The sequence below is a fragment of the Acinetobacter sp. 243_ASPC genome (genome assembly GCF_001054715.1).
In the GTDB taxonomy this organism is placed as follows: domain Bacteria; phylum Pseudomonadota; class Gammaproteobacteria; order Pseudomonadales; family Moraxellaceae; genus Acinetobacter; species Acinetobacter soli.
The window spans coordinates 1-54,783 of sequence record NZ_JVOR01000028.1 but is presented as its reverse complement, the minus strand read 5'-3'; the positions used below and the strand labels follow the sequence as shown (position 1 = coordinate 54,783).

The 54,783-nt window shown below is 43.7% G+C and carries 56 protein-coding genes; 17 read left to right on the top strand and 39 right to left on the bottom strand.

Annotated elements, in window-relative coordinates; genetic code table 11:
* The first annotated feature begins 162 nt into the window (after positions 1-162).
* On the top strand, positions 163-387 hold the full coding sequence (locus ADA42_RS02890) for a DNA-binding protein (RefSeq protein ID WP_048763503.1): 225 nt from the start codon (positions 163-165) through the stop codon (positions 385-387).
* 107 nt (positions 388-494) lie between these two features.
* Here the strand turns inward: ADA42_RS02890 and ADA42_RS02885 are convergent, their stop codons facing one another.
* The 6 genes from ADA42_RS02885 to ADA42_RS02860 form a co-directional block, all read right to left on the bottom strand.
* Complete coding sequence (locus tag ADA42_RS02885; protein ID WP_048763502.1) at positions 495-830, bottom strand: YegP family protein; 336 nt, start codon at positions 828-830, stop codon at positions 495-497.
* Positions 831-978: 148 nt separating this feature from the next.
* Positions 979-1,383 carry an NUDIX hydrolase gene (locus ADA42_RS02880; RefSeq protein ID WP_048763500.1) on the bottom strand — a complete coding sequence of 135 codons (405 nt, stop codon included), beginning with the start codon at positions 1,381-1,383 and terminating at the stop codon, positions 979-981.
* Positions 1,384-1,427: 44 nt separating this feature from the next.
* Positions 1,428-1,772: a zinc ribbon domain-containing protein YjdM gene (locus tag ADA42_RS02875; RefSeq protein WP_004934995.1), complete on the bottom strand. Its 345-nt coding sequence runs from the start codon at positions 1,770-1,772 to the stop codon at positions 1,428-1,430.
* A 63-nt stretch (positions 1,773-1,835) separates the two neighbouring features.
* The gene (locus tag ADA42_RS02870) at positions 1,836-2,405 is read right to left on the bottom strand and encodes a DUF2939 domain-containing protein (RefSeq protein WP_025096120.1); all 570 of its coding nucleotides are present in this window, start codon (positions 2,403-2,405) and stop codon (positions 1,836-1,838) included.
* A gap of 103 nt (positions 2,406-2,508) precedes the next feature.
* Positions 2,509-2,895 carry a ribonuclease E inhibitor RraB gene (locus tag ADA42_RS02865; protein WP_004934989.1) on the bottom strand — a complete coding sequence of 129 codons (387 nt, stop codon included), beginning with the start codon at positions 2,893-2,895 and terminating at the stop codon, positions 2,509-2,511.
* Between the two features lie 126 nt (positions 2,896-3,021).
* Entirely contained in the window at positions 3,022-3,681 is a 660-nt protein-coding gene (locus tag ADA42_RS02860) for a pseudouridine synthase (protein ID WP_004945544.1), read from the bottom strand.
* 190 nt (positions 3,682-3,871) lie between these two features.
* Here ADA42_RS02860 and ADA42_RS02855 point away from each other — a divergent pair, with 190 nt between their 5' ends.
* Positions 3,872-4,597, top strand: coding sequence for a YgfZ/GcvT domain-containing protein (locus ADA42_RS02855; RefSeq protein ID WP_048763498.1), 726 nt, complete (start codon positions 3,872-3,874; stop codon positions 4,595-4,597).
* A gap of 144 nt (positions 4,598-4,741) precedes the next feature.
* Positions 4,742-5,449 (top strand): DsbC family protein, encoded by a 708-nt coding sequence (locus ADA42_RS02850; RefSeq protein ID WP_048763496.1) that lies wholly within the window; start codon positions 4,742-4,744, stop codon positions 5,447-5,449.
* A gap of 21 nt (positions 5,450-5,470) precedes the next feature.
* On the opposite strand, the gene ADA42_RS02845 is transcribed toward ADA42_RS02850, so the two are convergent.
* Complete coding sequence (locus ADA42_RS02845) at positions 5,471-6,193, bottom strand: aspartate/glutamate racemase family protein (RefSeq protein WP_081407809.1); 723 nt, start codon at positions 6,191-6,193, stop codon at positions 5,471-5,473.
* Positions 6,194-6,365: 172 nt separating this feature from the next.
* Here ADA42_RS02845 and ADA42_RS02840 point away from each other — a divergent pair, with 172 nt between their 5' ends.
* Together ADA42_RS02840 and ADA42_RS02835 are read left to right on the top strand one after the other, a co-directional pair.
* Positions 6,366-7,802 (top strand): NCS1 family nucleobase:cation symporter-1, encoded by a 1,437-nt coding sequence (locus tag ADA42_RS02840; RefSeq protein WP_004934974.1) that lies wholly within the window; start codon positions 6,366-6,368, stop codon positions 7,800-7,802.
* Between the two features lie 204 nt (positions 7,803-8,006).
* Positions 8,007-8,828 carry a tetratricopeptide repeat protein gene (locus ADA42_RS02835; protein WP_048763495.1) on the top strand — a complete coding sequence of 274 codons (822 nt, stop codon included), beginning with the start codon at positions 8,007-8,009 and terminating at the stop codon, positions 8,826-8,828.
* A gap of 44 nt (positions 8,829-8,872) precedes the next feature.
* Here ADA42_RS02835 and ADA42_RS02830 read toward each other — a convergent pair whose 3' ends face one another.
* The 3 genes from ADA42_RS02830 to ADA42_RS02820 all read right to left on the bottom strand — a co-directional run bounded on the left by ADA42_RS02830 (position 8,873) and on the right by ADA42_RS02820 (position 13,128).
* Positions 8,873-9,796: an AEC family transporter gene (locus tag ADA42_RS02830; RefSeq protein WP_004934967.1), complete on the bottom strand. Its 924-nt coding sequence runs from the start codon at positions 9,794-9,796 to the stop codon at positions 8,873-8,875.
* Positions 9,797-9,858: 62 nt separating this feature from the next.
* The gene (locus ADA42_RS02825; RefSeq protein ID WP_048763493.1) at positions 9,859-10,971 is read right to left on the bottom strand and encodes an NADH:flavin oxidoreductase/NADH oxidase; all 1,113 of its coding nucleotides are present in this window, start codon (positions 10,969-10,971) and stop codon (positions 9,859-9,861) included.
* A 21-nt stretch (positions 10,972-10,992) separates the two neighbouring features.
* Positions 10,993-13,128 (bottom strand): TonB-dependent receptor family protein, encoded by a 2,136-nt coding sequence (locus tag ADA42_RS02820; RefSeq protein ID WP_048763492.1) that lies wholly within the window; start codon positions 13,126-13,128, stop codon positions 10,993-10,995.
* Positions 13,129-13,374: 246 nt separating this feature from the next.
* Between ADA42_RS02820 and mutM the strand changes: the two genes are divergently transcribed.
* Positions 13,375-14,223: a bifunctional DNA-formamidopyrimidine glycosylase/DNA-(apurinic or apyrimidinic site) lyase gene (gene mutM / locus ADA42_RS02815; protein ID WP_048763490.1), complete on the top strand. Its 849-nt coding sequence runs from the start codon at positions 13,375-13,377 to the stop codon at positions 14,221-14,223.
* 3 nt (positions 14,224-14,226) lie between these two features.
* Positions 14,227-14,514, top strand: a complete 288-nt coding sequence (locus ADA42_RS02810; protein ID WP_004934954.1) for a peptidylprolyl isomerase — start codon at positions 14,227-14,229, stop codon at positions 14,512-14,514.
* A gap of 56 nt (positions 14,515-14,570) precedes the next feature.
* Here the strand turns inward: ADA42_RS02810 and ADA42_RS02805 are convergent, their stop codons facing one another.
* The 3 genes from ADA42_RS02805 to typA form a co-directional block, all read right to left on the bottom strand.
* Positions 14,571-14,918, bottom strand: coding sequence for a gamma-glutamylcyclotransferase family protein (locus ADA42_RS02805; protein WP_004945525.1), 348 nt, complete (start codon positions 14,916-14,918; stop codon positions 14,571-14,573).
* Positions 14,919-15,056: 138 nt separating this feature from the next.
* Positions 15,057-15,497 (bottom strand): large conductance mechanosensitive channel protein MscL, encoded by a 441-nt coding sequence (gene mscL / locus ADA42_RS02800; RefSeq protein WP_004934947.1) that lies wholly within the window; start codon positions 15,495-15,497, stop codon positions 15,057-15,059.
* A gap of 225 nt (positions 15,498-15,722) precedes the next feature.
* Positions 15,723-17,555: a translational GTPase TypA gene (typA, locus tag ADA42_RS02795; RefSeq protein ID WP_004934944.1), complete on the bottom strand. Its 1,833-nt coding sequence runs from the start codon at positions 17,553-17,555 to the stop codon at positions 15,723-15,725.
* 176 nt (positions 17,556-17,731) lie between these two features.
* On the opposite strand from typA, the gene ADA42_RS02790 reads away from it, so the two are divergent.
* From ADA42_RS02790 to ADA42_RS18555, 4 genes are all read left to right on the top strand, one after another.
* Complete coding sequence (locus ADA42_RS02790) at positions 17,732-19,105, top strand: uracil-xanthine permease family protein (protein ID WP_004934942.1); 1,374 nt, start codon at positions 17,732-17,734, stop codon at positions 19,103-19,105.
* 62 nt (positions 19,106-19,167) lie between these two features.
* Positions 19,168-20,193 carry a class I SAM-dependent methyltransferase gene (locus ADA42_RS02785; protein ID WP_048763488.1) on the top strand — a complete coding sequence of 342 codons (1,026 nt, stop codon included), beginning with the start codon at positions 19,168-19,170 and terminating at the stop codon, positions 20,191-20,193.
* Between the two features lie 9 nt (positions 20,194-20,202).
* Positions 20,203-21,666, top strand: a complete 1,464-nt coding sequence (locus ADA42_RS02780) for an amino acid permease (RefSeq protein ID WP_004945517.1) — start codon at positions 20,203-20,205, stop codon at positions 21,664-21,666.
* A gap of 139 nt (positions 21,667-21,805) precedes the next feature.
* Positions 21,806-21,973 (top strand): hypothetical protein, encoded by a 168-nt coding sequence (locus ADA42_RS18555; RefSeq protein ID WP_004934934.1) that lies wholly within the window; start codon positions 21,806-21,808, stop codon positions 21,971-21,973.
* Positions 21,974-22,057: 84 nt separating this feature from the next.
* Here the strand turns inward: ADA42_RS18555 and omp38 are convergent, their stop codons facing one another.
* Positions 22,058-23,110 (bottom strand): outer membrane protein Omp38, encoded by a 1,053-nt coding sequence (gene omp38, locus ADA42_RS02775; RefSeq protein WP_004934932.1) that lies wholly within the window; start codon positions 23,108-23,110, stop codon positions 22,058-22,060.
* Positions 23,111-23,496: 386 nt separating this feature from the next.
* Between omp38 and ADA42_RS02770 the strand changes: the two genes are divergently transcribed.
* From ADA42_RS02770 to ADA42_RS02760, 3 genes are all read left to right on the top strand, one after another.
* Entirely contained in the window at positions 23,497-24,015 is a 519-nt protein-coding gene (locus ADA42_RS02770) for a GspH/FimT family pseudopilin (RefSeq protein WP_048763486.1), read from the top strand.
* A 114-nt stretch (positions 24,016-24,129) separates the two neighbouring features.
* On the top strand, positions 24,130-25,305 hold the full coding sequence (locus ADA42_RS02765) for a thiolase family protein (RefSeq protein ID WP_048763485.1): 1,176 nt from the start codon (positions 24,130-24,132) through the stop codon (positions 25,303-25,305).
* Between the two features lie 132 nt (positions 25,306-25,437).
* A complete protein-coding gene (locus tag ADA42_RS02760; protein ID WP_004934924.1) occupies positions 25,438-25,884 on the top strand; it encodes a VOC family protein in 447 nt (148 codons plus the stop codon).
* Between the two features lie 15 nt (positions 25,885-25,899).
* Here the strand turns inward: ADA42_RS02760 and ADA42_RS02755 are convergent, their stop codons facing one another.
* From ADA42_RS02755 to rpe, 6 genes are all read right to left on the bottom strand, one after another.
* A complete protein-coding gene (locus ADA42_RS02755) occupies positions 25,900-26,217 on the bottom strand; it encodes a DMT family transporter (protein WP_004934921.1) in 318 nt (105 codons plus the stop codon).
* 144 nt (positions 26,218-26,361) lie between these two features.
* Positions 26,362-27,303: a hypothetical protein gene (locus ADA42_RS02750; RefSeq protein ID WP_004934920.1), complete on the bottom strand. Its 942-nt coding sequence runs from the start codon at positions 27,301-27,303 to the stop codon at positions 26,362-26,364.
* Between the two features lie 70 nt (positions 27,304-27,373).
* Positions 27,374-28,192 (bottom strand): copper resistance protein B, encoded by an 819-nt coding sequence (locus ADA42_RS02745; protein WP_048763483.1) that lies wholly within the window; start codon positions 28,190-28,192, stop codon positions 27,374-27,376.
* Complete coding sequence (locus ADA42_RS02740; RefSeq protein ID WP_048763481.1) at positions 28,179-29,948, bottom strand: copper resistance system multicopper oxidase; 1,770 nt, start codon at positions 29,946-29,948, stop codon at positions 28,179-28,181. Before ADA42_RS02740 ends, ADA42_RS02745 begins: the two co-directional genes overlap by 14 nt.
* A gap of 58 nt (positions 29,949-30,006) precedes the next feature.
* Positions 30,007-30,456 (bottom strand): hypothetical protein, encoded by a 450-nt coding sequence (locus ADA42_RS02735; RefSeq protein ID WP_228137583.1) that lies wholly within the window; start codon positions 30,454-30,456, stop codon positions 30,007-30,009.
* 372 nt (positions 30,457-30,828) lie between these two features.
* Positions 30,829-31,515, bottom strand: coding sequence for a ribulose-phosphate 3-epimerase (rpe, locus tag ADA42_RS02730; protein WP_025096140.1), 687 nt, complete (start codon positions 31,513-31,515; stop codon positions 30,829-30,831).
* Positions 31,516-31,698: 183 nt separating this feature from the next.
* On the opposite strand from rpe, the gene ADA42_RS02725 reads away from it, so the two are divergent.
* On the top strand, positions 31,699-31,974 hold the full coding sequence (locus ADA42_RS02725) for a DUF2218 domain-containing protein (RefSeq protein ID WP_004945488.1): 276 nt from the start codon (positions 31,699-31,701) through the stop codon (positions 31,972-31,974).
* A gap of 54 nt (positions 31,975-32,028) precedes the next feature.
* On the opposite strand, the gene fghA is transcribed toward ADA42_RS02725, so the two are convergent.
* The 6 genes from fghA to ADA42_RS02695 all read right to left on the bottom strand — a co-directional run bounded on the left by fghA (position 32,029) and on the right by ADA42_RS02695 (position 37,208).
* A complete protein-coding gene (fghA, locus tag ADA42_RS02720; RefSeq protein WP_048763478.1) occupies positions 32,029-32,865 on the bottom strand; it encodes an S-formylglutathione hydrolase in 837 nt (278 codons plus the stop codon).
* Complete coding sequence (locus ADA42_RS02715) at positions 32,834-34,267, bottom strand: C13 family peptidase (protein WP_048763477.1); 1,434 nt, start codon at positions 34,265-34,267, stop codon at positions 32,834-32,836. The genes fghA and ADA42_RS02715 overlap by 32 nt, the downstream gene beginning before the upstream one ends.
* A 129-nt stretch (positions 34,268-34,396) precedes the next feature.
* A complete protein-coding gene (locus tag ADA42_RS02710) occupies positions 34,397-35,209 on the bottom strand; it encodes a class I SAM-dependent methyltransferase (protein ID WP_048763475.1) in 813 nt (270 codons plus the stop codon).
* A gap of 46 nt (positions 35,210-35,255) precedes the next feature.
* Positions 35,256-35,924: a tRNA (adenosine(37)-N6)-threonylcarbamoyltransferase complex dimerization subunit type 1 TsaB gene (tsaB, locus tag ADA42_RS02705; RefSeq protein ID WP_048763473.1), complete on the bottom strand. Its 669-nt coding sequence runs from the start codon at positions 35,922-35,924 to the stop codon at positions 35,256-35,258.
* A 103-nt stretch (positions 35,925-36,027) separates the two neighbouring features.
* A complete protein-coding gene (locus tag ADA42_RS02700; RefSeq protein ID WP_171249907.1) occupies positions 36,028-36,573 on the bottom strand; it encodes a gamma carbonic anhydrase family protein in 546 nt (181 codons plus the stop codon).
* Between the two features lie 8 nt (positions 36,574-36,581).
* Positions 36,582-37,208, bottom strand: a complete 627-nt coding sequence (locus ADA42_RS02695) for an NUDIX hydrolase (protein ID WP_004934887.1) — start codon at positions 37,206-37,208, stop codon at positions 36,582-36,584.
* Between the two features lie 121 nt (positions 37,209-37,329).
* On the opposite strand from ADA42_RS02695, the gene ADA42_RS02690 reads away from it, so the two are divergent.
* Positions 37,330-37,878, top strand: a complete 549-nt coding sequence (locus ADA42_RS02690; RefSeq protein WP_048763471.1) for an NUDIX hydrolase — start codon at positions 37,330-37,332, stop codon at positions 37,876-37,878.
* Positions 37,879-37,921: 43 nt separating this feature from the next.
* On the opposite strand, the gene ADA42_RS02685 is transcribed toward ADA42_RS02690, so the two are convergent.
* The 6 genes from ADA42_RS02685 to ADA42_RS02660 all read right to left on the bottom strand — a co-directional run bounded on the left by ADA42_RS02685 (position 37,922) and on the right by ADA42_RS02660 (position 45,870).
* A complete protein-coding gene (locus tag ADA42_RS02685) occupies positions 37,922-39,808 on the bottom strand; it encodes a hypothetical protein (RefSeq protein WP_048763469.1) in 1,887 nt (628 codons plus the stop codon).
* A gap of 20 nt (positions 39,809-39,828) precedes the next feature.
* Positions 39,829-41,049, bottom strand: a complete 1,221-nt coding sequence (gene filE / locus ADA42_RS02680; RefSeq protein ID WP_275042480.1) for a putative pilus assembly protein FilE — start codon at positions 41,047-41,049, stop codon at positions 39,829-39,831.
* Positions 41,050-41,090: 41 nt separating this feature from the next.
* Positions 41,091-42,755, bottom strand: a complete 1,665-nt coding sequence (locus ADA42_RS02675) for an OmpP1/FadL family transporter (RefSeq protein ID WP_004934875.1) — start codon at positions 42,753-42,755, stop codon at positions 41,091-41,093.
* A gap of 14 nt (positions 42,756-42,769) precedes the next feature.
* Positions 42,770-43,924 carry a hypothetical protein gene (locus ADA42_RS02670; RefSeq protein ID WP_048763467.1) on the bottom strand — a complete coding sequence of 385 codons (1,155 nt, stop codon included), beginning with the start codon at positions 43,922-43,924 and terminating at the stop codon, positions 42,770-42,772.
* 54 nt (positions 43,925-43,978) lie between these two features.
* The gene (locus ADA42_RS02665; protein ID WP_004934869.1) at positions 43,979-44,812 is read right to left on the bottom strand and encodes a C39 family peptidase; all 834 of its coding nucleotides are present in this window, start codon (positions 44,810-44,812) and stop codon (positions 43,979-43,981) included.
* A gap of 215 nt (positions 44,813-45,027) precedes the next feature.
* The gene (locus tag ADA42_RS02660) at positions 45,028-45,870 is read right to left on the bottom strand and encodes a DUF6160 family protein (RefSeq protein ID WP_004934866.1); all 843 of its coding nucleotides are present in this window, start codon (positions 45,868-45,870) and stop codon (positions 45,028-45,030) included.
* Positions 45,871-46,114: 244 nt separating this feature from the next.
* On the opposite strand from ADA42_RS02660, the gene pabB reads away from it, so the two are divergent.
* Positions 46,115-47,473: an aminodeoxychorismate synthase component I gene (gene pabB / locus ADA42_RS02655; protein WP_048763505.1), complete on the top strand. Its 1,359-nt coding sequence runs from the start codon at positions 46,115-46,117 to the stop codon at positions 47,471-47,473.
* Here the strand turns inward: pabB and hisC are convergent.
* The 7 genes from hisC to ADA42_RS02620 all read right to left on the bottom strand — a co-directional run bounded on the left by hisC (position 47,461) and on the right by ADA42_RS02620 (position 54,461).
* The gene (hisC, locus tag ADA42_RS02650; protein ID WP_048763465.1) at positions 47,461-48,552 is read right to left on the bottom strand and encodes a histidinol-phosphate transaminase; all 1,092 of its coding nucleotides are present in this window, start codon (positions 48,550-48,552) and stop codon (positions 47,461-47,463) included. The genes pabB and hisC overlap by 13 nt on opposite strands.
* Before the next feature lie 70 nt (positions 48,553-48,622).
* A complete protein-coding gene (hisD, locus tag ADA42_RS02645; protein ID WP_004945451.1) occupies positions 48,623-49,912 on the bottom strand; it encodes a histidinol dehydrogenase in 1,290 nt (429 codons plus the stop codon).
* Between the two features lie 259 nt (positions 49,913-50,171).
* Positions 50,172-50,864, bottom strand: a complete 693-nt coding sequence (gene hisG, locus ADA42_RS02640; protein WP_004934855.1) for an ATP phosphoribosyltransferase — start codon at positions 50,862-50,864, stop codon at positions 50,172-50,174.
* Positions 50,864-52,120, bottom strand: coding sequence for a UDP-N-acetylglucosamine 1-carboxyvinyltransferase (gene murA / locus ADA42_RS02635; RefSeq protein ID WP_004945443.1), 1,257 nt, complete (start codon positions 52,118-52,120; stop codon positions 50,864-50,866). Before murA ends, hisG begins: the two co-directional genes overlap by 1 nt.
* A 6-nt stretch (positions 52,121-52,126) precedes the next feature.
* Positions 52,127-52,378, bottom strand: a complete 252-nt coding sequence (ibaG, locus tag ADA42_RS02630) for a BolA family iron metabolism protein IbaG (protein WP_004934849.1) — start codon at positions 52,376-52,378, stop codon at positions 52,127-52,129.
* Between the two features lie 134 nt (positions 52,379-52,512).
* Positions 52,513-52,851 carry a ribosome hibernation-promoting factor, HPF/YfiA family gene (gene hpf, locus ADA42_RS02625; protein ID WP_004934846.1) on the bottom strand — a complete coding sequence of 113 codons (339 nt, stop codon included), beginning with the start codon at positions 52,849-52,851 and terminating at the stop codon, positions 52,513-52,515.
* 161 nt (positions 52,852-53,012) lie between these two features.
* Positions 53,013-54,461 (bottom strand): RNA polymerase factor sigma-54, encoded by a 1,449-nt coding sequence (locus tag ADA42_RS02620; RefSeq protein ID WP_048763462.1) that lies wholly within the window; start codon positions 54,459-54,461, stop codon positions 53,013-53,015.
* Positions 54,462-54,783 lie beyond the last annotated feature (322 nt).

Genomic DNA, 54,783 nt, shown 5'->3' with positions numbered 1-54,783 from the left:
TACGAAATTATTTTAAAATCTTCTAGGGTTTTGTAAATAAAATTCAATATATTAAAAATAATAAAAAAAACAACAATTTAGAATAAAATAAAACTTGATAGCCTTTCTCAACTTGTATATAAGTAAATCTATATAGACATATTTCTATTTATAGCATGTTTTATGAAAACACCTGATGAAGTCAAAGAAACTTTACAAATCAGAGGATTATCCATTGCTGTATGGGCTAGAGAGAATGGTTTATTTTCAAAGCAGGTATATCAAGTTCTAAATGCTAAACATAAGCCTATTCGTGGTAAAAGCCACCAGATTGCAGTCAAGCTTGGTTTAAAGGAAGGAATTATAGAACCTGATTTTACTTTCGAAAAAATTATGGATATGCTGTGACAAGAATTTGACGATGCACAAAAAATAGAACGTATATACAAGTCATCCTAAAGTCAGATAAAATGTTTAATCATTCATCATACTTCTTACACCCATTTTCATTCCCTTCACACCGTCAAATCTTTCACTGTTGTACTGGTGCCATTATTTTTAACCGATTCAATGCCTTTATCACGTGAAGCTTCAGAAGCATAAAACTGGCTGCTGCCTATAATTTGATGATTGGCTGCTTTTAAATTGAAATAGGGTTTACCATTTTTTGCTGTTAAGCGATCATAGCGTGCATCATCTGGGCTATTTTTTTGTACCGATGCAATCCCGTTTTCCGCCGATGCTTTAGCCCTATAAAGCTCGCTAGTCAAAATAATTTCACCATTGCCTGCTTTAAGCACAAAACGATATTGACCATCGTTTGCCTGACTCAGTTCATACCAACCCGCCATATCTCCTTTCCTCGTATTTGTAATTTTACTTGTTGATTTATTGTTCAATCAATATAAGACACTTCAAGCAACTTGGGTAGATTGTTTTTTATACATTTTATTGCGAAGATTTGTCGGTTTTATTAAGAGCAGACATCAAACATTATGATTAAAATTTACGAAAAATCACCTCTCCACTAAAGTAAATACAGTCTTCTACGCGCTGGCGCTGAACAGCACTCAATTGCTCAAGATCATGGTAAGCAAAATCGGAATGCTCATAACTCAAGATAATGTCGGCCGCGGCATCTATATGACAACGAAAAATACTTACATGCGCGTTAATTTCAGCATGCAAATAAACACCCGTGAGTGCTTCAACCTCAATCTCGACACCAAGTTCTTCACGGCATTCGCGCTTTAAACCTTCCAAAATGGTTTCATCAGGGTCAATCCCACCACCCGGTAAGCCCCATGCCAAATCGCCATAAGTGGCTTTGAGCAATAACACTTGACCCGTATGATTGGTAATCACCGCATGTGCCCCCACGCGGTAAACATCTGAAAATGCCATAGATCCTCACTAAAAAAGGGAGTAAAAAATACTCCCTTTTAAGATTATGCTTTTTTTACAAACTCGGATTTGAGCTTGATTTGTCCAATACCTTCAATTTTACAATCGATATTATGTCCATCGGACGAGCCTGCAACCAAACGAATATTTTTGACTTTGGTCCCCACTTTGACCACAGATGATGACCCTTTAATTTTTAGATCTTTAATTACTGTGACGAGATCGCCATCTGCCAGAATATTTCCATGCGCATCTTTAATGGTTTCATTTTCATCGGATGGTGCACTTTCCCCTTCTTTCCACTCATATGCACATTCTGGGCAAATCAATAAGTCATTCTCTTGATAGGTATATTCTGACTGACACTTGGGACAATGCGGTAAAGACATAAAAAAACTCGAAAAGCTGTATTATGCCGTGAATGCGCTGTTTTTAAAAATCTGGATGCCTTGTTAAAACGGAATTTTGATATCGACCAGCTTCCAAGACCATCCCGAGCGGTGCAATATAAACTGGACTTCTTTGTCTTGCTGGGTTTGTAGCGTGACTTCAAAAGCATTCCAAGCTTCGTAATGGCCCGAGTAGCGCATAGCAGGTTGTTCTTCAGCTGTGGTCGCTTTGGGGGCATCCGATTCGGGGTTAGAATGCATATCTTGATTCAAATGTTGCTCAAGGTACGGACGCTCAAAGCGCTCTTTCAGTGCTTTGCCTTGTAACAGCAACATCATACCCTCGGGAGTCAGCGCAACTTCGACCAATCGATCCATTAAGCTTGATGCCACCAAGGCACCTAAAGCATTTGCAGGGCCATTTTGTTGATCTTGCAAATCACCCAAACGAATGTGGATACGTTCTTTTAAATGTGTCTGAACGCTCGGAAAATCGATGTAGCGAGATAGCGTCTGTGCATCATTTTTTTGCACAGCATTCTGGATTTGATAAACCACCCAATACGGCGATGCCACCACATACCCCAGAATAACCAGCACCAGAAGTATAAGAAGATATTTAAGCGTTTTCATTGAGTGTGCCAATATCTCCTTTTACTACATGATACTGGTAAAGTCTTATGACTCAGCATAAAACAGAAGCATAGGTTTGAAATACGAATGAACATCTGGCTGCTTAATTATGAAGCTGTTCGTCGTCCTCTTCGTATTCGTACAAGTAGCTCATGCAGCCCCAGCCGTCGTAATCGCCGTTAAATTCCTGCCCGATACGCGTAAACCACTGCTCTAGATCTTCGATATCTTCATATTCCGGAATCATGGTGACATGAATATTGAGCACCCATAAATCTGAGCCTTCAATATGCTGGTCTTCTTGAAAAAAAGACACTTTTTGTTCTTGGTGCAACAAATGCATTGCGCATTTTTCAAGATCGGCCTGCTCTTTAAATACGATCGAAAATTCAAACTCGTGTGGCTCTTTCAGGTCATTGCCATCTTCAACCATCTGCCAGAGCACATTGCCATTGTCGTCGTCTGGAAATAATTCGTAATTTCGGCTCATTCTTTTATCCTTGTTGTGATGGTGCAAAAGTCTGTTTTTAGCTTAGCTTACTTTTATGTCAATTTTAGCGTCGGATACGTTTTATTACTCAATTTTATGTCATGGTATCCAGAGCATATACCAGAATTAAAACGGCACAGTCGAACTCAACTCGAGCGCTAAACCTGTGATCGGATGAATCAAACTAAGACGTGTGGCGTGTAGCGCCATACGACCAAGTGCAAAATTCTGCGGTTGCGGATGGTACAGTTTGTCGCCCAGAATCGGATGACCAATATGCATGAGATGCACACGGAGCTGATGCGAACGCCCAGTGACGGGTTCAAGCCGCATACGGCTTTGCTGAGTAGCAGCACAATATTCCAGACGCGCATATAGGGTTTTGGCAGATTTACCCGTTTCAAAATCAATTTTCTGCTTGGGGCGGTTTGGCCAATCGGTGATGAGTGGTGCTTCGATACAGCCTTGGGCGTCGGGGCATCCTTGCACCAACGCAGTGTATTCTTTTTTGATTCGGCGCAATTGAAAGAGTTTGCTCATAGCCACTTCTGCATCACGATGCTTGGCAAACATGAGTAAGCCCGAGGTGGCCATATCCAGTCGATGTGTCACTCTCGCCTCTGGATACATCGTCAGCACACGTAAATAGGCACTGTCTTGATGCTCAGGTAAACGGCCCATCACCGACAATAATCCCGCAGGTTTATCCACCACAATCAGGTCATGATCTTCAAAGATAATATCGAGTGGATGTTGGGGCGGATTATAAATAAAGCCTGAGCGCATACAGCTGGTGTGTCTTTTACTGGAAACTGGCTGCGCACCATATCAAGCACATTTTTAACTGTCAATTGGGGTGTAAAACTGCTCTTATTTAGAAACAGATGAGACACAAACAATCTGTAAAAGCTGATTTTTTTGATGAAATAGCGCAGAATAGTTAGCATATTTTTATAGAACTCAGGTTAGAAGTTTTATGAGCGATGTCGCTTTTACTGCATTTTCATTGATTGGTGTCGATGCACAAAAATTTTTGCAAGGCCAAGTGTTATTGCATGTCGAACGCTTAGCCGAAAACACCACCCGCTATACCGGAATTTGCGATTTAAAAGGCCGTATTCATTTCGGTCTATGGATCACCAAGTTGAACCCTGAAGAGTTTATTTTGGTCACCACACACGATCAGGGTGAAGAATTTGCTAAGCACATCAAAAAGTACGGTGCATTTTCTAAAATGAAACTGGACACACTCGGCCCGGTTTTCCCTACCATTCAAGACAGCTCGACCGTATTTTCAAATGCCGAGACAGATGTTGCCGCTTGGCAGCTTGCGGCCATTGAGTCGGGTCAAGCATGGATTTCTCAGGCCACCGAGCATGTGTTTCAACCGCAAGAGTTACGCTTGCATCAGCGCCTTGGTGTGGACTACGACAAAGGCTGTTATTTAGGTCAGGAAGTGGTTGCCCGCCTCTGGTTTAAAGCCAAACCTAAGCGCTGGTTACACTTGGTGGCAGGTCAAGGTGATGTACCTGCCGCAGGTCAGCAACTGCATGCAGATGTTGAGGTGGTCAATAGCATCGCCACAGCCACAGGCTTTACCGCTCTGGTGGTGGCCAAGCCAGCAGCATTAGAACAAGCAGCACTTGAGCTACATGAATTACCTGCACATTTAAGTGGTGACGTTGCACGCCCACAAAGTTAAAGCAAAGCATAAAGGGCTCAAATACCGGCGTCGGTGTTTGAGTCTTTGTTTTTTATACCTTAGCGCTGCATTAATCACATTTTGTAACCAAAACTACGCCATTATTTCGGCATTATGCTTAAAGCATTTTTGTTTGGAATTTTTATGAAACTTTGGCTTCATACATTGGTTTTAAGTTTAGCGGGCATGGGTTTGGCACATGCCGATGTAAACACGGTACAACAAAATTTAAAAAAGAATTATCCAGATATTGCGGTCAGCTCGGTCACCCCGACGCCCGTCAAAGGTATTTACGAAGTATTGACGCAGGGTCAAATTGTTTATACCAGTGACGATGCCCAGTACTTTTTGGTCGGTAACTTGGTTGATCCGAAAAATCAGCGCAACCTCACCGCAGAGCGTATGCAGCTGGCCAATAAAATCAACGTGGCAGATTTGCCTTTAAATCAGGCCATCAAACACGTCAAAGGCAATGGCAAACGGGTACTGTATGTTTTTAGCGATCCTGATTGTCCATACTGCAAACGCCTTGAAAAAGAGCTGAGTCAAATCGACAATGTGACCATCTATACCTTTCTTTATCCATTAAAAAGCTTGCATCCAAATGCCGAAAAGATTGCAGCTCAAATCTGGTGCTCAAAAAATCCGTATCAGGCATGGCAAGATTACCTGATTCGCGATCAAGCACCGACCGCCTCTGCACAGTGCGCAACGCCTATCCAGAAGAATCTGGCCTTGGGTGAAAAGCTCAACATTTCAGGCACACCGACAATGTTTTTGAAAAACGGCGAACGTCTTGCCGGTGCGATGGATGCCGCAAGTTTGAATACCGTGCTAGATCAGGCCAAATAAGCAGGTTGCTCAGTTTTGGGGTTATTTCGATAATGGATAATCGTAATCACCCCATTTGCTGGTCTGGATTCCCATACCATGTAAACCTTCAATCAGTTTCACCGCAGAACGCACACCATCGATAATCGGAATGCCAATTTCCTGACTCACACGATCGGCCATTTCGGCCATACCACCACAGCCCAGCACAATGGCGCCAATTCCGTCTTGCATTTTGGCCTGCTGACAGCTTTCGAGCAGTTTGATATAGGCATATTCCTTGTCATTTTCTAGGGCGAGAACCGGCAAATCGATACAGCGAATTTTGGCACAGTGCCCTTCAAAGCCATATTGTTGCAATAAATGCTCGGCAATAATTCGGGTACGTGACAAGGTGGTGACAATCGAAAATTTCGTCGAAACCAAAGTCGCCATATGAAACGCCGCTTCGGCAATACCGATTACAGGAGCTTTTGCCAGCTCACGTGCAGCATGTAATGCAGGATCACCGAAACAGGCAATAATGTGCCCATGCACCCCCTGCTCGCGCCCTTCTCGAATTAAATCGAGTACGCCAATGGCCGAAATCGCCTCATCGTAGTGACCCTCAATGGACGGCACGCCTGTTTTTGGATTTTGCGCAATAATCTGGGTAGAAGCTGCGGCCACTTGCTCAGCGGCGAGACCTATAGAGTGCGTCATTTCTTCACATGTATTCGGATTAATCACTTGAATGCGTGTGTTTATTGCTTCATTTTTGCGCACGATGCTCTTCCATTTTGCTCGAGATATTGCCCGATTCTCGCATGTAAATTTTAAAAGACACAAGACATCCTCAATAAAATCATCACTTTCATTATTTTTGATGATGACACGGTGGAATTGGCGTGAATCCTGCATGACTGGTCTGAACAGTTCATCCGCATGATGTAGCACTATGACAGACAATTCAAATTACAGTCCAAAATTGACCAATGAAGATTTGGCACCCGCTAAACAAAACTGGTCGTGGTATAACATTTTTTCATTCTGGATGGCCGACGTACACAGTATGGGTGGCTATATTGTTGCAGCCAGTCTGTTTGCACTCGGACTGGCAAGCTGGCAGGTTTTTCTGGCATTAATTGTGGGTATTGTGATCGTTCAGATCTGCGCCAATTTGGTTGCTAAGCCAAGCCAAGTGTCAGGCGTACCGTATGCCGTCATTTCCCGACAAGCCTTTGGGGTCTATGGTGCCAATATCCCGGCATTGATTCGTGGGTTAATTGCCATTTCTTGGTACGGTATTCAAACTTGGCTGGCATCAAATGCGCTCATGCTCATTTTGCTCAAATTTTTTCCAAGCCTGCAACCCCTCACACTGAATAGCTTTGCTGGCTTAAGTAGCATTGGCTGGATCTGTTTTGGCTTTATGTGGGTATTACAAGCCTTGGTATTTTGGAAAGGCATGAATGCCATTCGGGTATTTATCGACTGGGCAGGCCCGCTGGTATACGTGGTAATGTTTATTTTGGCAGCGTATCTGGTCTACAAAGCAGGCTGGAGCAATATCTCATTTAGTTTAAGCGAAAAAAATCTCACGACTGGTCAGCAAATTACCCAAACATTTGTAGCCATTGCGTTGGTGGTTTCTTATTTTTCTGGGCCACTTCTTAATTTTGGTGATTTCGCCCGTTATGGCCAAAACATGCAACAAGTGAAAAAAGGCAATTTCTGGGGTTTGCCATTTAACTTCATTTTCTTCTCTCTGATCACCGTGGTTACCGTCTCGGCGACCTACAGCGTATTTGGAAAAATGGTGACCGATCCGCTGGAAACCGTTGCCATGATTGACAGCACGGTGGCCGTGGTATTGGGCCTAATTACGGTACTTACAGCCACCATTGGCATTAATATTGTGGCGAACTTTGTGTCTGCCGGATTCGATTTTTCTAATATTTTCCCACAAAAACTGAGCTTTCGTGGCGCAGGGATGATTGCCGCCTTAGGCTCGGTACTCATTACTCCATGGAATTTGTTTAACTCACCAGAGCTGATTCATTACACCTTAGATGTGCTGGCCGCATTTATTGGCCCGCTCTTTGGTATCTTGATTGCAGATTTTTATTTTGTAAAAAAACAGCAAGTAATGGTCGATGAGTTATTCAATGATAAAAGCACGGGACAATACTGGTATAAAAAGGGTGTAAATCCAAAAGCAGTTTGTGCGCTGATTCCTGCTGTGGTAATTGGCTTAGTATTTACACTGGTGCCTGCGCTACAACATCTCGCGCCGTTTAACTGGTTTATTGGTGCATTTCTTGGCGCAAGCTTCTACCGTTATTTAAGCCGCGAAGAGGTGAAAGCCATTCAACGGGCTATGATCAAACCTTAATACACGCTGCTTTTCTTCATAAGCTCTCCATTTTTGGGGAGCTTTTTACATGGTCTCCCCAGAACGATACGCCTTGTAGCAAAATCCTGTAAATTGTCTCGATTGAACCATTTACATTCGGCATAAATTACTTAATATGAACTAGATCACAAAACACAAATACTCATCAACGGAATGATATGAGTAGGCATTAGGATTTGGTACATGAAAAAACAGCTTCTTGCCCTTGTTGTGGCACTATCGACTACAGTGAGTTTTGCAGCAACCGCACCGCAAGCCCAAGGCAGTAATCCTGCACAAGGCACTCCATTTGAAAAGGCAGAACAGCTTTATAATCAAAAAAATTATCCAGCGGCTTATCAGGAAATTGACCGTCTGGCCAAAACAGGTAATGCGCAGGCCATTTATAATTTAGGCTTTATGACCGAACTGGGCCAAGGGACCAGCAAAAATCCGAAAAAAGCCTTACGCTATTATGAAGAAGCATCGAACAAGGGCTATTCAGTTGCCACTTATCGACTGGCCCAGATTTATTCGATTGGTGATTTGGGCGTAGCAAAGGACGCTCAGAAATCACGCCAGTATCTAGAAAAAGCATCGAATGCTGGCTTTGATGAAGCAACGGTGGAGCTGGCGGTATTGCTCTTTGCAGAGAATAAACCGGCGTCAGATCAGCTTGCTTTGCAAAAACTCAATCCGCTGATCAAGCAAAATAATTACCGTGCCATGCACCTTAAAGCCATCTACGACATCAGTCAGGGCTTTAAAACCAAAAATGAAGCGACCGTTAAATCGGGCTTGAGTACCATCGAAACACTGGCCAAAAAAGGCTATGTTCCGGCCTTGATGGCAGTGGGCAATATGATGGCCAATGGCAACATTGTGCCGCAAAATCTAGATGAAGCCAAAAAAATCTTTACCGCGCTGGCGCAAGAAAATGTGCCTCAAGCTAAAGAATCTCTAGCAGCGGTAAATAAACTGATTGCCGAAAAAGCCAAAGCGCCAGCGGCAAAAAGTAAAAGCTAACAATGCGTGTCACATTTGCCCGATTGTATCGGGCAAATGTGACTCTACCACCACAAGATAATCAGCATGCTCACCCCTATAAAGCCAATAACTGTACTGAGCATAAGCGGCGTGAGCGCGCGTTCATTGAGTCCGTAGGCTTGCCCGAATATACCAAAGGCGATCGGCATGGGCAAAGCGGCCAAAATGGTTCCGGCATGCAGCATTTCTTCACTGACATTAGGCAAAACACTAAGCAAGCTAAAAATAAGCAGTGGCATGAGTAGCACTTTCATACCGACCAAAAGTGCACTTTGCAGGTTTAAGGCTTTAATTCCCATGCCGACCAGACTGCCACCAATTGCAAATAATGCCAGAGGCGACGCCGTTTTTCCGAGTAACTCCAATGATTGATTCAGAAGTGCCGGAAGTCTCAAATCGAGCAAAATACAGCTCATTCCCAAAATAATTGCAATAATGACTGGATTTTTGAGTAGGCTTTTTGCCGTTTTGATCACCAATGGAAAAATCGCCTGTTTTTCTTGCATCCCCGCTTCGGCCAAGGCCAATACCAAAGCCAGAATCAACAGATTTTCTAAAATCAGGGTAAGCGAAATATAGATGGCAGCATGCGAACCGATCAGCATGGTCAAAACAGCGGTACCAATAAACCCGGTATTTGACATTGAAGCCCCCATGGCCATCACTGCCGTCGGGGTGAGCGAATAAGTAAAAAAGTAACGATAAAAACAAAAAGCCAAGGCAAAAATTACCAAGGAACCACCGCCATAGGCTAAAAAATAAGACGGATGCCAGATGTCGTTTAAGGTTTTGTTCGATAGCGCAAATAACAAAAATGCAGGTAGGGCGATTTTGATAATAAACGCACTGAGTGCCTTGATTTGCTCAGGCGTAATCAGGCGAATGGAGACGCTGATATAGCCTGCAAGTAATAGCAGAAAAATCGGAACAATGACCTGAACAACCACGACGGGATTCCTTGCGTTAAAAACTAAAAAAAGACGCAATTGAATTGCGTCTTTTCAAATGATTAATGTTGAAACGGTTTAAAAAGCTGCTTAAGACCATGCGGTTGACAACGCAGATACTGTGGTGAGATTTCAATCTCGGCACCTAAGGCTGCCGCTGCATGCCATGGCCAGCGTGGATCGTACTGAATGGCACGGGCAAGTGCTATGGCATCGGCTTCGGCATTTTGTAAAATGGCTTCGGCCTGATCTGGCTCGGTAATCAAGCCCACCGCAATCACTGGAATTGCAACTTTTTGCTTAATTTGCGCTGCAAAAGGAACCTGATAATTGGCGCCTACATTAATCTGTTGCATACGGTGTAAACCACCGCTCGAAACGTGAATATAAGCTGCGCCTAATTGCTCAAGCGCCTCTGACAAACCGACACTAGATTCGATATCCCAGCTCTCGGTAGACATCCAGTCGGTTGCGGAAATGCGCACACCCACCGGATATCCTTCAGGTACCGCCGCCTTGACGGCCTGAAGCACCTCAAGTGTCAGACGGATACGGTTTTCAAATGAACCGCCGTATTCATCATCTCGTAAATTAGACAATGGCGACATAAACTGGTGCAACAGATACCCATGTGCTGCATGCAACTCAATCAAATCAAATCCCGCTTCCACCGCACGACGTGCAGCAGCCACAAAATCGTCTTTGATCTGCTGGATTTGCTCGAGTGAAAGAGCTTGAGGCGGCGCATCGTGCTCACCAAAACCAATACTGCTCGGTGCAACCGTTTGCCAGCCGTGCGGATCGTTTTCAGGAATTTGACCACGCCCTTGCCAAGGCTTGTCTGTCGAGGCTTTACGGCCAGCATGCGCCAACTGAATGGCAAACGGCATCGGCGAAAGTTGTTTGACTTTGCTCAGTAAAGTTTTGATCTGATCACGCTGCTCATCATTCCACAGCCCCAGATCGGCATAACTGATTCGTCCTTCGGGCTGTACCGCCGTGGCTTCGATAATACATAAACCGGCGCCCGATAGCGCATAGTTTGCCCATTGCTGCTCGTGCCAATAGGTCACTTCACCCTGATCGGTTGCAGAGTACTGACACATCGGTGCAATCACGATTTTGTTGCTCAGACTCAATCTTTCAAACTGAATTGCTTCAAATAACTTCGCCATTTTAGTGCTTACTCTCTCAGATTAGAACTGTTTGACTACGCGGATGCCCGCACTCCAGTTACGTCCGTCGGCAGGTTCAAAGTAGCGGCCATTACCATCGTTTACAATCACAGAGCCGACATAATCTTTGTCGAGTAAATTGTCCACTCGTCCAAATACATTGACCTTCCATGCTTGCATATTCCACACGTAACCTGCATAGGCTGCCATAACGGTGTAGCTTGGTGCTGTATCAGAATTTTTATCATCGACATAAATTTTGTCGTTGTACTGTGCATCGAGCCCTGCATAGAAGCCCGTTTGAGGCTTCCACGTGATTCCCACATAGCCCTGATTTTTTGCAATACCCGGAATTTTATTGCCTGATGTAATGGCAGCGACGCTTCCACGTGCTGGTACATCGGCATCGAAGGTCGCATCGAGATAACCATAACTGGCCGTAGCCACCAGATCACGCCAGAGGGCTTTATTCCACGTCAGTTCAATCCCCTCACGTAAGGTTTTATCGGCATTGCGAAAGGTTGCACGGCCGTTGGTACTGCCGGCCGAGACAATGTCATCCTTGGTTTTGGTTTGAAATGCAGCCAAAGTAAAATCACCCAGTCTATTTTGCGATTTTAGCCCTGCTTCATAGGTATCGCTGGTCGATGCATTTAAATCAAAGTTAAATCCACCCAAGCCATCCGGGCGATACGCCATCTCGGTAAAGGTAGGTGTTTCAAAGCCTTTGGCATAACTGACATAAGCCAGTAGTTCAGGCTGAATTTGCCAGCTTAAGGCGGCAGACGGCAATACTTTCGAATATTCCGTTTTGCCACTGTCATCGCCGTTGACACCTACAATATATTGATCATCTGATTTGTAGTGAACGTTGCTATAACGTAGCCCTGTATCGAGGCGCCAAGTCGGTAAAAACTGCCATGAGGCTTGTAAATATGGGTCGATATTCCAGAGCGTATTGTCTTCATTACGGCGTAACTTTCCTTTTACCCCGTAACTTGGTTGATTATTGACCGTGATATAGTTTTCATAACCTTTACGGTCTTCATCCATAAAATCCAGCGCCACACCCGCACTCAGCGTGGTGTGAGGAAGCAATTCTTTTCCGGTCCAGCGAAGGTCTGCACCGTAATAATTTCGGTCAAAATCAATTACACCGCCCGCCTGATTTTCACTCGCATCTTGCGTAGATTTTGGAATCGACTGGTATTGCGTGACTTGACGATTCCCCAGATATCCCATCATATACAATTCATTTTGATCGTTGAGGGGTTTGGTCCACGTGAGGCCCGTTTGTGTTTGCTCGATCTCTTTGCGTACATCAAATTGCTTTAAAAATGGTACCTGTTGTTTTGGATTGGCTTTCCACTGCTCACGTGTCAGACCTTGCGGATCATCGGCATTGATTTTGACATAATTGGTAATCCAGTTAATTTTTGAACCATCATCTAGATTCCAAGTCAGTTTGGCGTTGTTCAATACTTTTCGGGCTGCGCTGTGGTCACGATAACCGTCTGTGTCGAAGTAAGATGAACTGATTACATAACTCGGTTCGTTCGGCGCTTTGGCACCACCTTGCAAAATAATGCCACTACGGCCTTTATCGTGACTGCCGCCAGAATATCCCAGCTCAATCGAATCTTTGCCCTGACCTTCTTTAGTGGTGGTTAAAATGGTGCCACCTGAAGAATTTCCATATAAAGATGAAAATGGTCCAGTGAGTACTTCAACGTGATCCAGACTGCTTAAGTCGATATTGGAAGTTTGACCCTGACCATCTGGCATAGTGGCCGGAATACCATCAACATATAAACGAATGCCGCGCACACCAAAAGTTGAGCGTGCACCAAAGCCTCGCATTGAGAGCTGCAAATCTTGTGCATAATTTTCACGATTATTAATTTGCAGGCTTGGAATCCCTTTCACCACTTCGGTGAGATTCACTTGTGCAGATTGCTGCTGCGCTGGTGCATCCACACGAAAAATAGATGCAGGTGTTTGCAAATATGTGGTGCCAGTACGGGTCGCTTCAACCTGAATGACCGGGAGTGTCAGCGGGTTGTCTGCGGTATCTTGTGCCCAAACAGAGCCTGTCGCCCCTAAACCTGTTGCTAAAAATATGCAGTGAGAAAGCGTATTGAATCGTAAAAAACGCATTCATTTATCCTTATCTTGAAATCTTTACCCAAAAAGAAAAGTTTTAAAAGCCCAACGAATGTCTGACTATCATATCGATAAAAAACGATTTTATCGATGTCTGATCAGATCTTTATGTAAATACGCCACATTTTGACGTCTATAAAAAATCAGCCTATCTTTAACAGGCTCATAGCATGCGTCCTGCCCTTTACAAGTGACAGGATCGTCCCCATATTAACATCGGTTTGACAAGTTGAGCTGATAATGCCTGAATTACCTGAAGTCGAAACGACAAAAACCAGTTTACTCCCCCTGCTACACCATCGCGTCCAGTCTGTGACAGTACGTGATTCCAGATTACGCTGGGCAATTCCAGACGATATTTCACGTTTGGTGGGCCAAGAACTTCGTGCGCTCAAGCGTCGTTCTAAATATATCTTGGCTGAGTTTGAAACCGATCAGATGCTCTGGCACTTAGGGATGTCAGGCAGTTTTCGGCTGTGTACGGCTCAAGATGAACTGCGCAAACACGATCATCTGATTTTAACTTTCGATGATGGCACCGAGCTGCGTTATCACGATCCACGGCGTTTTGGCTGTATTTTGTGGCTCAATGATGAGCATCAGAAAAAGCTGATTGATACCCTTGGGCCAGAGCCGCTCAGCGATGCTTTTAACGCAGACTATTTATATGAAAAGCTTCGCACCAAACAAGTCGGCATAAAAATTGCAATCATGGATAATCATGTGGTGGTGGGTGTAGGCAATATCTATGCAACCGAAAGCCTGTTTAATCAGGGCATTCATCCGGCACAGCCAGCCAATACCTTATCGAGTGAGCAAATCGCTGGCTTGGTGGTTGAAATTAAACGTATTTTGAGTCATGCGATTCAATTGGGTGGCTCTACATTACGTGACTACACCAATGCCATGGGTGAAAACGGTTATTTTCAGCAAACGCTGCTGGCCTATGGCCGTGCAGGTGAAATGTGTGTGAACTGTGAGACCACATTAGAAAACATAAAGCTTGGACAACGTGCCAGTGTATTTTGTCCCCAGTGTCAGCCGTTAAAGCTAAACAGTACTGCCCCGAAACGATGCAAGAGAGGTTAATTCATGCAAACAGCAATTGTGCGACATATTTTAGTGAAGGACAAAGATCTTGCAGAGCAACTGAAAAAGAAAATTCAGCAAGGTGCAGACTTTCATCACATTGCCAAGCAATACTCGACCTGTAATTCGGCCAAACGCGGCGGAGAGCTTGGCGAAGTCAAAAAGGGTCAGTTAGTTCCCGTAATAGACAAACTGGTATTTAGCGCCGCCGAACGCATTTTGCATGGCCCAATAAAGAGCCAGTTTGGTTTTCATTTGCTGGAAATCAAATTTAGAACCGATTTTCGTTAAACACTGCAACTCGGCCACGTGGTACATATCCGTCATCGTGGCCTTGTTAACATCTGTCAATGTGCAGATTTACGCGCGTTTTGGTTCATCTGGTAGGTCCATGCCTCTAGTTTTTCTCCAGTTTCCAATTGAATCTCGACTTGAACACGCTCATATTGAAAGCCCTCAAATTCGTCTAACCTATCCCAATGCTGGTCTAGCTCATCACTGCTAAACAAAAAACCTGCTACCTGAGGTGCGCCCGAATCCAGAACAATCGCAGGCAAGCCTTGATCTGGCCCCCAATCCAAGGTATGAATCACGCCGCGAACATAAGCCTTTTGCCAGACTCCATCTATATTGGCCATAATGTGTGCGTTTTCTCGGTTTGGGCACAAGGTGCCATAAGCAAAAAGTCTGTTCACTGCCAAAATATCCTCTGGATTTCAAATGATGTGCACGAATCGTTATTTTCTCAAATTCATAAGAAAAATTCATGCCAAATAAAATTGGTACATAAAAAACGGCACTGTTTGTGCCGTTTTTAAAACAGGATGGTGAATTTAAGCTTCTGGGCGTTTTCTTAACTCGTCACGAATTTCGCGCAGTAACGCAATATCTTCTGGTGTCGGTGCTGGTGCAGCAGGCGCAGCTTCTTGTTTACGGCGCATACGGTTGATGAGTTTCACCATTAAAAATACAACCCACGCCAAAATCAGGAAGTTGATCAAAATGGTAATAAAATTACCATAGGTGAGCACGTTCACCCCCGCTTTTTGCAAAGCATCTAAAGATTGCAGATTGTCAGGATTGTTCCCGAGCACAATAAACTTCTGGGTGAAGTCGACGCCTCCTCCGGTAATCAATGTGATTAACGGCATGATCACGTCTTTTACCAAAGAATCGACAATCTTACCAAATGCACCACCAATAATGACCCCGACGGCCAGATCAATCATATTGCCCTTAACAGCAAATTCTTTAAATTCTTGAATAATACTCATGAAAAATCTCCAGACAGCACTTGAGTGCTGCGTTGTTTTTTAATGACATTCTTAAAATGAATGCAGCTTTTATGTCAGTTATGGATTTTAATTTACTGTTTTTTACTTCAAAAACAAAAGTTATTTCACATTTCAACTACATAAAACGTTTTTAGCACCGCGTTTTAAACAAAAAAAACTGCCAGACGAGCTGGCAGTTTCTTGCTTGTATCGAGCCGGAGCCGATTACGCGCGGTTACGTTTACGTTCGTTTTCAGTCAAGTAACGCTTACGGATACGAATTGACTTCGGTGTTACTTCAACTAGCTCGTCATCTTCAATGAATTCAAGCGCTTGTTCAAGCGTGTATTCAATTGCAGGTGTAAGTGTCAATGCATCATCTGTACCAGACGCACGTACGTTGGTTAACTGTTTCGCTTTGGTTGGGTTAACCACCATGTCGTCAGAACGTGAGTTGATACCCACGATCATGCCTTCATACACTTCAAGCTGTGGTTTAGCAAACAAACGACCACGGTCTTGCAAGCTGAACAATGCATAGCCCAAGCAAGTCCCCTGAACCATAGAAATCAATACACCGTTTTGACGCTTCGCAACAGTACCTTGTTTCACAGGACCATAATGAGAGAAGCTTGACGTCATGATCCCTGTACCAGAGGTCATGGTCAAGAATTCAGAACGGAAACCAATCAAACCACGTGATGGAACAGTTGCTTCAATACGGATACGGCCTTTACCGTCAACTTCCATATTGGTCATTTCGCCTTTACGATGGCCCATTTGTTCCATCACAGCGCCTTGATGCTGTTCTTCTACGTCAAACGTTACGTTTTCGTAAGGTTCTTGTTTTTCGCCATCAATTTCTTTGATGATTACTTGTGGACGCGATACGCCCAACTCGAAACCTTCACGACGCATGTTTTCAATTAGAACTGAAAGGTGAAGTTCACCACGGCCAGATACTTTGAAACGGTCTGGACTGTCTGTGTCTTCGACACGAAGTGCAACGTTGTGAATCAATTCGCGGTCAAGACGTTCACGAATGTTACGTGAAGTCACGAACTTACCTTCTTTACCAGCAAACGGTGAGTTGTTGACTTGGAAAGTCATCGATACGGTTGGTTCATCAACAGACAATGGTGGAAGCGCTTCAACATTTTTCTGATCACAAATGGTGTCTGAAATGTTGAGTGCATCGATACCGGTAATACATACGATGTCACCTGCAGATGCAGAATCTACATCGACACGCTCAAGACCATGGTAACCCATGATTTTTAAGATACGACCGTTACGTGTGTTGCCTTCTTTATCAATCACAGTAACAGGTGTGTTGGTTTTTACTGAACCGCGCTGAATACGGCCAACACCAATTACACCTACGAAGCTGTTATAGTCGAGTGATGAAATTTGCATTTGGAACGGACCATCAACATCAACTGCTGGTGGTTCAACGATGTCTACAATCGTTTCAAACAACGGCGTCATGTCTTCAGCCAATTCTTCTGGTGAAGGACCTGCAACACCACGAAGACCAGATGCATAAACAATTGGGAAGTCCAACTGCTCATCAGTTGCACCCAAGTTATCAAACAAGTCAAATACTTGATCGATCACCCAGTCACAACGTGCGCTTGGCTTGTCGACTTTGTTGATAATCACGATTGGCTTCAAACCACGTGCAAACGCTTTTTGAGTTACGAAACGCGTTTGTGGCATTGGGCCTTCTTGAGAGTCAACAAGCAACAATACACAGTCAACCATCGACATTACACGTTCAACTTCGCCACCGAAGTCGGCGTGTCCCGGGGTGTCTACGATGTTAATACGGTATTCGGTGTCGGTACGTTTGTCGAGCCACTTGATTGCTGTGTTTTTTGCAAGAATGGTAATACCACGCTCGCTCTCAAGCGCATTCGAGTCCATGACACGCTCAATCTCACCCGCGCGATCGCCAAGTGCACCTGATTGTTGAAGAAGTTTATCGACAAGGGTAGTTTTCCCGTGGTCGACGTGTGCAATAATTGCAATATTGCGGAGATTTTTGATATCTGACATGAAAATTCGATAAGCCTAAAACTTGAGGGCAAATTATACAGAAAAATGCTACATAAAAGTAGTGACAGTTTATTGACATAGCCGCGTTTTTTTCACCTCTTGTCTATTATCTTTTATTATTTCCCTCATCTCGATTAGAATACCGCCACCTTGTCGTAGCTGACCGATGATTTTACATGTCTGATTCTTCCAATTTTCCCTCTAAAAACAACGATCAACTCGACCTTGTGTATGGTTTGAATGATCGACCTGCACCGTTTGTCTCATTCTTGGCAGCTTTGCAACATTTACTCGCAATTATTGTTCCGATTGTGACACCAGGCTTGCTGATTTGTCTGGCATTGGGGGTTTCACGTGAAGAAACCAACATGATCTTGTCGATGTCATTGGTAATTTCTGGCGTAGCCACATTTTTACAATGTAAAAAAGTCGGCCCTCTGGGGGCTGGTCTTTTGATCGTGCAAGGTACCAGTTTTAACTTTATTGGCCCCATTATTGGGATTGGTAGCGCTATGGTGGCGGCCGGTACGCCTGTCAATCAAGTCATGGCTGCTATTTTTGGTGTGGTGATTGCCGGCTCATTTATTGAAATGGGTGTATCGCGTATTTTACCTTGGATCAAAACCCTGATTACACCGCTGGTGACTGGTATTGTGGTGTTACTGATCGGACTCACTTTAATCAAAGAAGGCCTGATCAGTATGGGCGGTGGTTATCAGGCCATGCAAGATCAGACCTTTGCCAGCAGCGATAACCTCATTATGTCATGCACGGTGTTGGCAATTATTATTCTTCTCAATCGTATTCAGGTGATCTGGATCAAGAGTTCTGCCATTCTGATTGCTTTAATTGTGGGATATATTCTTGCGGGTTTTATGGGTCATTTAAATTTTTCAGGTTTAAATGAAACACCATTGGTTCAGATTCCCACGCCTATGCATTTTGGGCTGAGTTTTTCATGGAGTCTGTTTATTCCAATGGCGTTTATTTATCTGGTGACTTCACTTGAAGCCATCGGTGACATTACCGCAACCAGTAAAATTTCAAATCAGGCGGTCAATGGCCCACAGTGGATGCAACGAATTAAAGGTGGCGTACTGGTTAATGGCGCCAACTCACTACTGGCGGGTCTGTTTAATACCTTTCCAAGCTCAGTATTTGCACAAAACAATGGCGTGATTCAGCTCACGGGTGTGGCCAGCCGCTATGTTGGGATTTGGATTGCGGTACTGCTGATTTTACTTGGACTGTTCCCTGCTGTTGCGGGCATTATTCAAGCCGTACCGCAAGCGGTTTTGGGTGGAGCTGTTATGGTCATGTTTGGTGCGGTGGCAGCATCAGGTATTAATATTTTATCTGGTATTCATTTAGATCGACGTGCCCTACTGATTATTGCCATTTCACTGGCACTGGGTTTAGGTGTTGCACAAGTACCGCAAATTCTGGAACACTTACCCGAATTGTTTAAAAATATTTTTAGTTCAGGCGTGGCCACTGGTGGGCTTGCAGCACTGATCCTAAATATTGTTTTGCCTGAACATAAACAATAATTTAGATGGTATTTACATTTTGCCCAGTGAGAACTGGGCTTTGTTCTTCATGAGAGATTAAGATGGATCCACGCAGTGAAGTGGTACTTCGACAGCATCAATATTTTTCTGGCACGGTGCTATTGATCAATCCGCCTGCCGATGGCTTATGCCATGAACTGAATCAGCACGCGCAAGCGTCTGTTTGGACGTGGAATTTTGCCGATCATCAATATTTTGAACAGCAATCGATTGTGACCAGTTTTGGTGTACATTTTCCGTCGGTTACACCCGATCAGGTGATTATTTTTGTTCCCAAATCTAAAGAACTACTGCGCTATATTTTGCACGTGGTGGTCAGTCACCTCACTCAAGGCCAGTCTATTTTTTTGGTCGGTGAAAAAAAAGGGGGGGTAGAACGTGCTGCCAAACAGTTACTCGATTATGGCAAGACCATAAAACTGGACAGTGCACGACATTGCCAGCTTTGGCAGACTAAAATAGACAAAACCGAGCAGTTGCGACCACTTGAACAATGGGTACAACAGTATACGGTTGAAGTTGCACAAAATAGCCTCACGGTCTGTGCGTTGCCAGGTGTATTTAGTCAGCGTCAGCTTGATGTCGGAACAGCCGTACTTTTACCTTATCTTGAACAGATAAAATCGGGTAAACTTGCCGACTTCGGATGTGGTGCAGGGGTATTAAGTGCATCTTTAGCGCAGTTAAATCCGCAAAACAAGATTTACGCCATGGATGTGGATGCATTCGCACTATGTTCTACAGAGATGACATTTCGTCTAAATGGACTCAATCCGGATCAGTTACAGCTTTGTGCGGTAACGGGCATTCATGATGCACCATCGGATTTGGATGCTATTGTAAGTAATCCACCTTTTCACCAAGGGATTCATACCGACTATGCCGCCAGTGAGGGTCTGTGTACAACAGCAAAAAAACACTTAAAGGCAAACGGTGAATTGTGGATCGTGGCGAATCGTTTTTTAAATTATCCCGTTTTGATTGAACAAGCCTTTGGCCAATGTCAAATAAAAGCAGATCAACAAGGCTTCAAGGTGCTTTATGCCAAAGCAACTTTAGGAAAGTAAGGAATTTTCATGAGCGAAACGACTCAACCTGATCAGCTCCAGCGTAAGCTAGGTGCTCGTCATTTAAATATGATTGCCATTGGTGGCTCAATTGGCACAGGTTTATTCCTTGCATCCGGCTCGACTATTGCCAATGCGGGACCTGGCGGTGCCCTGCTGGCCTACGTGCTCATCGGCGTCATGATTTACTTTTTGATGACCAGTCTAGGCGAACTGGCAACGCATAATCCAACCTCGGGCGCTTTCTTTACCTATGGTAACCGTTATGTAGAAGAAGGCTTCGGTTTCGCGCTGGGCTGGAACTACTGGTATAACTGGGCCATTACCGTAGCTTTTGAGCTGGTGGCAGTACAGTTGATTATGAAATTCTGGTTCCCCGACATTCCAGGATTTTACTGGAGTGCTATTTTCTTGGTGGTGATTTTTGCCATCAATGCCATGACCGTTAAGGGTTTTGGTGAAAGTGAATTCTGGTTTTCAATGGTCAAAGTGGTCGCAATTATTGCCTTTATCATTATTGGGATGGCCATGATTATTAAAATCATGCTGACACCCAATATAGCCACTTTTGGCAACTGGACATACAAAGACGCGCCTTTCGTGGGCGGCTTGCAGGCGATGATTGGTGTGGCCATGATTGCTGGATTTTCATTTCAGGGAACTGAGATGGTCGGCGTTGCGGCAGGTGAATCTAAAGATCCAAAACGTACTATTCCACTTGCAATCAAACAGATTTTCTGGCGAATTCTACTGTTTTATGTGGTCTGTATTTTTATCATTGGCACATTGGTCAGCTACGACGATCCACGTCTGCTTCAAGCTGCGCATAGCTCAGATATTGCATTATCACCTTTTACCTTACTCTATGAAAAAGCAGGATTTGCCTTTGCTGCAAGTCTAATGAATGCAGTGATTTTAACTGCAATTCTTTCGGCTGGAAATTCGGGCATGTACTCCTCTACCCGCATGCTGTGGGATATGGCCAAAGAAGGCCGTGCGCCAAAATGGTTTGCTCGACTTGACCGTCGTGGCGTGCCAATGAATGCACTTTATGCCACTACAGCCATTGCAGCTTTGTGTTTCCTAACCACATTTATTGGACAACAGGAAGTCTTTAACTGGTTACTCAACATGTCAGGCATGTGTGGCTTCATTGTTTGGCTAGGTATTGCGATTTCACATTATCGTTTCCGTAAAGGCTATGTTGCACAAGGTTATAAACTTGAAGATTTAGCCTATCGAGCCAAATTTTTTCCATTTGCACCGTGGTTTGCTTTTATTTTATGTTCGATTATTATTTTAGGACAAAACTATCAAGCCCTTCTGGGTGGCAAAATCGACTGGATGGGATTACTCTCAACGTATATTAGTATCCCATTGTTTTTGGCAATCTGGTTAGGCTACAAATGGAAATACAAAACTAAATTGGTGACTTACCAAGAGATGAATGTCAAAGCAGATAAAGATCTGTAATGCTAGTCACTTAACAGAGTAGACAACAACTCGATTATCCGTCACACTGTCAATGAAACCCAGCAATCGCTGGGTTTTTTATCCTTTGTACGAGGTATTAGTCACTTACACAAATCTTTAATTTCCAATAGGAAGCATGATGAAACTCAAAGCTGCATCTAAAATTCAGGCTAGAAATAAAGTCGCATTATCACCACTGCTTCAAAAAGGCGGCTTACATGAAACTGAACAACCGCGCACACAGCATCGCCGTGATCGCAAACAAAGCAAACAATGGCTAAAACACGGGCATTACAACGAATTTTAAGGTGAATACTATGAATTATTTAATTTCAATCAGACAAAAAAAAGCAGCTCCGAAGAGCTGCTTTTTTATTTGATCAAACTCAGATTATTGAGCTTGTTGACCAGGCTGAACAGTTACTGTACGGCTACCAGTGATCGTAGCGAATACACGACGGTTCATTGCACGGCCTTCTTTCGTGCTGTTGTCAGCAATCGGTTGATCCCAAGCAAAACCTTGAGTTGTCAAACGAGCTGGATCGATGTTGTATTCGTTAACAAGTGAAGACTTCACAGAGTTTGCACGAGCCAAAGACAAACGTTCGTTCAACTTACGTGGACCAGTGTTGTCTGTGTGACCATCGATACGAGCAGTTGCGTTTGGATATTCAACCAATTTCTCAGCAACTTTCGCGATTTCTGGCTTGTATTGATCTTTGATGTTTGATTTGTTTGTATCAAAGAATACACGAAGTTCCATGTTAAGATCTTCAGTCAACTCTTGTGGTTGAGGTTGAACTGGAGTTGGCTCAACTGGAGCAACTTCTACTACAGGCGCAGCAGGCTTCAAGTGACCGCCAAGAACAACGTTCAAACCAGCAAGTGCTGTGTAGTTCCAGAAGTCTTCATCGATGTTGTAAGTTGCACGCGCTTCAGTACGAAGAGACAATGCATCGTTCAAACGCCAGAACGCACCAACACCTGCATTACCCAAAGTACCTTCTTCAGTTGTACCGCGCGCACCGCGTGGAACACCGTCAAAATCATACTTGTAGTGACCAGCACCTAGTAATACGTATGGCTTGATTTTGCTGTCATAGTTTTTGGTGATCAAATCAGAAGTAACGTAGAAGTTACCGTTGATTTGTTGTTGTTTGTATTCAGCACCTGCTAGAGCACCGTCTACATCACCTTTAACTTGGTTATATTCAGCTTCGAAACCTAACCATGGAGTTAATTCAACACCAAGTGCTGCACCAACAAACAAGTCGTCTTGAAGCTCAGGACCATTCGTTAGGTCACCTTTGTTTCCGCCGTTGTTGTGTTGAGAGTCTTGGAATGTGTAACCAAGTAATAATGGAGTTACTGTAACACCAGCATTAGCAGCAGCTAGTGGAGCAGCAACAAGCATAGTAGCAAGTGCAATACGACTCAATTTCATGGATATCCTCCAGAGATAACAAATTGTTTGTTGTTCAAGCTCAGCCTAAAATTTATTTGGCTTCCTGAGATAAGCTATTTTTGTACCCCAGTTTTATTTTTAAGCTACTCACGTTGAATCATACAAACACTTAAACTGATTTCCAAGTGCTTGATAACTTTAATCAAGTAAATTATTGACAAAATTACTTACAATTTCCGTTGTAATTCGGTAACTTTTTACTCAATTTATTTCTGTGAATAACCAACTCTTCACGCTTTCTTTATTTTAACAGCATTAAAACGCTTAGGTAATAAATATTTCAATTCGTTTATTTTTGCAACACGCTTAAGGTAATCAACTGTTAAAAAAAGAAAAAAACTACAAATGATGGACATTCCTTTACTATGCATAACAATTTTTTAGGTTTTAGTTTAATTGAATTTATCGTTACCCTCACGGTTTTAAGCATTTTAATTGGTGTCGGAGTACCGACTTATCAGCATGTTATGGCGACTCAAGAAGCCAACCATATCCCAAGAACACTCACAATTCACATACAAAAAGCAAAGTCCGATGCGGTGCTGTATCGTCATAACGTTGTGCTTTGCCCGAGTATAGACAAGCAAACCTGTAGCGATGACTGGAGCAAGGGCTTTATTGTATTTTTAGATCAAAACCGTAACCGGCAGCGAGATCTCAATGAAGATCTGCTATCGAGTACAGACTGGAATACCCGTTATGGCATGCTGTCTTGGAAAGGCACTTTGCAATCTAACCATTTGATGTTTCGGGCCGCAAGTGGCTTGCCAATCGGATCAAATGGAAGCTTTTTTTATTGTTCGCAAAAAGTCAGTCATAAACGTCTGGTGATCAGCCGCATGGGGCACTTTCGTGTCGAAACCCTTGCCGATTGCCCAACATGAGAACTGGACAGTCTAGCTATCCGCTGTCTACACAAGCAGTATTAGCTTAAATTTTGACTATACTGCTGTCACGATCAAATACAACCGCATAATAACGAACTTGGAGTAAATAACATGACAGACGTCGTGATTGTTAATGGTGCACGTACCGCTATGGGCGGTTTTCAAGGTGCTTTATCTTCAGTTTCTGCGCCAGAGTTGGGTGCTGTAACCATTAAAGAAGCGATCCACCGTGCTGGTTTAGCGCCTCACGATGTTGATGAAGTCATTTTAGGCTGCGTACTCCCAGCTGGTCTTAAACAAGGGCCTGCGCGCCAAGCCATGCGTCAAGCAGGTTTACCCGATCAAACGGGTGCTGTGACCATTAACAAACTTTGTGGTTCAGGCATGAAAGCCGTGATGCAGGCCACCGATGCGATCAAAGCGGGAAGCGCTCAAATTGTAGTAGCCGGTGGTATGGAATCAATGAGCAATGCACCTTACATACTCAGTAAAGCTCGCGCTGGTTATCGTATGGGGCACGGCGAAGTCAAAGATCATATGTTTTTAGATGGTTTGGAAGATGCCGAAACTGGCCGGCTCATGGGTTCTTTTGCTCAAGATATGGCCAGCCAGCGTCACTACACACGTCAACAAATGGATGATTTCGCAATTCGTTCGCTTCAACGTGCACAAACCGCTATTCAGGCTGGATATTTTAAGGACGAAATTGTGCCTGTCACGGTCACTTCGCGTAAAGGCGATGTTGTGGTCGAACAAGACGAGCAACCCCTGAACGCCAAACTTGATAAGATTCCGAGTTTAAAGCCTGCTTTTGCCAAAGATGGCACCATTACCGCTGCCAATTCGAGCTCAATTTCAGATGGCGCTTCGGCTCTAGTTTTATGCTCAAATGAGCTTGCTATACAGCGCGGACTTGAACCACTGGCCAAGATTGTTACGACTGCTTCCAACTCTCAGCACCCTTCAGAGTTTACCATTGCCCCTGTAGGTGCGATTGCAAAAGTTTTAGACAAGGCTGGATGGCAAGCAGATGAAGTCGATTTATGGGAAATTAACGAAGCCTTTGCAATGGTAACCATGTGTGCGATTGATGATTTCAAACTGGACACCGAAAAAGTGAATATCCACGGTGGTGCATGTGCGCTCGGCCATCCTGTAGGCTCTACCGGTTCACGAATTATTCTGACGCTGATTCATGCGCTGAAACGTACCGGAGGACGCAAAGGTATTGCTGCCTTGTGTATTGGCGGTGGTGAAGCGACCGCGGTGGCCATTGAACTGCTCTGAAACACTAAAAATCTATAGATGATGACTCCCGCCTCAGCGGGAGTTTTTTTGTATTTTCCGATAAAAAATACTGTTTTTTGCTCAAAAGAGACTAAATTAAAAACATTATTATCATCGTTTAGGATCACCCCGATGCAGCTTAATCACTATCTCAACTTTGCTGGTGAAACCGAAGCCGCGTTTATCTTTTATCAATCGGTATTTGGTGGTCATTTTGCACAACTCACTCGATACGGGGATATCCCCGCCGAAGACGGCCAGTCGCTTTCCGATCTGCAACGTCAACAGATTTTGCATGTCTCTTTACCCATCAATGCCTATACCGTGCTGATGGGATCTGATATCAATGAACAATTCTGTGCAGCAGACTCGCGCGGACTCAGCAAAGGCAATAATCACTATATTTCGATTAATCTGGATCACGATGAGACTGAGGCACGACGTCTTTTTAATTTACTCTCGGCAGGTGGACACATCGAGACGCAACTACAGAAAACCTTTTGGGGTGCCCTTTATGGCGCCTTTACCGATCAGTTCGGGATAAAGTGGATGGTCAATTGCCAGCTTGAATCGGTTTAAATTACTTCATTCGGCTTAATGTGTAGACAGTTTCATAAGAACCAAACCCGAAACAATTAAGACAGCAGCGAGCATTCTCATGGCACTCACTGGCTCGTGCAATAGAAAAATCCCCAATACAAATGAGCCAATCGCACCGATTCCTGTCCAGACGGTATAGGCAGTACCAAGCGGTAGTGTACGCATTGAAATCGAGAGTAAAATAACGCTTAACAGCATAAAAATGATCGTTACAACGCTTGGTACAAGGCGCGTAAAGCCTTCAGAGAGCTTCATCGAGTACGCCCATATCACTTCAAAAAAACCAGCAAGAATCAGAATCAACCAAGCCATGCTTACATCCTTATTGAATAATCAGGTCGGCCTGATAATTTTCCCACTCTGGGGGAGGTCGTTCCTCCTCAACTTCAATACTTTAATATAGGATGGGTCATTAAAAAAGCAAAAGCCCACATTATTGGTATATAACAAAATCAATTACTGAATCACAAACGAGGTTTTTTTCTGAAACACTTTGCGGGAACGATTGAGCAAGAACATCACCATGAGCACTGTCATCACAATATCTGGCCAGTTCGAATTAAGTTGAAGGCACAGCAAACCCGCAATCACCACCGCAAGACTAAATACCACTTCATAAAAACTCAGTAATGTTTTCCAGTTTAAATCCAGTTCGGCCGCGTGGGTCTGTATCAACAACCACATATTCACCAGCATGGTAAGGAGCGCCAGTAACCCCACGAGCACCACCATTTGCGACATGGCGGATTGACGCATCACAATCTGTAAGGCCACACCAAACATCAACAGCAGGCTTAAGCCCAATTGTAAATACACGCCTGCGCGGGTGAGTTTGTATAAGCCGACTTGTTTTTCCTGAATCGCAAAGAGCATCATGGCATAGATCATCACATCGCTCAGTAAAATCAACCCGAGCGCCATCAACGCGGTAGAAGAAGCAATCACTCCGGTGAGGAACGTCACGATCAGCATCACCAGATTAATACTAAGCAACCAGCTAATCATCTGATTACGCCGCTGCATATAAGACCAGTCGATTGGCTCAGGGATATAATTGGTCTGGGTTTGCTGAAATACCAATTGAATTCCATTTTGATTTAAATGCGCTTCAATAGGCTGTACGGGGCCATCATGATAAATTGCCAAGTGATGGGTTTGCTGATCAAGCTCGACATAACCCACATGGTCTAAATTATTCAAGCACGTTCTAATTTGCTGCTGAGTCACGGGGGTGAGCTCAGGCAAATAATAAAAACTCATAAACTGACGGTTGAGATCGTCATCGACTGGAATATTCAATAATTCTTGAGACATCACAGTACATGGTGATTGAGTGTGCAGCGAATGCAGCAAAGCATCGGTAATCAGATTGGTTTGATACTGCTGTTTTAAATTCATTTATGCACCATGAGCATTACATCGGTGACCGCTGATACGTTGATCAGCGGCTTATTTCAAAAAACTTACATTAAAACTTAAACGTTACGCCCGCACCATACCACCACGCTCGATCTGAAACGGAAAAAAGTGCTGTGGGATGCTGCTTATAATGATATGCAACATCAACGAATGGCATCACTTTTTTGTTAATTTCATAGCGTGTTTGTAATCCGGTTTTCAGCTCGTTCAAACCGGTTTCAGCAGCTTCTGACGATTGATCCGAGATCACAATATCCGCTTTCAAATACGGTTTTATTACAATCTTCTGCGTCAGCAACACATCTCGTTCGGTTTCGACGCTTAAGCCAGTGTAGCCATGTGCGCCTATAAACAGCGAGAGATCCGTTTCAAAAAAGTATGGCGCCAGTCCATGTAGTGCAATCACGCCATCAAGTGCCTCATCTGCTGATTCTGATGCATCATCACGATACCTTAAGCCCGTTTGAATATCCCAAAAATCAGAAATCATCCGGCTATAGCGCATAGAAATATTGCGTGAAGCAGACGCAGATTCTTCTTTCTCAAGTTCTGCCTTGAGATACAGCTTGTTTTCATCTGTTCCCCACCAACTCCGCAGTTCCGATTGTACTGCACCTTTGCCGTGGGTATTTACCATCCACTGAGTATCCACTTGTGTGGCCTGATACCACTGTCCGCCGTGCTGATCGCGATGATGTTGCGCTTCATCGGACTCCTGATATGCAAGATGTGTATCTTTTAGAGTGGTCGTTGGCATTGGCATGATAGCGTGAGAATGGGTATACATCTGCTCATTTGAAGTTTGTGCAATCGTTCCTGTACTGCCTAATGCCATGCAGATACACAAGGTCATTTTAGTGATGCGCATGATGAGCTCCTTGTGATGACGTTGGTACAAGCTCCGCGACAGATGAAGCACTTGATGCTGTATCTGAGTTGTGATCGGTATGCGCAACAATCAGCTTATTCATCATGCCTGCCGACATATGGTAGAGCAAATGACAGTGAATGGCCCACTCGCCCACCTCATCTGCGGTTAAAAGTGCGCTCACAGTTTGCCCTGGAGGAACAATAATGGTGTGCTTGTAGGGAAGATTTTCAGGTGCTTGACCATTTTCAAGTTGTACAAACATGCCATGTAGGTGCATAGGATGCGCCATCATGCTCTCATTGATAAATTTCAGCCGAACACGCTCGCCATATTTGACCTGAAGCGGCTTGGCCTCTGAAAACTTTTGTCCATTCATCGTCCAGATATAACGCTCCATCGTACCGCCTAAACGAATTTCAATTTCTCGATCTGGAGCACGCAGATCTGTCTGTGGCGTGCGAGCACGTAAATCGGCGTAACTGAGGGCTTTCATACCCTTTGGCGTGGCGGCATTCGACCAGCCCTGCATACGGGTATCATCGTTTTGCATCATGTGCTGCTGATCCATGGAGGCCATCGGCATGTGTTGCATGTGTGCATGATCTTCTTGCATCGGCATCGAATCATGTTCAGTGGTATACATGTCTTGTGCCTGTGCAGGTGTACTCATGTGAGCGTGTCCCATGTCTTGCATGGTCAGTACAGTGCGAGGCCGTGCCACAGGTGCAGGAAAAGCTTTAAGATGAGTGGCATTTTTATTGATGAGTGATGCTAAAGCAAATCCGGTTCGGTCAATCGATTCGGCCTGAATCTGATAGGCATCGTGCTGAGGTTGTACTACGACATCATAGGTTTCGGCAGCACCGATTCTAAATTCATCTACCGATACAGGTTGAACAGGTTGACCATCGGCAGCCACGACCGTCATCTTTAAATTGGGAATCCGTACATCAAAAAATGACATTGCTGCGGCATTGATAAAACGCAATCGAATACGTTCGCCTGGCAGAAATTGGCCGGTCCAGTTTTGGTCTGGTGCTTTGCCATTGACCAGAAAAGTATAACCACTCACATCGGACAAATCCGTTTTCAGCATACGCATCTGATTCCACATTTTGCGATCTTGCCATGTGGCTTTCGCGCCTTCATGCTTCACCTGTTGCCACACATCCGACCATGTTTCACGGCGGTTTTGATAAAACTCTGCATCTTTCTTCAGATTTTTTAAAATCTGATCGCCACGAGTCGGATGTGAATCTGAAAGCATTACCACATAGTCACGCTGCACAGGAGGCGCTGCATCTTGATGCTGGCTTGGCTTTGGATAAATAATCAATGGCCCATAGAGTCCGTCTTGCTCTTGCCCCTTACTATGAGCGTGATACCAATAGGTGCCATTTTGACGAACACGGAAACGGTAGACGAAATCACCATTCGGATGAATTCCTTGAAATCCGTTGAATCCCGGCACGCCGTCCATCAAGCCGGGTAATAATAATCCATGCCAATGCAGTGCGGTTTGTTCTTTCTTTAAGTTATTGTGTACATGGATGACGGCCTCATCGCCTTCGTTAAATTCCAGCAACGGCGCTGGAAACTGCCCGTTTACCGTGATTTTACTGACTGATTTTCCATTGAGATTGATGTTGTGTTGATCAATCGTCAGATGATAGGTTTTTACCACTGCACTGGCCGTGCTGGACAGCACCAGACACATTGCAGCAAACCACAGGGTTGGCAATTTTAATTTCATGACTAACCTCAAAATTTAAAAAACATTAAACGTGAAACGTTAAAGATCTAAATCGAGATTAGGCTCTAGGAGGACGTAAAATATCTGTGAGATAGCCACTCTCAGTATTTGAACCATAGTCTATGGCTGTACTCGACACCAGCGTGTACGATGTCGGCAAGGCGATTATGGGGATTTCGCCCAACATGACACAACTGATCATCTGACAATGTAATGGTGTACATTTTTGGCAGTCTGCAAAGAATTGACTGGAATGATCATTGATACTGGCACAATCTGATCCGACAGGTTTTTCTGTTGCCTGTGTGGCGTGGCTATGTTTCATCACTGATTGATGACAATCAGACATGACACCATGATCATGCGTCGAATGATTTAAATGTTGCAGCGAGATGCCTTGATTTGAAAGTGATGCGTGTTGTAGCGTTGTCGATGCCATGGCAAAGCTGCTCCAGCTCATGAAGATCATCATGAGCCACACCAACCAGCGATATCGACGAAAACGCACGTTCAAACCCAGTGCTCCAAAAAAAATAGTGATGTCTTTGCTATTACATACCCTTATCTAGCATAGCCAAATTCGTGCACAGGCTCAATCCTCATTTATATCGCTCAGTTTATAATTGTGCGTATTGCTAGAAGTTTGAGCACTCACTTTAACAACATTTCAACCCAAAAATAAAATGTTATTCGAAACGTTCACTCGTAAAAAAAGCACGCATATTGCGTGCTTTTTAAACCAAAACCGATGCGTAAATAAGCAATTGTTTTATGATTGATTATTCTATCACCAGTTTATCCATACACTTATGAACACGGTTATCCATATAGTTATAAACAAAGTTATCCACAGGACATGTATAAATTAAAGTGTTTACTCTTATACAGACTGAGTGCCCACTTTGGCCAGCTCTAATCGCATTTCATCAATAACCGCTTTGTAGTCTGGTTTTCCAAAAATGGCTGAACCCGCAACAAACATATCCGCACCTGCTTCAGCAATCTCGCGAATATTGGCTGGGCCAACACCACCATCAACTTCAAGGCGAATATCACGACCGCTGGCATCAATCAATTTGCGTGCCTGACGTAATTTGTCGAGTGTCATTGGAATGAATTTCTGTCCGCCAAACCCCGGGTTGACACTCATGAGTAAAATTTGATCGACTTTATCCATCACATAATCAAGATAATGCAAAGGCGTTGCCGGGTTAAATACCAATCCAGCTTTAGCACCACCTGCTTTAATCAGTTGCAGTGAGCGATCGATGTGATCAGATGCTTCTGGATGGAAAGTAATAATGTCTGCACCTGCTTCGATAAAATCCCCAATCATTCGATCGACTGGCGATACCATCAAATGCACATCAATTGGTGCCTGAATGCCATAACTTTTAAGCGCCTTACATACACCCGCACCAAAGGTCAGATTCGGTACATAATGATTATCCATCACATCAAAATGAACGACATCTGCACCCGCCGCCAAAACACGTTCGACATCTTCACCTAAACGGGCAAAATCGGCAGACAAGATAGAAGGAGCAATCAAATACGGCTTGGACATATACGACCTGGCAAACTGAAGAACAAGAGCAACAGTATAACAAAATCAAGTACAGACTGCCTGTTTATCCTACACAGTTTCAGCGCAAGAGATTGCAAAATTGCAACGCAGCATTCTCGTTTGGCCGGTACTATCCCGCTGTAAAATTTGCTAATGTCAGGATCTATACTTGAGGACAGCACAGTGAAAACACAAACAACACTTGATACACAAGACGGTAAACGTATTGCGAAACGCCTAGTCAATCATTGGAAACACAAATTTGAAGTGGCAGAGTCAGAAACAGAATTTCGAATTCTGATGCCGACAGCAACCGTCATTTTAACACCTTCAGATACGGCGCTTGTAGCACGTATTGAAAGTGATCTTGACGATCATAGCCGCCTTGAAGGTGTGGTGATTGAGCACTTGAACCGAATGGCACAACATGAGTTTGATGCAACATGGGATACGCTTTAAAATAAAAAAAGTGAAGCATTTCTGCTTCACTTTCAATAGGTTGAATTTATACATTTATCCTTCAAGCTGTACAGCATGAAATTGCAAATGATCTTCAACAAAGCTCTGAATAAAATAATAACCGTGATCATAACCTGCATGTTTTCTTAAGGTGAGAGGCTGCCCCACTGTTTGACATGCACGTTGAAATATATCTGGATTTAACTGATCGTAAAACTGATCATCCATGCCCTGATCAATCAGAATATCTTTAAACAAAGCACCTTTGCTTTCAACCAATACACTTGCATCGTGATCTTGCCATACGGCTTGATCTGCCCCCAAATAATGTGAAAATGCTTTTTGGCCCCACGGACATTGTACAGGCGCACAAATTGGTGCAAATGCAGAAACGGATTTGAACTTTTCAGGATACTTAAACGCTAGCGTCAATGCCCCATGCCCGCCCATCGAATGGCCCATGATGCCGATCTGACTAGAATCGACTGGAAATTCTTGTTGCACCAAAGCATATAACTCCTCGGCAATAAAACTTTCCATTTGATAATGGGCTTGCCAAGGCTGCTCAGTGGCATTGATATAAAAACCTGCTCCCTGCCCCAAATCCCAATGATCGCCTTTGGCCACGTCTTCACCTCGCGGTGAGGTATCTGGCATAATCAAAACCAAATCAAGATGTGCAGCCAGACGCTGAGCATGTGCTTTGATTGCAAAGGTTTCTTCGGTACAGGTGAGGCCAGCCAGATAAAACAGCGCCGGACAGCGGTTGCCTTCAAGTGCCGCAGGCGGCAAAAAAATCCCAAATCGAGTAGTCCCGTTTAAATGGGTCGACTCAAATTGATAAATTCGTTGTTCTCCGTCATAACACTTGTTTTTTTGCAGCAGTTCCATGGGTCTTTTCCTCATGTGAAATTACGCTGGCCTGTGGCACAGTTTGTTGTGGGAATAAATGTTGTTCAAGTTGAGGTAGCATCAATTCCATATTTTTACCAATCATCCATTGTGGCTCGGAAGGCTCAAAACCTTGTGCCTGTTCCCATTTTGCGACGGTTTGCTTGGCTTGCAAGAATGCATCTTTCATTGAATGATGATCACGCATGGCCTGATCAAAGAGCGCCCGACCAAAATAGGTATAGTCGGCTTCGTTGGTACAACCAAATGATTGTCGGTCGGCAGCCGATGCCGTAATGATCAGTGTATCTGGTGATTGTAATGCGGGAATAAAGCTGCCCGAGAAACACGAAGACACCACAATGACACGCCAGCGAATACCGGACTTGTCGAGGGCTTCACGTAGCCATTTTGGATCGACTTGCCCTAAATCTAGCGGTGCATTTTCAATTTCAAACTGATCTGGCGCGCCATGCGAGGTCATGTACAAAAACAGCACATCACTTTCACGGTTCATTTGTTGACCAATCCGGTTCAACGCCAACGCGATACTGGTTTTCGATGCCAACGGAATCTGGGTTCGGGTATCTGGATTATTGACCAGCATCATCGAGCGGCCAATGGTGCCAAAACGCGTATCGAATTGCTCTTTAATGCGCATAATTTCAGATTTAAAGACATCCTGATAACTGGCACCTGCCACCCCTAAAAAGTACCAGTGACTTTGCGCGAACTCACCATACTGAATTTGCTCAAGGGCTTTATTGAGTAGGCGACTCTGTGCATAAAAGGCATCTTCGGCAAAGCTAGGAGGAACATCTTCTACTTTCCAGATCGGCTGACTACGCACCGATCCCTGCCACACCACCAGAGTCACCAGCGTTGCAATCATAATGAGTGCACGCTCCCACCATGGCCATTTTAATTCACGGGCAAATACCCATACCACCGCCAGACTTTGCCATACAAACAGCACCATAAAGATGCTCGGCAAATAGTCATACAATGAATAAGGTAAATAGTCGAGCTGGCCCAGATACTGGATCAAACTTTGTAAAAGTGCAATATTGGTGTCCAGTACCAGCCACAAAATTGCAGGTACCAGCATCAGACGGGCATTGTTGGTTCGCTGAGAAAGGAAAATCCCGACAATCAGTGCCAGAAATGGCCATAACGCGTAACTGACCAATCCTTGAGAATTAAATGCGCCTCCATCGCCTGCCACCAACCAGCTAAATAGCGTATTGGCAGCACCCCCCAACACACCCCAAACCAAAAGCTGAAAAATTGAGGGATGGATGACCTGAAGCGAACGTCTCGACCCCAAAAATAACCATAAACCCGCGGTTTGGTTGCTTTTAAAATCATGCCAAAAGTTAATGGACGGTTTGAGGTCGATCATAGAATTGTTCGGGAGGCCGTGAGTTTGGTAAGCACTTTATGAGTTGAATCCGAAGTGCAATTTTCTTGGTGACGCATGTTCACTATATAGCAAAGTTTTGGCAAATATTGAAGCAATGATCACACTTACTCACAGAGAAAGCTGAAAATAAGCATCAAAACGACAGGCATCACCCTGCCATTGATGGTCAGGAGTCTCATCATTTAAAAATACGGCGTGTCTCGGACGTTTCACCACCACACGCTTTGCCATTTGCCGTGCAAGGGCTAACAGTTGATCTCCTAAATCCATCTGCCCATCTTCAGGTAACAACAGATGCAGTAGCTGCATTTGTTTTTTTACCCGAGCCTGCTTCTTGGCTGCTTGCTGATGCTGGTCACGCTGAGGAAACATCGGATCTAAATACACCACATCAGTGATCGCCTGCTGCTCAATTCGCTGCGTCAAGTAGTCGGCAGCATCTGAAAAAATCAAGTGCATACGTGCCATGACAGGCGCTAAATACGCATCCTGTTCGGCCTGTTGTTTTGCAAATTCGAGCAAGGTAAAAAGTATAGGATGACGCTCCACCAAAGTGACCTCTGCACCAAGACTGGCCATGAGCAAACCATCATGTCCTAAGCCCGCAGTGGCATCAATTAAATGCGGTTGCTCACCCAACTGACACGCTCGTGCAATCATTTCAGATTTTAGGCTGGCACGTTTTAATCGAGGAATTTCAGCCATCCAGTCGGGCTGCATTTTCATTCCATTGGCACTAAGCCATAACCCTGCATGATCGACACATAAGGCCAATTCGGGATGCTGTCTTAAGAAACGGGCATTTAATTGCTCAATCTCGATCAGTTCAGTGACCACACCGCGTGTCTGAAGAAGCTGTTGAACCGCTTCTGCCTGATCTTTTACTTCGGCCACAGTATATAATCGCATTGGATTTACCATCAGGTATATCCTTTAAAAATAAACAATAAAAACAAAGGTAATGCAATCACTGTGCTTTGCCTTGCTCGGCAATTTTTTTCCACGCATTGTCACGCAAGTAAACAGGAAGTGCCTGTTCAGCCGGCACCCATTGCTCATTGAGTGCATAGTGTCTTGCAAGTAATGCAATGTGATGTGCATTCGGCTGGACTGCTGCCACCTGTGTCTCTGTGGTCGCGATTAAATGCGCGCCTGAACCAACAACGGTAAACTGAGCTGCTGCCTGAGCATCTGCATAGTTCAGCAAACGTTCCTCGCCATCGAGTTGCATGATGCCGGCATCATCGAGTACATAATTAGCCAAATAAACTTCTTGCATACGTGCATCTAAAACAGCAGTCACCTGTTGTAATTGATGGGTTTGATAAGCGGCCTGCGCCAGTGCCTGCAAAGTAGACACTGCAATCACCGGCAGGTCATTGGCCCATGCCAATGCCTGTGTCACAGCAGCATTGATCCGTACACCACTAAATGATCCTGGGCCTCGACTAAATGCAATTGCTGTGAGTTCATGCAGCTCGGTCTGCGTATCGCGCAAGGCGGCTTCAATCATGGGTAAAATTGTTTGAGTCTGAGCCTTGGCTCGATCATCAAGTTGAAAAAAAAGCTCTTGATGTTGATCAATCAAGGCCACAGAACATTGTTCATTGGCTGTTTCCAATGCAAGCACTTTCATGCAAACCTTACGCTATATAATTAACAAAAACGCTGAATATCATACTCTACTCCCCGCTGTCAGGCGAGTGATTCAACGTAATCGGTTTGCACGAATCCAAGATTCAAATCGACTCATATTCATCAAAAAAATACGGTTCAAGCTGCACATATTTTTTATAGTGCTCGGCATAATGCATGGCACTCATTTTAAGCTGTGCTGCACCCTGATCATCGAGTGTTTTAACCACTTTGCCCGGCGACCCCATTACCACCGAATTATCGGGAATGACTTTACCCTCAGGAATCAGGGCATTGGCACCAATAATACAGTTTTTTCCAATAACGGCATGATTCAGAATCACGGCGTTAATACCGATCAGGCTGTTATCACCAATGGTGCAGCCATGCAGCATGGCCTGATGTCCGATGGTCACATAGTCTCCGACCACCAACTCAATTCCCGCATCGGTATGCAATACGGCATTTTCTTGTACGTTGGTAAAATCGCCCAGCCGGATTAAACAGTTGTCTGCACGAACGACCGCTCCAAACCAGATACTGACGTCATCACCCAGTTCGACTTGACCAATCACGGTCGCATTACCTGCAATCCACCCCTTCCACGGATGGTGTTTGGTTCTAGGGTGTTGTCCTTGAAAGCTATACATCATCTGAGTTACTCCTTTCTATTGTTCTTTTCAAGTTTTTGCCGAATAAATAGAGGCGAATTTAATAAGAATGGCCACTCCTTTTGATAACCAAGGCCATATTGAAAGAGTGAAATCAACATACGTGCCGTTAAACCCCAGACCACCTCATCTTCGACACGCATACTCGGAAAGTACAACGTTTGCTTGATATATTTTACCTGATGGGGTTCTGGCGGCGCATTGAGTAATTGTTCAAGCGAAGCAAAAAAAATACGATCGATTTCAGTAGGCTGCGGTATCAAATGCACATCGGGTGGAATCAGCCCGACAATGGGTTTCACTAGCATGCCATTTTTGGCACGCTGCATGGGCAGATCTCCCATCAACTCGACATCGAAGGGATTAAGTGCCGTTTCTTCTTGCGCTTCACGTAATGCCACCACGATATTACTGGTATCACCACGGTCACGTTTTCCGCCCGGAAAAGAGACTTCTCCGCCATGATTTTTTAAGCGGGTAGAACGCCGCGTCAATAACACCTTCGGATCTTTTTCATCGGTAATCGCAATTAATACGGCAGCTTCTGCAGGTTGAGTACGTCGCGCAAAACGTAGTCGTTGTTGTAACCGATGGGTTAATCCTTGTTCACTCATTTGCGCCTCTCGATTCTTGTTATTTTTCCATCATAGCTCAATTTTTTTGGGGTCGTATACAAATGATGCGAAACAATAAAAATTCAGTTATGCTGAGCTATCTTTAGCCCCGATGATTGTTATGAGTTTTTGTATCGTTTGTGGACATAAAACAGAAGAACAGATCCCGCTAGGTGATCATAAATTGCGCCGTGTTTGTGGCAATTGTGGCCATATTCACTATGAAAATCCAAAACTCATCTGCGGGGCACTGGCAGTTTGGGACAATAAGGTTTTGCTGTGCCGTCGGGCAATCGAACCACGCTACGGATTATGGACTTTACCCGCAGGCTACATGGAGTTGTTTGAGACCATGGAAGAAGGCGCTGCACGTGAAACGCGTGAAGAAGCCGAAGCCGAGATCGACATTGAACATTTATACTGCATGTATAACATTCCACGTATCGGACAGATCTACGTGTTGTTCAAAGCCCTGCTCAAAGACGGCGTATTCGGTGCAGGTGAAGAAAGCATCGAATCGCGGTTATTTGAAGAACACGAAATTCCATGGAGCGAACTGGCGTTTCCAAGTGTTGAGCGTACACTTCGACATTACTTTGAAGACCGTAAACAACAGCACTTTCCGGTACATTTAGAAACCATCGGCACCCGTCTGGATCACACAGGATAAAATAAAAAAAGGCCAGTCATACTGGCCTTTTTCATGTTGTTGATTATTTATTTTTTACACTATAACAGTTTGGTAGCTCAATGCTTAGTGTACCAGATGTGCGCTTGGCTAGTTCAATCTGTGCAGTTGTCGGTGCGGGCTGAACATTGGAAATATTGTTGTAAACCCGTTGATAAGCCGCATAAATATTGGCCCAGTTTGCCGAGTTGTTGTTAAAATCACTAATCGACAGCGCACGAGAATTCGCGCTTTCGTCTAATAAGTTATTCAGATTGATTTTTACACCGCCAGAGCTAAGCTGGGCTGATGATGTTTCTCCACTGACTGCAAGTCCTTGATTTAAACCAAGCAGCACGCCTTCTAAAAGACCAAATCGTGCTTCATTTAAAATCATACGAATGGTGATCGACTTGTCACTTGCCGAGAAATTGGCTGCACCTGTTGTTCCAATCCGATATTGCGTCACACCGAAGTTATCTTGCATGCCATTGGTCAAAATTCCACAATTTCCAGACATATCATTTGTAGTGGCATTCGCTCCAATATCGGTACGGATATCGCCATTTTCATCGATCACGATTCCGAGTTTGACATCTGCAACACTGGTATCTGTAAACTTAAAGATCAGTGTGGCATTGAGTGGAAATAGATAACGTCCAGAGCTGATGTTATTACTCGACTTAAATACACGTCTGTCGAGATAGGTAATCGGACTAATCTTGGCCAGATCAATCGTTCCGTTAAAAGTTTCATTGTCGGCAGTTTTGGTCCACCGTCCAAAAACCGAACTGTCTACTGTCGTGGTATTCATGGCACGCTTATACAAATCGTCTGTTGCCACCACCAAATAGTTATCGAGTAATTTGCCTTGGAAAATTTTTAAGTCGTCGCTGCTGTTGCTACCGAAACTAAATCGAAAAGGTTGTGTCGAAGACAGCGATTTGGTCAGTGGATTGAGCCACGTGCTTTGTGTTTGTGCCGTCATTTTGGTTGGTGCAAACTGACTAATTAAGGTGAGATAACCCAAATCACCCGTATTTTTAGGTACGCCCTGCCATTGTAATCCATAGCCCGAGGTTAAGCCTTGTCGGTCAGTCATCAGGTACATATTGGCAATAATTTGTTTATTGGTTGTAGATGAACTGCCGCGGAAACCACTGGTGTACTTTAAAATCGCCAAATCGACCAAGCTGCTTGGGGTAAAGATTTCTGCGTTGTAAATTCCTGCATTTTGTATATTGGCCATTTTTTTGACCACATTCAATGCCTGTGCCTCAGACACCGTCGAGACATCGACCCATCCCACCAGTGCCGCTGCATAGCTGCCGTCTTTAAAATCGCTCACGCTCAAGGAACGAGTAATTTTAGAGAGTCCATTTTTGAAATCTTCAGTCATGGCAACAGGCTGAATATCTCCGGCAATATTACTGTTTTGCTGCACGCCTAAAGCCTGAAAAATACGTACCAGTGCAGTGGCCACCTTAACGGTATCATCCGATAAATCAAATGTCGCAGGTGCCTTACCCACCATTGCGGTTGCCATATCAAGCAGTGAAAGCGGTTGCTGACCAATATTGATAGGCGAAATGGTTTTTAAGTCTAGACTGCCCAGATTAATCTGCTTGTCTGCTGTTTGACCCTTGATCGAAAAATTAACGGTATCGCCAAGCTTACATGCGCCTGTAAATGCGTTACCACTTTGCGCCGTCACGAAATGATTCACCTTATCACTGCTACAATCGAAATTCAGACCTGCAATTGGATAAACCATATAGAAACTTTGGCAGTTAGCATCGGTGGTTTTACAACTGGTGCTTGTGGTAACACCATTATTGGTGTCTTCATTAATATTACCACTTTCACCACCACAACCTACCAGTGCAGATACAAGCGCAGTCAGCGCGGTCGAAATTAAAATTTTCTTTTTCATTGTTGTACCCATCTTTTGGGTTAACGGATTGCCGTTAACTTGATTTGTCCTTGATTTGTCAGTAACTTGTCTTCTACGTCCAGAGCGGAAGCCAACGGTGTCATCAAAATATAATGCGCGTTTTCGGGTAAACGAATGATGCCTTCTAATGCTGCATATTTAAGTGCAGTTGCAGGATACTCTTGATTTTTATAGCCGCTCACCCCTTCGAGTACACAGCCTTTCTGATCGAGAAACACTACAAAAGGCCAATAAAATTGGGGATTGGTTTGAGTCGATGCATATGAGGTCAGTTTCATTTGCTTTAATGGCTCAGACAAGCGCACCACATCATAATCAAAGGTATTTTCAAGCGGTTTTCTTGGCCAGACCGAAACTTCTTTTTGCGTGTCGAAAACCTTGGCTTTCTTAATTTTTTTACCTTCAAAACAAGTCGTATCCAAACTTTCAGTTACGTCTTGCTTAGGCATAATAAAGTAGGTCGAAGACAATGCGAGTGTCTCAGTCGGAGTTTCACTTGCCTTCGGTTTAAGCACCTGATTCAAAAAAGAACGACTAACCCCTTTTTCACGCTCGACTGACTGCATACGCACAACACCCGTTTTTGAGTCAATCTCCCCTTGTGGCATCATGTAAAAACGTTTTTTTCCATCCAAGTTAAATTCACGATTTTCTAAATATTCACTGTTGACGTATTCTTCACCACCAATACTGGAAATATAGGGTGACTGCTTGCTTGATGATGTATCAGTCTTCACCGCAGGCAATGGCGCTGTGTTTTTTGTAGCTGTTACTGCCATCTGATCTGAACGTTTCACGGTGGGTTGCGATACATTCAGCATCGATTGGTCAGCACTCTTTGTAGCCATTTGGTCACTTGGAGGAGATTGCGATGGTACGGCAGCAGTATGAGTGGCTTTAATTACAGGCTTTGAAGTCGATTCAGCCAGCGGTATAACCTGTTGACTCGTCGCTTTTTTTGAACTGATAAATCCAGTAGATGTTTGGGTTTGGGTACTTGATACTGCGGGAGTCAATGTAGACGCATCAGTTGGCGCAGTTGGATAGGACTTTTGTACTGGATTTGAAGGAGCTTTTGAGCTGGGAGCGGCAGAATGACCTGTTGAACGCTGAGACGTCTGCTTTTGAATCACCAAAGGACGTCCATCAGGCCCAATAATGGTAAAAAATTCGGCTGCATAAAGATTCATGCCAGTAACTAAAAGTGATCCAGCACACATACAAAACCACAGCCGAGTGCGTCTGATGCTGTTTTTTTTCATTACCACCGTGTCCTGTAGTTAATCCCCAAAATGGTTACTTTTGTATTGGTTTTGACATCTAAACCTGCATAGGGATTGAGCAAAATATTACTCACGCCAGTTTGGTTGGCCAAGGAGCTGCTGCCTGCCGGAATATTGTCTCTACTGCGTAAAAAGCCCACAGACAAATCGACATCGGTATCTGCGTCAAAACGATAACCAATGCCCAGACCGAATAACTGTGCATTATTGATCGGAATCAGGGTATTACGTTTGTCGTCTGGAATGGCAGAAGAACGTGGCTCATAACCCGCTCTCAGTTTCAAGCGATCAGTTGCAGAATACTCAACCCCAATTCCCCAGCTCCATGGTGAGGTAAAATTAAGTGGCAGCGCCAGACTGGTATTGGAGATATCGCTGGAAAGTAACTTGGCAATTTGCAACGCCGAAACCTGCCGATCAAATTCAAATCGGAATTTGTCCCAAGCGCTATAGTCTGTCCACCCCACATCGAAATTGATTTGTAAATCGGGAATAATTTTATAGGTAATCCCTGCCTGAAAGTGGGCTGGATATTCAAAATCCATAGCCACCAAACCAGACTCTGTGGCCGGAATACTGGAAGGAAAACCAAGCACACGTGCAAAGACACTCCCCGTCGCAGAGGAATTTAAACCGCGAATCAACTCGCGCGGTGCACGTTCATTGTCGATAAAATATTTACCCTTGAGGCGCATTTTACTCGAGCTTTGGTACACCATACCAAAGCTAAAATCTTCACGCGGTTCCCAAAGCAGGCCAAGGTTGTAGCTTGGGCTTAACGCCTGTTCGACCGTGACCTTTAACTGTCCAAAGCGGTTAAACGGATTCATACCCTCTTGAGCATTACAAATCCCGAGTAAAAGTAAATCGGTGATAAAGTCTTGATTGTCTTTAAATGGCGCACAGACCACTTCATCAACTAAACGTAATACCCCTATTAATTCGTTTGGAAAGCGTAAATCGGTTTTCAATGAAATGGCTTGATAAGACATTCCAACCGATGCCCCCAAGGACAGTTCATCATTGACTTTAAATGCAAATGAAGGCGATAAGTAGGTAATACGCTCTAGCGCAACCTGCTGCCCCATAAAATTTCCTGGGTTACCATTTTCAGCACCAAATCCTGCGACCAAAGGTGCATAGACTGCTGTGGCATAGGTAATTTTAGAACCGGGCGGCTTATACGCGATCCCTGCAGTAGGTGCAGCAAGCGGAACACCTTCACCCAAATCGACCATTTTTTTCAAAATAGGCACGTAAATACTGGCATATTCAACATCGCCGCGAACCGAACCTTTAAAGTCGGTACACAAGTTCGATGCGACTTCTGGCCCATCGTTACACACCAATGGGTCGTCGGAATAACCAAAAACGTTATATCCAGCCGGTGCAGAAAACTCACGCTGAATATCAAAGTTGGCAATTAAGCCCTGTACATCAGTTTGTAAGCCTTCAATACGGGTTAATGCTGCCGGGTTAAAGTGAATCGCGCTGATGCCCGGCGGATCGGCAGTTACCGCATTACCCAGCGCAAGAGAACGCACATCCACAGAAAGGTTTTGTCCAAGCTGTGCAAAAGTGACATTGGAGCAACCCGTCAGAATAATTGCTGATGCTAACGGGCGTAATCTGAGATATCGCATAGCGACTACTCCCCTTAGCTAATTTTTTTGGCAAATCCAGCAATATCCAGTGGGAACGAGATTCCAAGAGAGACATCCGGTGCATCTTCAGTCAGACCAATGCCCAATGTTCCGTTAATAATGGTTTTAGGAGAGACACGTACACCAAGAGCAATCGCAAAAATAGAGGATGTTTGATCGGCTGGCTTGAACGTTTCACCAGAACTATAGGTAAATTCAGAATTAAAATTGAAACTTTGCTGATACGACATCGTCAATGACACGTCGTAGTTGAATGAATATGCAAAGCCTAGCGAGAAGCCACCACTAATGCCTGGATCAAACTCGGTGATCGTACGTGTACCACGGCGCTGATTAAGATCTGATTCCTTAAATCCGTAGTTGGCAGAAACCGAAGCAAACAGCACAACCGGATCGATATATTTACGCGTACTTGCACCAATACCTGCCGAATAATAGCCCTTACCGGTCGATAAATCCGTGACAGGATTAATTTCGTATGGACTATCGCCCGTTTTGGTCGAAATATTACCAAATAAAATAAGAGGTAAACGCCCTGTCTGGAGTGGGAAAGGTTCCCAACGCGCTCCAAATGCAATATCACCTAAACCGGCAGTGGTGGTATCTTTTAAATTATCCGCTTTGGCCACAAACGGGATCGATGTGGTTAAGGTTAAGTTATCCCGCAGGCCATATTGCAGGGTAAAAGTATTGGTTAAAGTGTGGTTGGCATCTTCTTCAACTCGAAGCTGATTAACAGTACCGTCTTCAATAGCCAAATCTAAGCGTGTATCGCGATAGTAGGTATAATCAATATCGTAGTAACTTGAGATTTCACCACGTTTGATCAGAGAATATTGGCGCTCGTTGGAGGTGAAAACTTCTTGAAGATTACTTTCCTGTGTGGCATCACCTTCTTGTTTTTGAAGTGCCTCAGCCGCCGAATTTGACGAAACAGCAGGTGCTGGCGTACTTGCTGTTGCCTCAGCGGCAGCCGTGCTATTCGACTCGGTAAACACGCTCCCCTGAGCTGGCGCTTCAGAATACTGTGTCGCTGTCGCTTGCTCGGCAGACTTTTCTTGTGATGAGGCAGCGGCTACATCATCTGCCGCATAGACACCCCCAATCATGAGCACATTGACACTCAGTGCCAAAAACGTTTTGTTCATCCCTTGCGTTCTCTTCTTCATTCTATCCACCACGTTATTTTTTTTCTTACCCAACTATTTACGCTTATAATACAACCGCATAAATGTATTTACCTTTTCTCCATAGGTCATCGAATCCTTGTTGTTGTCTACACCCCTTCTAACCGTAGATGCTTTGTCTGCGATGCGTTCCATATAAAAAGTCGGATACTGCATGTCAATCAATGCATAACGGTTGACTGTGGCATCCTCGACATGTCGTAAATCACTGTCTTGAAGTGCCAATAGCGTTTTACGCTGGGCTTCGGGCACTTGAATCAAAAACAAAGTGTTATTTTCCCAGACTTCTTTAAAGCGCACTTCATCGAAACTGATATTGCCTAGTGCTGGATCTGCCACATAGACTCGGCCGTCTTTATAACCTTTGTACACCACAAAATGTTTAAAACCAGCATAGGAAATCGGTACGATTGCTGGCTGTCCCTGATTGACCAGATCTGAAAACTCACCTCGATAACCGCCACTTTCCAAACCTAAAGCGGTCACAAAACGTTTCATATCGAGAAGTGAAAAACTTCTGCGCTCGATAATCCGCTGATATTCGCCAAAACGGAGCAGCCCATTCATGGTTTGTTGTTCGGTCAGTTGGGTTCCAACATAGCCATTCAATAATGTGGTCAGTGCAGCCGATCCACAACTATAGTCATAAGCCTGACGCACAATACCGCGAAACTGATCTTCCACAGCGGGCTTGATCACGACTGCTTCACGGTGCATACGTGTAAAGGATGGCTCTCTGGAATCGAGTGTTTCGGTATATTGAACTGTCCCCGGAGCTTTATCTTTAATATCGAAGGCTTGGGTTGCAAAGTAATAGATCAATGCCGACCCTAAGGTAATCTCTAACATAATCTTTTGGTTCTACTTTTGGGGCAGCAATGCCTGATTTTCATTGTATTTTTTAGAGCAAATACTCTACATTCCCTGTCTTTTGAAGATACCTTTTTTTTGAAGAAATTGCAGCTTTTTTTTGGTTTTTTTGACGAAATACGTATTTTTTTGTAATAACGCATACAAAAAAACGCGTGTCGATCACGCGTTTTTTTGCAGCAATTAATGACGTATTAGTGACCACTAATGGTAATAGTCGAATTCCCCATATTCAGCCCTGCAATTTCAAGATCACCAATTGAACTGGCAGTTTGAGTACCTAAATGTACACCTTGCACATAGGTATTAATATTTTGAGCGCTGGTGTTTTTAATTTGAATCCCGTTTGTAGTGACGCCAATACTGGCATTCAGATTTAAATCACCTGTAGTGTTATTGGCACCACGTACATAGATGTTATCCAAATAAATCTGACCACCACCTTGTGCATCTTTTAAACCCAACTTGGAAATCGTTAAACCACCTTGTAGGGTCGAGTTCAGTACAATCATCGCGCCTTGTGGCGTCGCGCCCAACTGAATATTGGCACTCACTTTACCCAAAGAGAGCGTTAACCCTGTTAAGATTTCGGTTGGTGTACCTGTTACACCACGCAAGCCTGTGGTCGTATTTACAGATGCATTCGAACTCGCGACACCAATTGAACCAATCCCCACATCGACAGCACCCACTGTGGCTGCAATATTCAAAAATGCCCCGTTTGCGCTTCCATCGGTATCAATTTTTAAATCTAGAAGATTATCACTCGAAGTTTGCTTAACGGTGACGCCATTGATGGCAATCGCACCCGCTTTTCCGGTTGCACCCGTAATACCAGTGTCAGTTTTTAAACCATCGTTATCATGTAAATATAGCTTATCAATACTGATTCCGGCATTATCGAGCTTAATCCCAATATTTAAGCCATCCTGACCAGTGGTCGCACTCATAGATGCATCATCCATTGCCTGCATAGCCATGGCATTTGCACTTAATAGCATTGAAGAGACTAAAGCCAATTTCGTCAACATTTTCATTCCAAACTCTCCCAAGAGCATTTATTTTTATTTCTGACTACTCTCATTCTTACAAGAAGAATGTTCCATATCCCTGAGTAGCTGAATTTTGCCTCTTTAAAGTAGCGCTAGTTCACATTTTGTGCAACTAATGTTGCGTAATTTTTGCCATTTTGCCGATAAGTGGCAAGCCAGCTTATTTGCATTTAAATTGTGTAGTAAAATTGCGTTTCTGCTTATCTGTTCATTTTTGGGCGATTTTTCCGTGCGCTATATTCAAAAACTTCCTTTACCAGTGCCATCCATTCAGCATATTTTGACACAACTTCATGCATCGACTGGTTTAGTTTTTTTGAATAATCACGATTCGCCTATCATTGCATTTCATCCTGAAGCTTATGCAATTTATCAGCATGATGAATATCGTTTTTATCAACGTGATGCGTTCACAAATTATCACTTAAATCACGATTATAAAAATTTAAACGATTTTATTCAGTTTGATCCCACTGCTTCAGCTTCATCTGATTTAGGCTTTCAAGGCGGTTATATTGGGTTTATCGGTTACGATATTGCAGCTTCTCAGGATGTATGTGTAAAACATGCAGTACAACCTGCCTTGTATATTGGATTGTATCGAACCTATTTATGCCAGCATGCAGATGGCTGGTATTTTTATAGCGATGCAGAACAGCCTGAACAACACTATAACTGGCTGATTGATCAGCTCAGTCAAACACTTGCTTCTTCCATTCAGCCACTTCGCCTACATCATTCTTTTCATCCACGCTGGTCAAAAAGCGAATATTTACACGCCTTTCATAAAATTCAAGACTACATCAAGGCCGGCGATTGTTACCAGATTAATTTAACCCAAGAGTTTCAAACCTGTTGTGAGGGTGAGCTTCTGTCAAAAGCAGATCAATTGTGGACGCTCACCAACGCACCGTATGCAGGATATTTAAAGCTAGATGATTTTGAACTGCTCAGTTGTTCACCCGAACTTTTTATTGAGTTTGAAGCAAATCGGTCTTTGAAGACGCGTCCAATCAAGGGCACCATGCCACGCTATAAAGACCTTGAGCAAGATGAAAAATCGAAACAGCAACTAAAGTCTTCAGTCAAAGATCAGGCCGAAAATGTCATGATTGTAGATTTACTCCGTAATGATTTTAGCGTTCACGCCGAAACTGGTTCGGTTAAAACCACCAAATTATTTGAAATTGAAAGTTTTAATCAAGTGCATCACATGGTGAGTGAAATTACGGCTCAATTAAAAAAAGATGCCAACCCATTTGATGTTCTTCGTTCTGCTTTGCCAGGAGGCTCCATTACAGGTGCACCCAAAATTCGTGCCATGCAAATTATTGAAGAATTAGAGCAGGCACCGCGCGGCGCATATTGCGGATCGCTTGGTTATTTTAATTTGGATGGTACAGGCAGCTGGAATATCCTGATTCGCACAATACAAAAATATCAGGACACGCTCTCTGTCTGGGCAGGCGGCGGTATCACTATTGCATCAGATGCAGAAGCTGAGTATCAAGAATGCTTAGATAAAGTATCTGCCATGCTGAATCTGATCAATACATGGCAGTCCCACACAGACGATTATGCAGAATGAAATAAACGGCTTAAGCTGTCGATCAAACGCTGATTTTGCACATCGGTACCAATCGTAATACGTAAAAACTGATTGATACGTGGCTTGTTAAAATAACGAACAATAATGCCTTGTTCTCGCAGTTGTGTTGCCAGTGTTGCAGCATCATGTGCTGGATGAGTCACAAAGATAAAGTTGGCTTTTGATGGCAAAACTTTAAAACCGAGTGTCTCAAGCTGCGTTACCAAAACCTCACGGCTTTGAATGACTTTCTCACACTGCGCTTCGAAATATGACTGATCTTGAAACGATGCGACTGCTGCAGCGAGTGCAAAGCGATCAATCGGATACGAGTTAAAGCTATTTTTTACTGCTTCCAGTGCAGCAATCAGATGTGCCTGTGCCAACGCAAAACCAACACGTAACCCTGCCAGTGAACGAGATTTTGAAGTGGTTTGACACACCACCAAATTATCGTAACGTTGAATCAGGCTAACCGCCGATTCTGCTCCAAAATCAACATAAGCCTCATCGATCACCACCACACGATCTGGATTATTTTTCAGCACCTGCTCAATTTTATCGAGTGACAATGCAATACTGGTCGGCGCATTCGGATTGGTAATAATAATCCCGCCGTTTGGTTGCTGATAGTCCTCGACATCAATTTCAAAATGCGCGTTGAGAGGGATTTGCTTGGTTTTGACACCAAAAAACTGACTGTATACCGGATAAAAACTATAGGTAATATCCGGATATAAAATCGCATCGTTTTGAATAAAGAATGCTTTAAAAATATGCGCCAATACTTCGTCTGAGCCATTTCCGACAAACACCTGACTCACATCTAGGTGCTGCTGATCGGCGATGGCCTGCTTCAACTGTAGCGCATCTGGGTCTGGATACAAACGTAAGGCATCTGCCTGATTGTGCAAAACCGCTTCGATTGCCGCCACGACGTTAGGTGAAGGCGGATACGGGTTTTCATTGGTATTTAATTTAAGGAGATTCTGAAGTTTAGGTTGCTCGCCAGGCACATACGGCTCAAGCTCACGGACTTCCGGGCTCCAAAATCGCATTTGTTCATTGCTAATATTCATTGCGCTATTCTCTTGTTGGGGCCAAGCCATAGCCCCTAAAAACGGTTGATGGTTTGGTCAACCTTAAATCTTACTGATAACGGTAGCGAGCTGAGCGTGCATGTGCATCCAGATTTTCCTGTTGAGCCAGAATATCTGCTGTCTTTGCGAGGGATTTTACACCTGCTTCTGAACACATGATGAGGCTCGAACGTTTTTGGAAATCGTAAACGCCAAGTGGCGATGAAAAACGTGCTGTTCCCGAAGTGGGTAATACGTGATTCGGACCTGCACAGTAGTCACCAATGGCTTCAGGCGTAAAGCGCCCCATGAAAATGGCACCCGCGTGGCGAATATCCTGACTCATCTGCTCGGCATCATCTACACATAGTTGTAAATGTTCAGGCGCAACTTGATTGATCAATTCGATCGCTTCAAGACGATCTTTTACCAACACCAAAGCACCACGATTAGCAATTGAAGTACGTGCAATATCGGCTTTTGGTAAAGCTGCCAAATGTTCTTCAATGGCTTGTGCCACATCATCAAGTAGCTGAGCATCTGGGGTAATTAAAATTGCCTGCGCCACAGTGTCATGTTCGGCTTGTGATAACAAATCCATCGCCAGCCATTTAGCATTGTTCTGCCCTTCGGCATAGACCAAAATTTCAGATGGGCCTGCAATCATGTCGATACCGACCTGACCAAATACTGCACGCTTGGCCGCTGCAACGAAACGATTTCCCGGACCCGTAATTTTATCTACACAAGGTACAGTCTGAGTACCATAAGCCAATGCTGCCACTGCCTGAGCGCCACCGATCGTAAATACTCGATTTACTCCTGCCAGATAAGCAGCTGCCAATACCAGCGGGTTTAGCTCACCTTGCGGTGCAGGTACGACCATGACAATTTCAGGTACGCCCGCGACATGAGCAGGTATCGCATTCATTAAGACAGAAGATGGATAAGATGCCAAACCACCTGGAACGTAAATTCCCACGCGATCTAAAGGCGTTACTTTCTGGCCAAGGGTATTACCCAATGCATCGACATAGCTCCAGCCATCTTGCTTTTGCGCTTCGTGAAAACTCCGAATACGCTCTGCGGCGAGTTCAAGGGCTTCACGTACATCGGTGGTCAGTGCTTCAAAAGCTGCTTTAAGTTGCTCTTGGGTCAGTTCCAAATCTGAAAATTGATGCGCTGGATGTCGATCGAACTGTTGAGTGAGCTTAAGAACATGTGCGTCACCATGCTGACGTACATCAGCAATAATTTGGTCTACAGTTTTTAAAAGTTCAGGATCATTTACAGTTTCAAACGCCAACAAGTCTGCAAAGACTTGTTTGAAGTTTTGATCTTGAGTCGATAAACGTCGCATCAATTTACCTACACGGTTTTTAGTGAAAATAGGCTTCTAGTGTACTCTTTTTCAGTGCTTTTGTGGAAACTCAAAAACTCACAATTGGAGTAATGTTTGATTGAAATTCTGGCTCAGCAAGATTTGATTTTCTGATTGATCTTGTCAAAAAAATTTATGTTAAAGACGAATCATCTCATGGTTTTAGGTGATCTATAGCTCTTTTGTTCGATAAAAAAACCGCCATAGAGATGACGGTTTTTTTATCGCTTTGGAATAATTACTTGACCTGACGTGCTGCAACCGCCTGCTCGACTTGCGCCAGAATTGGATTAAGCAACGCTTGCTTGCGCTTAAAGCTGGCTTTATTCACAATTAAACGTGAAGAAACCTGCATGATTTCTTCAAGTGGTTCCAAACCGTTTGCACGTAGTGTATTGCCTGTATCAACTACATCGACAATATAGTCACCCAATCCCACCAAAGGTGCCAATTCCATTGAACCATACAGCTTAATCACATCGACCTGTTCACCAAGGCTGGCATAGTATTGACGTGTTAAGTTCACATATTTAGTCGCAATTTTAAGGCGGCCTTTAGGTGGTGTAATCCCGACTTTACCAGCAGTCATCAAACGGCAATTGGCAATTTTAAGATCCAGCAACTCATACACATGCTGAGCACCATGCTCCATCAATACATCTTTACCCGCCACACCAAAGTCGGCAGCACCGTTTTCTACATAAGTCGGTACGTCAGATGCACGTAAAATGAGAATACGCACTTTTTGATGTGTGGTTGGAAAAATCAACTTACGCGACTTGTCTGGGTCTTCAAGTAAATTGATGCCAGCCGCTTCAAGCAACGGCAATGTTTCCTTTAAAATTCGGCCCTTACTGAGCGCTAATGTTAAACCATGATCAAAATTTCCCATTACGTTAAAGTTTGGATCATCGTTTCTCATATCATTCATTAACTTACTCGCTTAATCTGCGCGCCTAAACCTTGCAATTTCTCTTCAATATTTTCATAACCGCGATCGATATGATAAATACGATCAATCAGCGTTTCACCCTGCGCAACTAGCGCAGCCAAAACCAATGAAAATGATGCACGTAAATCAGTTGCCATCACAGGTGCCGCTTGAAGCGTTTCAACACCAGTGACAATCGCATCATTGCCTTCAACCTGAATATTGGCACCCATACGTGACAATTCAGGGACATGCATAAAGCGATTTTCAAAGATGGTTTCAGAAATAGTCGCAAATCCTCGACCAATCACATTGACTGCCATCAGCTGCGCTTGCATATCTGTTGGGAATTCAGGATGTGGCAGTGTTCTAAAACTGACCGCTTTCGGACGCTTCCCAAGCATATCCAACTCGATCCAGTCATCACCACGAGTGACTTCAGCACCCATTTCTTCAAACTTTTCTAGCACAGATTCAAGTAAGGCTGGGTCGGTATGTGTGGTTTTGACACGTCCACCTGTAATTGCAGCAGCGGCCAAGTAAGAGCCCGTTTCAATACGATCGGCAACGACTGAATATTCACACCCTTGCAGATGTTCAACGCCCGTCACAACCAGCGTACTGGTGTCTAAGCCTTCAATCTTTGCACCCATCTTAATGAGCATTTGGGCCAAATCGGTAATCTCTGGCTCTTGCGCAGCATTTCGAATCGTGGTGACACCTTCAGCCAAAACTGCTGCCATCAAGAGATTTTCCGTACCACCAACCGTGACCATATCAAAGGTGATATCGGCACCCTTTAAACGACCATCCACAGTGGCATGTACGTATCCATTTTCAACTTCAATTTGCGCACCCAATGCTTCAAGCGCTTTAAGATGCTGATCGACCGGACGCGAACCAATTGCACAGCCGCCTGGCAGCGATACCTGCGCCTTGCCATAGCGTGCCAACAATGGGCCAAGAACCAAAATAGAAGCACGCATGGTTTTAACCAACTCATACGGTGCAAATTGATTATTGAGTGTCGAGGTATCCGCTTTAACCGTATCGCCTTCATAGTCCATGGTAATACCAAGACCAGCAATCAATTTTACTAATGTATTTACATCTTTAAGATTTGGAACATTACGCAAGGTAATTGGCGTTTCGGCCAAAATCATGGCAGCCAACAAAGGTAATGCTGCATTTTTTGCACCCGAAATACGCACTTCGCCTTCGAGCTTTACTCCACCCGTAATAAGAAATTTATCCATGTAGAATTAAGCTCCGAATAGACTTGCTTTGCGCCATTCGTCTTTGGTCATCGCACGAATTGTGACTGCGTGAACTTCACCACTGGCAATATAAGAGTTCAAAGGCGCATAAACCGCTTGCTGACGTGCAACCGTACGTTTTCCTTCAAATTGATCATCCACGATACGGAGGTCAAATTTTCCAGCTTGTCCACTTACTACTACTTCCGCCGCGGGAAATGCATCTTGTAAAATTTGTGTAAGCTGTTCATTATTCATTGCGAGACCTCTTATACAACCTTGGGTGTAAAAACCCGTCATTCTACTATAAATCATGAAGATAATTCAGTAGTAAACTACATTTTGTTCATAAAAAAAGAGGCTGGAGACCAGCCTCTTACTATTTAAAAAAATCAAACAGGAACAACAACTTGCTGATAAGAGCATTGTATTTTACGATGCTTTTGCAATTGCCGTTTTAATTTTTCTGAGAGTTTTTTTATCGAAGTATACATATCGTCGGCAGAGGCCTGTGCAAAAAGCTCTATACCAGGTAAGCGTACTATCGCTTCAGCGATATGATTCGAACTGCCTTTGTGAGTTCGTTTATCGATTTGATGATCTTTTGAAAGTTTCACCTGCATGCTATTCACTTGATCTAAATGTTTTGTCATTTGACCAAATTTAGATTTAATATCGTTTTCAATGGCAGGTGTGATAGTTAAATGATGTCCACGAATTGTTATCTGCATAATTTTATCCCTCACCTTCTATCAGGATATTCATGTTCGCAAAATGAACTTAAGACAATAAAAGTTTGAAGCACGTCAATAAGTCATTTCAACCATTCCTTAAATAAAAAAGATTCATTGTTTTGCAACAATGAACCAGTAGGATAGTCAGATTTTTTAGATCAGATCAAGACTTTTCTCTCAGACGATGATGCAATATGTAACGATTCACGATATTTCGCCACCGTTCTACGCGCCACATCAATCCCCTCATCTTTGAGTAAATTGGCAATCGCATTATCTGACAAAGGCTTACGTGGATTTTCAGCAGCGACCATTTTTTTTATTCTGGCACGAATCGCAGTTGATGAACATTCGCCTCCAGATGTGGTACCAACATGACTTGAAAAGAAATATTTCAATTCAAACAAACCACGTGGTGTCAGCATATATTTATTGGTCGTCACTCGTGAAACTGTTGATTCATGTAATTCAACTTCTTCGGCTACATCACGTAAAACCAAAGGTTTCATGCCCTCTGGGCCAATTTCAAAAAAGCTACGCTGATGCTGCACAATACACATCGCCACTTTTAACAGCGTCTTATGACGCTCATCAATACTTTTAATAAAATTTTTAGCTTCGAGCATCTGATTACGAAGATAAATATTATCGTCGCTTTGATCTGCCCTACGGATCATATTCGAATAAAATGAATTGATGCGTAATTTAGGCATGATGTCTGGATTCAACTGTACTTGCCATGATTGATCTTTTTTACACACCACAACATCCGGAATCTGATAGTCAGACTCTTGCGACTCAAAACTCAAACCTGGATAAGGTTTTAAGGTTTTTAAAAACTCAATCACGGCTTTAACTTGCACCATAGAAAAACCAGTGTATTTCAAAAGCTTGTTTAAATCGTTACTGACCAAAAGTTCGTAATATTTTAATAAACATAATCCTTCATTACGTAATGGAGTGTTTGGATCCAAGACATCCAACTGAATTTTAAGACATTCAGCAAGATTTTTAGCGCCGACACCCACCGGATCGAGACGTTGAATATGTTTGAGCACCACAACGACTTCATCCGCTTCGATTTCTTCACTCATACCTGCTTCAGACAGCAGATGTTGTGCTGCTTCAATCACTTCATCAATTTCAGCATCGAGAAATCCCTTTTCATCCAAACAATCTACAATGCAATAGGCAATCAAGCGATCAATCGTTGAAAAGTGGAGTAAATTAACTTGCTCTAAAATATGTTCTTTTAAAGTATGTTCGGCTTGTCGATTATCCTCACGCTCTTCGTATTCAGGTGACGCTAGTGCAGTTGACTGATGGGTATAGATATCATCCCAATCGGTATCTACTGGTAAATCGTCAGGTAAATGATCTGCATTAAGATTTTGTGTCAGATCTGTACTTTCTTGATTTTCAGCATGAGAAAGACTTTCTGCAGTGCTCTCTTCTTCTATTTTTTCCAATAAAGGATTACTGTCGAGCTGGATTTGGATTTCTTGTTCGAGTTCCAAGCTTGATAATTGCAGTAGACGTATTGCCTGTTGTAATTGAGGGGTAAGCGATAAAGAATTCGCAACTTTCAATCCAACTGATAACTTCATAAAGCAACATCCCAATAACGAGTTACATAAAGCAAAAAATGTGCCGATATTGAAGTTATAGCATAGGAATTAACTTTATCCTACAAAAAAAAATGTTTGAGAAACAATTAATTTGTAAAAAATAGATGATGAATTATACAAAATGAATAAAAGCTATTCAGATTAACACGCGAACTTAAGCTAGTTTATCTCATAAACAATAAAAAATGATCACACACGTTATCTATTCATGTATGGCAGGTACTTATTTTTAGGCATAGAAAAGCCCCCTTAACATTTATGTTAAGGGGGCTTTCGTATTTAAAAGCTGGCGATGACTTAC

What these genes read in the sequence shown, in the direction of transcription:
- ADA42_RS02890 (WP_048763503.1), top strand. Translation starts at nt 163, where the DNA reads ATGAAAACACCTGATGAAGTCAAAGAAACTTTACAAATCAGAGGATTA.
- ADA42_RS02885 (WP_048763502.1), bottom strand. Translation starts at nt 830, where the DNA reads ATGGCGGGTTGGTATGAACTGAGTCAGGCAAACGATGGTCAATATCGT.
- ADA42_RS02880 (WP_048763500.1), bottom strand. Translation starts at nt 1,383, where the DNA reads ATGGCATTTTCAGATGTTTACCGCGTGGGGGCACATGCGGTGATTACC.
- ADA42_RS02875 (WP_004934995.1), bottom strand. Translation starts at nt 1,772, where the DNA reads ATGTCTTTACCGCATTGTCCCAAGTGTCAGTCAGAATATACCTATCAA.
- ADA42_RS02870 (WP_025096120.1), bottom strand. Translation starts at nt 2,405, where the DNA reads ATGAAAACGCTTAAATATCTTCTTATACTTCTGGTGCTGGTTATTCTG.
- ADA42_RS02865 (WP_004934989.1), bottom strand. Translation starts at nt 2,895, where the DNA reads ATGAGCCGAAATTACGAATTATTTCCAGACGACGACAATGGCAATGTG.
- ADA42_RS02860 (WP_004945544.1), bottom strand. Translation starts at nt 3,681, where the DNA reads ATGCGCTCAGGCTTTATTTATAATCCGCCCCAACATCCACTCGATATT.
- ADA42_RS02855 (WP_048763498.1), top strand. Translation starts at nt 3,872, where the DNA reads ATGAGCGATGTCGCTTTTACTGCATTTTCATTGATTGGTGTCGATGCA.
- ADA42_RS02850 (WP_048763496.1), top strand. Translation starts at nt 4,742, where the DNA reads ATGAAACTTTGGCTTCATACATTGGTTTTAAGTTTAGCGGGCATGGGT.
- ADA42_RS02840 (WP_004934974.1), top strand. Translation starts at nt 6,366, where the DNA reads ATGACAGACAATTCAAATTACAGTCCAAAATTGACCAATGAAGATTTG.
- ADA42_RS02835 (WP_048763495.1), top strand. Translation starts at nt 8,007, where the DNA reads ATGAAAAAACAGCTTCTTGCCCTTGTTGTGGCACTATCGACTACAGTG.
- ADA42_RS02825 (WP_048763493.1), bottom strand. Translation starts at nt 10,971, where the DNA reads ATGGCGAAGTTATTTGAAGCAATTCAGTTTGAAAGATTGAGTCTGAGC.
- ADA42_RS02820 (WP_048763492.1), bottom strand. Translation starts at nt 13,128, where the DNA reads ATGCGTTTTTTACGATTCAATACGCTTTCTCACTGCATATTTTTAGCA.
- mutM (WP_048763490.1), top strand. Translation starts at nt 13,375, where the DNA reads ATGCCTGAATTACCTGAAGTCGAAACGACAAAAACCAGTTTACTCCCC.
- ADA42_RS02810 (WP_004934954.1), top strand. Translation starts at nt 14,227, where the DNA reads ATGCAAACAGCAATTGTGCGACATATTTTAGTGAAGGACAAAGATCTT.
- mscL (WP_004934947.1), bottom strand. Translation starts at nt 15,497, where the DNA reads ATGAGTATTATTCAAGAATTTAAAGAATTTGCTGTTAAGGGCAATATG.
- typA (WP_004934944.1), bottom strand. Translation starts at nt 17,555, where the DNA reads ATGTCAGATATCAAAAATCTCCGCAATATTGCAATTATTGCACACGTC.
- ADA42_RS02790 (WP_004934942.1), top strand. Translation starts at nt 17,732, where the DNA reads ATGTCTGATTCTTCCAATTTTCCCTCTAAAAACAACGATCAACTCGAC.
- ADA42_RS02785 (WP_048763488.1), top strand. Translation starts at nt 19,168, where the DNA reads ATGGATCCACGCAGTGAAGTGGTACTTCGACAGCATCAATATTTTTCT.
- ADA42_RS02780 (WP_004945517.1), top strand. Translation starts at nt 20,203, where the DNA reads ATGAGCGAAACGACTCAACCTGATCAGCTCCAGCGTAAGCTAGGTGCT.
- ADA42_RS18555 (WP_004934934.1), top strand. Translation starts at nt 21,806, where the DNA reads ATGAAACTCAAAGCTGCATCTAAAATTCAGGCTAGAAATAAAGTCGCA.
- omp38 (WP_004934932.1), bottom strand. Translation starts at nt 23,110, where the DNA reads ATGAAATTGAGTCGTATTGCACTTGCTACTATGCTTGTTGCTGCTCCA.
- ADA42_RS02770 (WP_048763486.1), top strand. Translation starts at nt 23,497, where the DNA reads ATGCATAACAATTTTTTAGGTTTTAGTTTAATTGAATTTATCGTTACC.
- ADA42_RS02765 (WP_048763485.1), top strand. Translation starts at nt 24,130, where the DNA reads ATGACAGACGTCGTGATTGTTAATGGTGCACGTACCGCTATGGGCGGT.
- ADA42_RS02760 (WP_004934924.1), top strand. Translation starts at nt 25,438, where the DNA reads ATGCAGCTTAATCACTATCTCAACTTTGCTGGTGAAACCGAAGCCGCG.
- ADA42_RS02755 (WP_004934921.1), bottom strand. Translation starts at nt 26,217, where the DNA reads ATGGCTTGGTTGATTCTGATTCTTGCTGGTTTTTTTGAAGTGATATGG.
- ADA42_RS02750 (WP_004934920.1), bottom strand. Translation starts at nt 27,303, where the DNA reads ATGAATTTAAAACAGCAGTATCAAACCAATCTGATTACCGATGCTTTG.
- ADA42_RS02745 (WP_048763483.1), bottom strand. Translation starts at nt 28,192, where the DNA reads ATGCGCATCACTAAAATGACCTTGTGTATCTGCATGGCATTAGGCAGT.
- ADA42_RS02740 (WP_048763481.1), bottom strand. Translation starts at nt 29,948, where the DNA reads ATGAAATTAAAATTGCCAACCCTGTGGTTTGCTGCAATGTGTCTGGTG.
- rpe (WP_025096140.1), bottom strand. Translation starts at nt 31,515, where the DNA reads ATGTCCAAGCCGTATTTGATTGCTCCTTCTATCTTGTCTGCCGATTTT.
- fghA (WP_048763478.1), bottom strand. Translation starts at nt 32,865, where the DNA reads ATGGAACTGCTGCAAAAAAACAAGTGTTATGACGGAGAACAACGAATT.
- ADA42_RS02715 (WP_048763477.1), bottom strand. Translation starts at nt 34,267, where the DNA reads ATGATCGACCTCAAACCGTCCATTAACTTTTGGCATGATTTTAAAAGC.
- ADA42_RS02710 (WP_048763475.1), bottom strand. Translation starts at nt 35,209, where the DNA reads ATGGTAAATCCAATGCGATTATATACTGTGGCCGAAGTAAAAGATCAG.
- tsaB (WP_048763473.1), bottom strand. Translation starts at nt 35,924, where the DNA reads ATGAAAGTGCTTGCATTGGAAACAGCCAATGAACAATGTTCTGTGGCC.
- ADA42_RS02700 (WP_171249907.1), bottom strand. Translation starts at nt 36,573, where the DNA reads ATGTATAGCTTTCAAGGACAACACCCTAGAACCAAACACCATCCGTGG.
- ADA42_RS02695 (WP_004934887.1), bottom strand. Translation starts at nt 37,208, where the DNA reads ATGAGTGAACAAGGATTAACCCATCGGTTACAACAACGACTACGTTTT.
- ADA42_RS02690 (WP_048763471.1), top strand. Translation starts at nt 37,330, where the DNA reads ATGAGTTTTTGTATCGTTTGTGGACATAAAACAGAAGAACAGATCCCG.
- ADA42_RS02685 (WP_048763469.1), bottom strand. Translation starts at nt 39,808, where the DNA reads ATGAAAAAGAAAATTTTAATTTCGACCGCGCTGACTGCGCTTGTATCT.
- filE (WP_275042480.1), bottom strand. Translation starts at nt 41,049, where the DNA reads ATGTGTGCTGGATCACTTTTAGTTACTGGCATGAATCTTTATGCAGCC.
- ADA42_RS02675 (WP_004934875.1), bottom strand. Translation starts at nt 42,755, where the DNA reads ATGCGATATCTCAGATTACGCCCGTTAGCATCAGCAATTATTCTGACG.
- ADA42_RS02670 (WP_048763467.1), bottom strand. Translation starts at nt 43,924, where the DNA reads ATGAACAAAACGTTTTTGGCACTGAGTGTCAATGTGCTCATGATTGGG.
- ADA42_RS02665 (WP_004934869.1), bottom strand. Translation starts at nt 44,812, where the DNA reads ATGTTAGAGATTACCTTAGGGTCGGCATTGATCTATTACTTTGCAACC.
- ADA42_RS02660 (WP_004934866.1), bottom strand. Translation starts at nt 45,870, where the DNA reads ATGAAAATGTTGACGAAATTGGCTTTAGTCTCTTCAATGCTATTAAGT.
- hisC (WP_048763465.1), bottom strand. Translation starts at nt 48,552, where the DNA reads ATGAATATTAGCAATGAACAAATGCGATTTTGGAGCCCGGAAGTCCGT.
- hisD (WP_004945451.1), bottom strand. Translation starts at nt 49,912, where the DNA reads ATGCGACGTTTATCGACTCAAGATCAAAACTTCAAACAAGTCTTTGCA.
- hisG (WP_004934855.1), bottom strand. Translation starts at nt 50,864, where the DNA reads ATGAATGATATGAGAAACGATGATCCAAACTTTAACGTAATGGGAAAT.
- murA (WP_004945443.1), bottom strand. Translation starts at nt 52,120, where the DNA reads ATGGATAAATTTCTTATTACGGGTGGAGTAAAGCTCGAAGGCGAAGTG.
- ibaG (WP_004934849.1), bottom strand. Translation starts at nt 52,378, where the DNA reads ATGAATAATGAACAGCTTACACAAATTTTACAAGATGCATTTCCCGCG.
- hpf (WP_004934846.1), bottom strand. Translation starts at nt 52,851, where the DNA reads ATGCAGATAACAATTCGTGGACATCATTTAACTATCACACCTGCCATT.
- ADA42_RS02620 (WP_048763462.1), bottom strand. Translation starts at nt 54,461, where the DNA reads ATGAAGTTATCAGTTGGATTGAAAGTTGCGAATTCTTTATCGCTTACC.